The sequence below is a fragment of the Thiolinea disciformis DSM 14473 genome (assembly GCF_000371925.1).
In the GTDB taxonomy this organism is placed as follows: domain Bacteria; phylum Pseudomonadota; class Gammaproteobacteria; order Thiotrichales; family Thiotrichaceae; genus Thiolinea; species Thiolinea disciformis.
Genome location: NZ_AQVE01000013.1, coordinates 57,672 through 99,130 on the forward strand (window position 1 = coordinate 57,672; position 41,459 = coordinate 99,130).

Annotated in this window: 45 protein-coding genes and 2 tRNA genes (1 of these 47 only partly in view); 31 read left to right on the forward strand and 16 right to left on the reverse strand. The window is 45.2% G+C overall.

Annotation, left to right across the window (positions count from 1 at the left end):
* The 9 genes from dalD to A3IE_RS0111270 all read right to left on the reverse strand — a co-directional run.
* Window positions 1-1,299, reverse strand: the 5' portion of a protein-coding gene (gene dalD, locus A3IE_RS0111230; protein WP_020395722.1) for a D-arabinitol 4-dehydrogenase. Its footprint begins 93 nt before the window's first position; the window shows 1,299 of its 1,392 coding nt (coding positions 1-1,299); the start codon lies at window positions 1,297-1,299; the stop codon falls past the left edge of the window.
* Complete coding sequence (locus A3IE_RS0111235; protein ID WP_020395723.1) at window positions 1,296-2,336, reverse strand: ABC transporter ATP-binding protein; 1,041 nt, start codon at window positions 2,334-2,336, stop codon at window positions 1,296-1,298. Before A3IE_RS0111235 ends, dalD begins: the two co-directional genes overlap by 4 nt.
* A 15-nt stretch (window positions 2,337-2,351) precedes the next feature.
* On the reverse strand, window positions 2,352-3,185 hold the full coding sequence (locus tag A3IE_RS0111240) for a carbohydrate ABC transporter permease (protein WP_020395724.1): 834 nt from the start codon (window positions 3,183-3,185) through the stop codon (window positions 2,352-2,354).
* A 4-nt stretch (window positions 3,186-3,189) separates the two neighbouring features.
* Window positions 3,190-4,068 carry a carbohydrate ABC transporter permease gene (locus A3IE_RS0111245; protein ID WP_020395725.1) on the reverse strand — a complete coding sequence of 293 codons (879 nt, stop codon included), beginning with the start codon at window positions 4,066-4,068 and terminating at the stop codon, window positions 3,190-3,192.
* 126 nt (window positions 4,069-4,194) lie between these two features.
* On the reverse strand, window positions 4,195-5,511 hold the full coding sequence (locus A3IE_RS0111250) for an ABC transporter substrate-binding protein (protein ID WP_020395726.1): 1,317 nt from the start codon (window positions 5,509-5,511) through the stop codon (window positions 4,195-4,197).
* A 237-nt stretch (window positions 5,512-5,748) separates the two neighbouring features.
* Complete coding sequence (locus tag A3IE_RS0111255; RefSeq protein ID WP_020395727.1) at window positions 5,749-7,125, reverse strand: L-serine ammonia-lyase; 1,377 nt, start codon at window positions 7,123-7,125, stop codon at window positions 5,749-5,751.
* 135 nt (window positions 7,126-7,260) lie between these two features.
* Window positions 7,261-7,896 carry a high frequency lysogenization protein HflD gene (gene hflD / locus A3IE_RS0111260; protein WP_020395728.1) on the reverse strand — a complete coding sequence of 212 codons (636 nt, stop codon included), beginning with the start codon at window positions 7,894-7,896 and terminating at the stop codon, window positions 7,261-7,263.
* 31 nt (window positions 7,897-7,927) lie between these two features.
* A complete protein-coding gene (mnmA, locus tag A3IE_RS0111265; RefSeq protein ID WP_020395729.1) occupies window positions 7,928-9,028 on the reverse strand; it encodes a tRNA 2-thiouridine(34) synthase MnmA in 1,101 nt (366 codons plus the stop codon).
* A complete protein-coding gene (locus A3IE_RS0111270; RefSeq protein WP_020395730.1) occupies window positions 9,025-9,474 on the reverse strand; it encodes an NUDIX hydrolase in 450 nt (149 codons plus the stop codon). The genes mnmA and A3IE_RS0111270 overlap by 4 nt, the downstream gene beginning before the upstream one ends.
* 148 nt (window positions 9,475-9,622) lie before the next feature.
* On the opposite strand from A3IE_RS0111270, the gene icd reads away from it, so the two are divergent.
* From icd to clpA, 3 genes are all read left to right on the forward strand, one after another.
* Window positions 9,623-10,879 (forward strand): NADP-dependent isocitrate dehydrogenase, encoded by a 1,257-nt coding sequence (gene icd, locus A3IE_RS0111275; RefSeq protein WP_020395731.1) that lies wholly within the window; start codon window positions 9,623-9,625, stop codon window positions 10,877-10,879.
* 169 nt (window positions 10,880-11,048) lie between these two features.
* Window positions 11,049-11,402 (forward strand): ATP-dependent Clp protease adapter ClpS, encoded by a 354-nt coding sequence (gene clpS, locus A3IE_RS0111280; RefSeq protein WP_020395732.1) that lies wholly within the window; start codon window positions 11,049-11,051, stop codon window positions 11,400-11,402.
* Between the two features lie 12 nt (window positions 11,403-11,414).
* Entirely contained in the window at window positions 11,415-13,694 is a 2,280-nt protein-coding gene (gene clpA, locus A3IE_RS0111285) for an ATP-dependent Clp protease ATP-binding subunit ClpA (protein WP_020395733.1), read from the forward strand.
* Window positions 13,695-13,731: 37 nt separating this feature from the next.
* On the opposite strand, the gene infA is transcribed toward clpA, so the two are convergent.
* Entirely contained in the window at window positions 13,732-13,950 is a 219-nt protein-coding gene (gene infA / locus A3IE_RS0111290) for a translation initiation factor IF-1 (RefSeq protein ID WP_020395734.1), read from the reverse strand.
* A gap of 195 nt (window positions 13,951-14,145) precedes the next feature.
* Here infA and fabD point away from each other — a divergent pair, with 195 nt between their 5' ends.
* The 8 genes from fabD to A3IE_RS0111330 all read left to right on the forward strand — a co-directional run bounded on the left by fabD (window position 14,146) and on the right by A3IE_RS0111330 (window position 20,757).
* Entirely contained in the window at window positions 14,146-15,084 is a 939-nt protein-coding gene (gene fabD, locus A3IE_RS0111295; protein WP_020395735.1) for an ACP S-malonyltransferase, read from the forward strand.
* Between the two features lie 3 nt (window positions 15,085-15,087).
* Window positions 15,088-15,840, forward strand: coding sequence for a 3-oxoacyl-ACP reductase FabG (gene fabG, locus A3IE_RS0111300; RefSeq protein WP_020395736.1), 753 nt, complete (start codon window positions 15,088-15,090; stop codon window positions 15,838-15,840).
* Window positions 15,841-15,931: 91 nt separating this feature from the next.
* Window positions 15,932-16,174 (forward strand): acyl carrier protein, encoded by a 243-nt coding sequence (gene acpP / locus A3IE_RS0111305; RefSeq protein ID WP_020395737.1) that lies wholly within the window; start codon window positions 15,932-15,934, stop codon window positions 16,172-16,174.
* Between the two features lie 105 nt (window positions 16,175-16,279).
* Window positions 16,280-17,524, forward strand: coding sequence for a beta-ketoacyl-ACP synthase II (gene fabF / locus A3IE_RS0111310; RefSeq protein ID WP_020395738.1), 1,245 nt, complete (start codon window positions 16,280-16,282; stop codon window positions 17,522-17,524).
* Window positions 17,525-17,708: 184 nt separating this feature from the next.
* Window positions 17,709-18,788, forward strand: coding sequence for an endolytic transglycosylase MltG (gene mltG, locus A3IE_RS20485; protein ID WP_020395739.1), 1,080 nt, complete (start codon window positions 17,709-17,711; stop codon window positions 18,786-18,788).
* Window positions 18,788-19,444, forward strand: a complete 657-nt coding sequence (tmk, locus tag A3IE_RS0111320) for a dTMP kinase (protein WP_020395740.1) — start codon at window positions 18,788-18,790, stop codon at window positions 19,442-19,444. The genes mltG and tmk overlap by 1 nt, the downstream gene beginning before the upstream one ends.
* Window positions 19,437-20,360 (forward strand): DNA polymerase III subunit delta', encoded by a 924-nt coding sequence (gene holB, locus A3IE_RS20490; RefSeq protein WP_020395741.1) that lies wholly within the window; start codon window positions 19,437-19,439, stop codon window positions 20,358-20,360. The genes tmk and holB overlap by 8 nt, the downstream gene beginning before the upstream one ends.
* A gap of 61 nt (window positions 20,361-20,421) precedes the next feature.
* Entirely contained in the window at window positions 20,422-20,757 is a 336-nt protein-coding gene (locus A3IE_RS0111330; protein ID WP_020395742.1) for a PilZ domain-containing protein, read from the forward strand.
* A 65-nt stretch (window positions 20,758-20,822) separates the two neighbouring features.
* Here the strand turns inward: A3IE_RS0111330 and A3IE_RS0111335 are convergent, their stop codons facing one another.
* A complete protein-coding gene (locus A3IE_RS0111335) occupies window positions 20,823-21,353 on the reverse strand; it encodes an FKBP-type peptidyl-prolyl cis-trans isomerase (protein WP_051062522.1) in 531 nt (176 codons plus the stop codon).
* 202 nt (window positions 21,354-21,555) lie between these two features.
* On the opposite strand from A3IE_RS0111335, the gene A3IE_RS0111340 reads away from it, so the two are divergent.
* Window positions 21,556-21,954: a hypothetical protein gene (locus A3IE_RS0111340; RefSeq protein ID WP_020395744.1), complete on the forward strand. Its 399-nt coding sequence runs from the start codon at window positions 21,556-21,558 to the stop codon at window positions 21,952-21,954.
* A gap of 22 nt (window positions 21,955-21,976) precedes the next feature.
* On the opposite strand, the gene A3IE_RS0111345 is transcribed toward A3IE_RS0111340, so the two are convergent.
* Together A3IE_RS0111345 and A3IE_RS0111350 are read right to left on the reverse strand one after the other, a co-directional pair.
* Window positions 21,977-22,663 (reverse strand): HAD family hydrolase, encoded by a 687-nt coding sequence (locus tag A3IE_RS0111345; protein WP_020395745.1) that lies wholly within the window; start codon window positions 22,661-22,663, stop codon window positions 21,977-21,979.
* 135 nt (window positions 22,664-22,798) lie between these two features.
* Entirely contained in the window at window positions 22,799-23,386 is a 588-nt protein-coding gene (locus A3IE_RS0111350; protein ID WP_020395746.1) for a TetR/AcrR family transcriptional regulator, read from the reverse strand.
* Between the two features lie 74 nt (window positions 23,387-23,460).
* Between A3IE_RS0111350 and A3IE_RS0111355 the strand changes: the two genes are divergently transcribed.
* The 6 genes from A3IE_RS0111355 to A3IE_RS0111380 all read left to right on the forward strand — a co-directional run bounded on the left by A3IE_RS0111355 (window position 23,461) and on the right by A3IE_RS0111380 (window position 28,474).
* Window positions 23,461-23,877: an MAPEG family protein gene (locus tag A3IE_RS0111355; protein WP_020395747.1), complete on the forward strand. Its 417-nt coding sequence runs from the start codon at window positions 23,461-23,463 to the stop codon at window positions 23,875-23,877.
* A gap of 134 nt (window positions 23,878-24,011) precedes the next feature.
* On the forward strand, window positions 24,012-26,471 hold the full coding sequence (locus tag A3IE_RS0111360; RefSeq protein WP_020395748.1) for a sugar-binding protein: 2,460 nt from the start codon (window positions 24,012-24,014) through the stop codon (window positions 26,469-26,471).
* Window positions 26,472-26,513: 42 nt separating this feature from the next.
* Window positions 26,514-26,750, forward strand: a complete 237-nt coding sequence (locus tag A3IE_RS0111365; RefSeq protein WP_020395749.1) for an Lrp/AsnC ligand binding domain-containing protein — start codon at window positions 26,514-26,516, stop codon at window positions 26,748-26,750.
* A gap of 98 nt (window positions 26,751-26,848) precedes the next feature.
* Window positions 26,849-27,301, forward strand: coding sequence for a DUF3429 domain-containing protein (locus A3IE_RS0111370; protein ID WP_033406974.1), 453 nt, complete (start codon window positions 26,849-26,851; stop codon window positions 27,299-27,301).
* A 101-nt stretch (window positions 27,302-27,402) separates the two neighbouring features.
* Window positions 27,403-27,951 carry a lipocalin family protein gene (locus tag A3IE_RS0111375; protein WP_020395751.1) on the forward strand — a complete coding sequence of 183 codons (549 nt, stop codon included), beginning with the start codon at window positions 27,403-27,405 and terminating at the stop codon, window positions 27,949-27,951.
* 34 nt (window positions 27,952-27,985) lie between these two features.
* A complete protein-coding gene (locus A3IE_RS0111380; RefSeq protein ID WP_020395752.1) occupies window positions 27,986-28,474 on the forward strand; it encodes a heme-degrading domain-containing protein in 489 nt (162 codons plus the stop codon).
* 84 nt (window positions 28,475-28,558) lie between these two features.
* On the opposite strand, the gene A3IE_RS0111385 is transcribed toward A3IE_RS0111380, so the two are convergent.
* Window positions 28,559-29,275 (reverse strand): pirin family protein, encoded by a 717-nt coding sequence (locus tag A3IE_RS0111385; protein ID WP_020395753.1) that lies wholly within the window; start codon window positions 29,273-29,275, stop codon window positions 28,559-28,561.
* A 112-nt stretch (window positions 29,276-29,387) separates the two neighbouring features.
* On the opposite strand from A3IE_RS0111385, the gene A3IE_RS0111390 reads away from it, so the two are divergent.
* Together A3IE_RS0111390 and aroC are read left to right on the forward strand one after the other, a co-directional pair.
* Window positions 29,388-30,284: a LysR family transcriptional regulator gene (locus A3IE_RS0111390; protein WP_020395754.1), complete on the forward strand. Its 897-nt coding sequence runs from the start codon at window positions 29,388-29,390 to the stop codon at window positions 30,282-30,284.
* Between the two features lie 43 nt (window positions 30,285-30,327).
* Window positions 30,328-31,428 (forward strand): chorismate synthase, encoded by a 1,101-nt coding sequence (gene aroC, locus A3IE_RS0111395; protein WP_020395755.1) that lies wholly within the window; start codon window positions 30,328-30,330, stop codon window positions 31,426-31,428.
* Window positions 31,429-31,473: 45 nt separating this feature from the next.
* Here aroC and A3IE_RS0111400 read toward each other — a convergent pair whose 3' ends face one another.
* On the reverse strand, window positions 31,474-32,652 hold the full coding sequence (locus tag A3IE_RS0111400) for a glutathionylspermidine synthase family protein (RefSeq protein ID WP_020395756.1): 1,179 nt from the start codon (window positions 32,650-32,652) through the stop codon (window positions 31,474-31,476).
* A gap of 3 nt (window positions 32,653-32,655) precedes the next feature.
* A complete protein-coding gene (locus A3IE_RS0111405) occupies window positions 32,656-33,306 on the reverse strand; it encodes a Cj0371 family chemotaxis-regulating polar lipoprotein (RefSeq protein WP_020395757.1) in 651 nt (216 codons plus the stop codon).
* 237 nt (window positions 33,307-33,543) lie between these two features.
* On the opposite strand from A3IE_RS0111405, the gene A3IE_RS22085 reads away from it, so the two are divergent.
* From A3IE_RS22085 to A3IE_RS0111465, 11 genes are all read left to right on the forward strand, one after another.
* Window positions 33,544-34,005, forward strand: coding sequence for a ComEA family DNA-binding protein (locus A3IE_RS22085; protein WP_083900629.1), 462 nt, complete (start codon window positions 33,544-33,546; stop codon window positions 34,003-34,005).
* Window positions 34,006-34,254: 249 nt separating this feature from the next.
* Window positions 34,255-35,703, forward strand: a complete 1,449-nt coding sequence (sufB, locus tag A3IE_RS0111415; RefSeq protein ID WP_020395759.1) for a Fe-S cluster assembly protein SufB — start codon at window positions 34,255-34,257, stop codon at window positions 35,701-35,703.
* A gap of 9 nt (window positions 35,704-35,712) precedes the next feature.
* Window positions 35,713-36,468: a Fe-S cluster assembly ATPase SufC gene (sufC, locus tag A3IE_RS0111420; protein ID WP_020395760.1), complete on the forward strand. Its 756-nt coding sequence runs from the start codon at window positions 35,713-35,715 to the stop codon at window positions 36,466-36,468.
* A complete protein-coding gene (gene sufD / locus A3IE_RS0111425; RefSeq protein ID WP_020395761.1) occupies window positions 36,465-37,742 on the forward strand; it encodes a Fe-S cluster assembly protein SufD in 1,278 nt (425 codons plus the stop codon). Before sufC ends, sufD begins: the two co-directional genes overlap by 4 nt.
* 12 nt (window positions 37,743-37,754) lie before the next feature.
* On the forward strand, window positions 37,755-38,129 hold the full coding sequence (locus A3IE_RS0111430) for a DUF59 domain-containing protein (protein ID WP_020395762.1): 375 nt from the start codon (window positions 37,755-37,757) through the stop codon (window positions 38,127-38,129).
* 8 nt (window positions 38,130-38,137) lie between these two features.
* The gene (locus tag A3IE_RS0111435; protein WP_020395763.1) at window positions 38,138-38,461 is read left to right on the forward strand and encodes a HesB/IscA family protein; all 324 of its coding nucleotides are present in this window, start codon (window positions 38,138-38,140) and stop codon (window positions 38,459-38,461) included.
* A complete protein-coding gene (locus tag A3IE_RS0111440; RefSeq protein WP_083900630.1) occupies window positions 38,418-38,888 on the forward strand; it encodes a SufE family protein in 471 nt (156 codons plus the stop codon). The genes A3IE_RS0111435 and A3IE_RS0111440 overlap by 44 nt, the downstream gene beginning before the upstream one ends.
* A gap of 137 nt (window positions 38,889-39,025) precedes the next feature.
* Entirely contained in the window at window positions 39,026-39,523 is a 498-nt protein-coding gene (locus A3IE_RS0111445) for a phosphatidylglycerophosphatase A family protein (protein ID WP_020395765.1), read from the forward strand.
* A gap of 60 nt (window positions 39,524-39,583) precedes the next feature.
* Window positions 39,584-40,990, forward strand: a complete 1,407-nt coding sequence (gltX, locus tag A3IE_RS0111450) for a glutamate--tRNA ligase (protein WP_020395766.1) — start codon at window positions 39,584-39,586, stop codon at window positions 40,988-40,990.
* 51 nt (window positions 40,991-41,041) lie between these two features.
* Window positions 41,042-41,117: transfer RNA gene (locus tag A3IE_RS0111455), tRNA-Ala, on the forward strand.
* A gap of 249 nt (window positions 41,118-41,366) precedes the next feature.
* A tRNA-Glu gene (locus tag A3IE_RS0111465) sits at window positions 41,367-41,442 on the forward strand.
* Window positions 41,443-41,459: the final 17 nt, after the last annotated feature.

The following is a 41,459-nucleotide window of genomic DNA, read 5'->3' on the forward strand; positions in this document are numbered from 1 at the left end:
CAAGCGCTCATTGGCAAAGGTGGCGATGGGATCAGCAGCGCTACAAATAGCTTGTGCTACGGCAGTTGGCATGGCCTGATCTTCGTACTGAAATGAAATTTCACCGCGTTGTTGGCGTTTTAAAAATGCTAGGAATAGGGCAGGTAGCATAGCGACCGAATCAATACTGCGATTCGCAGCCAAGGATTCACGGATGGTGGGTTGAATAAAGCCGGGGATTTTAGAGAAACCATCCATGGCAACGCGCTGATTCGTATCTTTGACGTTTGGATTGCCGAAGCGATCCAAGACCACATCACGGTATCTCGGTAAATCAACAGGACTAGGCTGATCAGGCTTATTTAGGCAAGGAATCGTATCATTGGTGACATAGTCATAGGCCATCTGACGAATGTCTGGATCGTGCGTACCTTCGTGAATATACGTATAGCCGCGCAAGGTGCCAGCCCATGCAATACAACTGTGGGTCGCATTGAGGAGCCGAATCTTGGCTTCTTCATAAGGCATGACATCCGGCACCATTTCCACGCCGACCTTTTCCCATGCAGGGCGACCCGCAATGAAATGATCTTCCACCACCCATTGAATAAATGATTCACCCATCAGGGCAGCAGGATCGTCTCGGCCAGTGGCTTCCAATACCCGCGCGCGTACATCCGGCGTAGGGCGCGGGGTAATACGATCCACCATAGAATTGGGGGCGTTGGTGTTTTGGTTTACCCAAGCCAATAAATCAGTGGCGCCACGTTTTTCTAAAAATTGCTGAAAGCCGTGATAAAAGCGCTCACCATTACTGCGTAGGTTATCGCAGTTCATTAAGCTTACCGCACCTGCATTATTCGCTTTACGCGCTGTCAAAAGCTTCGCTAAAGCGCCATAAATCGTGCTATGTGCTCCGGCGATGTCATGACGCAAATCGGCAAAGCTTTCATCCAACTGATGATGCGCATCAAGATAATAACCCGCCTCAGTCACCGTGAAAGAAATAATGCGTGTATGGGGATCAGCCGCTACCTTGCTCAAACCGTGCAACTGATCATCCCAAGTAATGACTTGCTTAATCGCAGTGATCCACTGGTAGTTGCGCTCACCTTCAGGCGAGACAGTTTCCAAGGTATAAGCACCGTTTTGCTCTTGTAAAGCGCTGATAGTGTCGAGCATATCAGGACGAATATTGCCACCGATAATTTGCCACGATTTATCACCTTGGTCATGCAAAGCTTGCATATACACGGCTTGATGGGCGCGATGGAAAGAGCCTAAACCAAGGTGTAATTGGGTGTAAACAGGGGTGATCATGCTGCCGCTCCCGCTACTTTAGTAATGGAGATAATCGATTTGCCATTCGCATCAAAGTAATGCAGATGCTGAGGATCAAACTGTATGCCCACTGCATCGCCTACTTGGTGGGTAGTACGCTCATATTGGCGCACAATCAACAGGGTATTATTACCGAGATTGACGTGAACGAGGGTTTCGTTACCTAAGGCTTCAATGAGTTCGATAGTGCCGCGCAGTTTGCCCAGCTGAGGATCATGGGTAAGAACTAAATGCTCGGGACGTATACCCACTTCATCGGCATTACCGGTTTGTGAAAATTGGTTGGCAGGTAGCACATTCATCTGTGGCATACCGATAAATTGGGCAACAAAGCGATTGGCCGGACTATCGTATAGCTCTAAGGGTGTCCCCACTTGCTCAATCATACCGTCACGTAACACCACTACGCGATCTGCCAAGGTCATGGCTTCCACTTGATCGTGGGTGACATAAATCGTGGTTGCACCCAATTCGCGATGCAATTTAGCGATTTCTACCCGAGTTTGTCCGCGCAACGCCGCATCTAGGTTGGATAAAGGTTCATCGAATAAGAATACCTTGGGTTGACGTACAATCGCGCGTCCAATAGCCACCCGTTGCCGTTGACCACCGGATAAGGCTTTGGGAGTGCGTTGTAAATAAGCCGTTAAATTGAGCTTTTCCGCCGCTTTGCTGACCTTCTCTTTAATCACCTCAGGTGCGACTTTCGCCAAGCGCAAAGCAAAGGACATATTTTCTTCCACGGTCATATGCGGATAGAGTGCATAGGACTGGAACACCATGGCGAGATCACGCTGTGATGAAGGTGCGTCGGTGATGTCTTTGCCATCTAACATTAGTTTGCCACCATTAATGGTTTCCAAGCCCGCAATCATGCGTAGTAGGGTCGATTTACCACAGCCAGAAGGGCCGACGAAAACAATGAACTCACCTTTCTCAATCGCCAAGTCGACACCTTTGATGGCACGGAGTTTGCCGTAAAATTTCTCGACGCCTTTTAATGCTAAAAATGCCATAACGTATTCCTTCCTTTATTTCACTGCGCCAAAGGTCAAGCCTTGTACTAACTGCTTTTGGCTGAACCAACCGAACACAATAATCGGGGCAATGGCCATTAATGAAGCAGCGGATAATTTTGCCCAGAACAAGCCTTCGGGGCTGGAGTAAGAAGCGACTAAGGTGGCTAAAGTACCTGCATTGGCAGAGCCTAAATTGAGTGCCCAGAAGGCCTCATTCCACGCTAATACCAAGCACAATAAGCCGGTGGACGCTAATCCGCCCATACCCAGTGGCAATAAGACATAACGGAATTCATCCCATAACCCCGCACCATCCATGCGTGAGGCTTCCAGAATCTCGTGCGGAATATCTTTGAAGTGGGAGTAGAGCATCCAGACCATGATGGGTAAATTGCTCATGGTGAACACCACAATGAGGGAAAATTTAGTGTCTAATAAGCCAGCGGTTTTTGCCATGACATAGATTGGCGCTAAGGCACCAACAGCAGGCATCATTTTGGTGGAGAGCATCCACATTAAGATGTCTTTAGTACGCTTGGTGGGGCTAAATGCCATGCTATAAGCGGCTGGTGCAGCGATCAGTAGACCTAGGATGGTGGAGACCACACTGGTCACTACCGAGTTCCAAACATAATGCAGATAGTTGCTGCGTGCTTGTACTTCCACGAAGTTTTCTAAGGTTGGGGTAAACACCCATAGGGAGGGCACTGCGATGGCTTGACCTTCCGTTTTGAAAGCGGTGACGGCTAAAAATAATAAGGGAAAGAATAAGAGTAAGGCGACTGACCATGCGGCAATAGTACGAATGATCAGGGTAGTAGGTTTTGAATTGGGGGAGGATTGCATAGTCTTAGTCCAAGTTTTTACCGATCATACGAATCAAAAATACCGCAACGATATTGGCGAGAACGACCGCTAGTAATGCGCCCGCAGAGGCAACACCAAAGTCAAAATTGAGTAGGGCTTGCTTGTAGATTAAGAACGCTAAGTTAGTGCTAGCATTACCCGGTCCGCCATTAGTGGTCGTGACAATTTCCGCAAACACACTTAATAAGAAGATCACTTCGATCATGATCACCACAGAAATCGAGCGTGCCATATGAGGCATATAGAGATACCAAAGCTTTTGGAAATAGGTCGCCCCATCCATACCCGCAGCCTCAAGTTGTTCGCGATCCATGGATTGCAAAGCGGTCATGAAAATCAAACAAGCAAAGGGTAACCATTGCCAACTCACCATAATAATGATGGAGAGCAGTGGATAGTCGGTGAGCCAATCAATCGGTTGTAAGCCAAAGAAAGTCCAGACTTGTGCCAGCCAGCCGTAAACTGGATTCATCATCATGTGTTTCCACATCAATGCATTCACCGTTGGCATCACGAAGAAGGGAGAAATCAACAGAATGCGCACCAATCCTTGTCCGGGAAAAGGATCATTGATGAGAAGCGCAATGGCTAAGCCAAACACCACGGTAATCACTACTACACTGCCAAGTAATAGGAGGGTATTCCAAATGGATGGCCAGAAGTCGGGGTCAGTTAAAAAATAGCTGTAATTCTCTAATCCTACAAAGCCTGCTTGGTCAGGCTGCATGAGGTTGTAGCGCATTACAGAAAAATAAATGGTCATCACCAGCGGAACAATCATCCACAGAAACAAGCTCAGCACTGCGGGCGACATTAATAAGCGGGGTAACGACCGAGAACCTGCACGTGTATGTTCAGCCATAACGATACCTGTCTGTGGTGTTAGCGATATAAGAAAGACCGCCACTGGGGAATAACCAGCAGACAGTGGCGGTACAGATTGGGGTAAACCTAGTGTGTGTTTACCCCACTTGGAGGAACTGACCTGTTACTTGTAGTAACCCGCTTTACGCATTTCACGATCCGCTGCTTCTTGGCTCTTTTTCAAAGCCTCTTCAACACTTTCTTTGCCCGCTAATGCAGAACTCATTTGTTGGCCGACCGTAACACCAATCGCTTGGAACTCCGGAATAGCAGCAAATTGCACACCCGTATAAGGCGATTTTTCCAAGGTAGAATCGGTTGGATTGGCACTCTTAATGGCCGCTAACTCAGCATCCGCAAATTTCGCCGCCGCTTTAAAATCAGGATTTTCATAGGTTGACTGGCGTGTACCAGTAGGCACATTACCCCAGCCCACTTCTTTACCGACCAAATTCACATAGTCTGTTGAGGTTGCCCATTGAATAAACTTTTGGGCTTCGGCTGCTTTTTTGGAGGACTCCGGAATGGCTAATGACCATGCCCATAACCAGTTCGCACCCTTAGGTGTTTTGGCGGTCGGTGCTTGGGCAAAAGCCACTTTGTCGGCCACTTTACTTTGCTTAGGATCCGAGATGAAAGAGGCTGCAATGGTGGCATCTACCCACATGCCGCATTTGCCTTCATTGTAGAGTGCTAGAATTTCATTGAAACTATTGTTAGCAGAGCCGGGTGGGCCATATTTGGTCAGCAAATCAACATAGAAAGTAATGGCATCTTTCCACGCTTGGCTTTCTAATTGGGGTTTCCACTCCATATTAAACCACTGACCACCATAGGTATTCACCAAGGTGCTCAAAAAAGCCATATTATCGCCCCAGCCCGGTTTACCACGTAAGCAAATACCGTATACACCTTTGTCTGGGTTATGAATTTTGGCAGCCACTTGCGCGACATGATCCCACGTTGGATTATTGGGCATTTCCATACCCGCTTCTTTGACTAAATCAGCGCGATACATCAGCATCGAACTCTCGCCATAGAAAGGTGCTGCATATAACTTGCCATCCGCAGACAGGCCATCGCGAATCGCCGGTAATAAATCGTCTACCTTATAGCTGTCGTCAAATTTTAATTCTTTCAGCCAGCCCTTTTTGCCCCAAATCGGCGTTTCATACATCCCAATAGTCATAATGTCGAATTGGCCGCCTTTCGTGGCAACATCTGTTGTCACGCGTTGGCGTAATACACCTTCTTCAAGGGTAACCCATTTGAGTTTAATGTCTGGATTGGCTTCTTCGAAATGCTTGCTGAGTTTTTGCATTTCGATCATGTGGCCGTTGTTGACGGTAGCGATGACTAATTCGGTAGCGGCTTGAACAGAAACAGCACTGGCTAATAATAAACTTGCAGATAAAGCTAGAAAAATACGATTAGGTTTCATTGAGTTCTCCTCCAAAATTGAACGAATGCCTGCGGTCAATCAATAAGACAAGGAGAGGCCTAATACTTTGTTGTTGTAGTTGTCTCTACATCTCCTCATCTCTAACAATAGAGTAGCACTATATTTTTGTAAGGAGTGGTACGGATTCATTTAGATACGATACTTATTTGCGTGAATGTCTTAAAAAGTGTGTATTGCGTGCATAAAAAGATTAGGAGTGCCCTATTTCATTCAGCTTCAGCACTCAATAACATTCACCGCCAAGCCACCACGCGCTGTTTCTTTGTATTTACTTTTCATATCCAATCCGGTTTCACGCATGGTTTTAATCACTTTATCCAAGGAAACATAGTGCGAGCCATCCCCTCGTAGCGCCATGCGTGCAGCATTGATGGCTTTTACCGCACCCATGGCATTGCGTTCAATGCAGGGTACTTGCACTAAACCACCAATAGGATCACAGGTGAGTCCTAAATTATGCTCCATGCCAATTTCGGCAGCATTTTCTACCTGTGCCGGTGTACCGCCTAATACTTCGGTTAAAGCACCTGCCGCCATGGAGCAAGCAGCACCCACTTCGCCTTGACAACCCACTTCAGCGCCTGAAATGGAAGCATTTTCTTTATAAAGCATGGCAATAGCGCCTGCAGTAAGCAAGAAACGCACGATGCCATCGTCATTGGAACCTTTAACAAAATTTTTGTAGTAATGTAAAACTGCTGGAATAACACCGGCAGCGCCATTGGTTGGGGCGGTGACTACACGTCCCCCTGCAGCGTTTTCTTCATTGACGGCTAATGCAAACAGATTTACCCAATCCATCGTGCCCAAAGGCGCATCATGCAAATTGTTATCATGTTGGAGTTGACGATAGAGTAGGGCAGCGCGACGTTTAACCTTTAAACCACCGGGTAAAATGCCTTCGGTACGACAGCCACGCGCCACACAATCCTGCATGACCTGCCAAATCCATAATAAGCCATTACGCGTTTCTGCCTCAGTGCGCCATACTAGCTCGTTTTGTAACATGAGATGGCTAATAGAAAAGCCAGTCTGGGCACAGAGACTTAATAATTGATTGCCTGTTTTAAAAGAATAAGGCAGGGGTGTTGTATCCGCGCCAATGGGTTGTGCGGCATCTTGATCGGGATTTACCACAAAACCACCGCCCACGGAATAATAAGTACTTTGCTTTAACAGCACTTGATGGGTGGAAGTAGCGCTCAGCATTAAAGCATTAGCATGATAAGGGAGGGTTTTGCGGCGGTTAAAGATGAGTTGTTGTTCGGGGTTGAAATGGATCAGGTATTTGCCATTCAAGCGTAATTGTTGATGTTGGCGAATGGCCTGTACGCGTTCGGCTATGGTATCGACGGGAATAGTTTCAGGATCAGAACCTTCCAAACCCAGTAATACTGCTTTATCTGTGCCATGCCCTTTTCCGGTAGCGCCCAGCGAGCCATACAATTCCACTCGAACTTGATCAACTTGATTGATTAAACCTTCTTTTTGTAGTGCTTCAACAAAATAACATGCTGCACGCATGGGGCCGACGGTATGCGAGCTGGATGGGCCTATACCGATTTTAAAAACATCGAAAACGCTTAATGCCATCTGTGGTACTCCTCCCGCTTGTTTTAAGCAAGCGTAGCAGATTGTGTAACCGCATAATGAGTAAAATTAAGCTTTTTTCAGTATGAGCACTATTTTTAAGCAACCTTTAGCAGGAGCAGTAAGGCGGTTGGCTGTTTAGGCTTTTAAGAGTTGGCGTGCTTCATTTTGCATGGTGCCGCGCGAAAATAATAAGCGCCAACGATTGCCACCGGCTTGGCGCCACAATAAAGCAGCCCGAATTCCACCTAATAAAAACACACGAATTTTGGCGGCATTATCGGTATTAGCGAGATGCTGCTGATCGCCTTTTATAATAATACGCGGGCCAAGTTTGCTAATGGTTTGGGTATAAAGCTCAGCCAAGCGTGCAATCATATTGGGATGATCAAGACTAAAAAATTCCAACTGCTGTTGCGCCATTTCAATACCTTGCAATAAGGCACGAAACATAGCAGGGTCTTGTTGTAGTTTTTTCTCTAAGTATAAAATATTGACAGCATAGCGAGTGGTATCCATATTTTTCGGTTTGCCATCCGGCATCAAAGTACCTGTACCAAGTTGATGCAATAAAATACCTAAGCCGGTTTTTAGGTCGGTCACACTGCCATATAAATCTTCAATAGTATCAGCATGTTCAGTGAGCAAACTATGCATACAGCTTTTCATTAATGCCGCATCAGATTGCCCACGGCTAGCGATTTGATTGACACCTTCAATGCATTGAAATAACGCGGCTAAAGCAAGGGTTCGGTTTCGCGTATTCGCTTCCATAATCCATCCAAATAAAAAAACTGACTTCTAATCAGTAACACTCAGTCTTCATGCTATCGATAATAGCGCCACCTAAGCAAATTTCCCCTTGATAAAACACAATCGACTGACCTGGGGTAATGGCACGCTGTGGCTCAGTAAAGCAAACTTGTGCCGTATTATTAGCGTGAACCACTACTTGGCAGCGTTGCTCTTGTTGGCGATAGCGAATTTTAGCGCTACAGCTAAAGTTTTTGTCAGGTGGGCGCCCAGCAACCCAATGTAATTGTGAAGCTTGGAGTTGGTGCTTGAGTAAATAATCATTTTCATGCCCTTGAGCCACCACTAATTGGTTGTTTTCTAGGTCTTTATCCACCACAAACCAAGGCAACTCTTGCGCTTGTTTCAAGCCACCAATGCCTAAACCTTGGCGCTGACCCAGCGTATAATACATTAAACCATGATGCTGCCCGATAATTTTGCCTTCTACCGTTACTATATCCCCCAATTGGGCAGGTAAATAACGTTGTAAGAAATCTTTAAAGCGACGCTCACCAATAAAACAAATACCCGTACTATCTTTTTTGCGCGCGGTAGTAAAGCCTGCCTTTTCCGCAATCGCACGAACTTCGGTTTTAGGTAAATGGCCTATTGGAAATAAGCTGGAGCGCAGTTGATTTTGTTGTAGTGTATATAAAAAATAGGTTTGATCTTTATTGTCGTCCACACCCTTGAGCATCAGGACTGTGCCGTCGTCTTGGGTCTGTACCCGCGCATAATGACCTGTGGCAATATAATCAGCACCCCATTCCAACGCTAAATCCAAAAAGGCTTTAAACTTTATTTCTTTATTGCACAAAATGTCAGGATTAGGCGTGCGTCCCGCGCGGTATTCTTCTAAAAAATAAGTGAAAACGCGATCCCAATATTCGCTTGCGAAATTCATGGTGTGCAAACGGATACCTAATTGATCGGCTACTGCTTGCGCATCAGCTAAATCTACACTGGCGGAACAATATTCTGGAGTATCGTCCTCCTCCCAATTTTTCATGAACAAGCCTTCGACCTGATAGCCTTGCTCTAAGAGCAATAAGGCTGCCACGGACGAGTCCACACCACCCGAAAGCCCTACCATAACGCGCTGAGGACTCATCGCATAAATACCAAGCAATCTAGCGGGTAATGTTTACCGCTATAATACAAATCCAGCGCTTGGAACACTAAATCACTGCGTGGACTCAAACGTGGATGGTTACGTAATTCTTCCGGTGTTAACCAATGCGTAGCAATAATATCGGGGTCGATGGTGTAATTGGGTTCTTTGCCGAGCAACTTACCGGTGAACGTGAAGCGTAAATACACCCGCTGCGGGTCAGGGTGATCCAGCAAGAGTGCCCCCAAAAAGGCAGTGGGCTCGAAATGGTAGCCGGTTTCTTCCAAGGTTTCGCGAATCACTGCATCCACTAAACTTTCACCATGTTCGACATGCCCAGCCGGTTGATTAATGACTTGCTGACCACGGATAAATTCTTCTACAAATAAAAAGCGTCCATCTTGCTCAATGACGCTAGCCACCACGACATGAGGTTTCCAAACCATAGTAATGCGCCTTGCAGTAATAAAATGAATATTTTAGCGCTTCATCGCAGTTCATCACAGTGAAATGCTGCACCTTTATCTTGAGAGTGTTTATAATCGCCAACTTACGCGCTCGGGAGAAGCGAATTTCTAATACGGAGTTATAACAATGTATCAACACATCAAAGTGCCTAGCAAGGGCGAAAAAATTACCACCAAGGCCGATTTTTCACTAAACGTTCCGGATCAACCTATTATTCCTTTCATCGAAGGCGATGGCATCGGCGCGGATATTACGCCGGTTATGATCAAGGTTATTGATACGGCCGTGGCTAAAGCGTATGGCGGCAAGCGTCAAATCCAGTGGATGGAAATCTATGCGGGCGAAAAAGCCAATACCGTGTATGGTGAAGACGTCTGGTTGCCCGACGAAACCGTAAAAGCAGTGAAAGAATTTGTGGTATCGATCAAAGGCCCATTAACCACACCCGTTGGTGGTGGTATTCGTTCTCTGAATGTGAAATTACGCCAAGATTTAGACTTATACGTCTGTTTGCGTCCCGTGCGTTATTACACTGGCACACCTAGCCCTGTGCGCCATCCTGAAAAAACCAATATGGTGATTTTCCGTGAAAACTCGGAAGACATTTATGCGGGGATTGAATGGGCTGCTGGCTCACCGGAAGCGAAAAAAGTCATTGATTTCTTATTGAGTGAAATGAAAGTCACCAAAATTCGTTTCCCAGAAACTTCCGGCATTGGTATTAAGCCAGTTTCCTCTGAAGGTACCAAGCGCTTAGTACGTAAAGCGATTCAGTACACGATTGATAATGATTTGCCATCGATGACGATTGTGCATAAAGGCAATATTATGAAGTTCACCGAAGGTGGCTTTAAAAACTGGGGTTATGAGGTTGCAAAAGAAGAGTTTGGCGCTAAAGAAATTAAAGGTGGCCCTTGGTGCTCTTTTAAAAACCCAAATACGGGTCGTGAAATTATTGTCAAAGACGTCATCGCAGATAATTTCTTACAGCAAATTTTATTGCGTCCTGAGGATTATTCGGTCGTTGCGACCTTAAACCTGAATGGTGATTATGTTTCTGATGCCCTAGCCGCACAAGTTGGCGGTATTGGTATTGCACCTGGTGCAAATATGTCTGACACCATTGCGATGTTTGAAGCGACTCATGGTACAGCACCTACTTTTGCCAATATGGATAAAGTGAACCCTAGCTCCATTATCTTGTCTGCTGAAATGATGTTGCGTCATATGGGTTGGGTGGAAGCGGCCGACTTAGTAGTGAAAGGTGTTGAAGGGGCGATTGCTTCAGGTCGGGTTACGTTTGATTTTGCTAATTTAATAGAGACGGCTGAGGAGATTAGTTGTTCAGCGTTCGGTGATAATATTATCGAGCATATGGCTTAACTACCCCTCTAATAAGTCCTTATTTCCCTATGGTTTTTGCTAAAATCATAGGGAAAACCAGCCTCTTTATTTTTTCGTTACTATCCCCATATACACAACATCCTCAAAATGAGCGAGAGATAGTGACAGGGCAAATTGTTTGAGTTAACTATTCGTCCTAGAGTGAACTATGATTGATTTCAAGGCAGTTTTAATGGCAGGCAAAGAGAAGCAAGGCTCCCCTGGGCAAGAATCTGGTGTAGCGGTAGAGGAAGCCCGTCCGGAGGTGAAGGAACCTGCGCGTTTTAAAGTTATACTTTTAAACGATGATTTCACCCCAATGGAGTTTGTGATTGATGTTCTGCAGGAGTTTTTCCGCATGGATCACGAAAATGCTACAAGGGTGATGTTGCATGTCCATACTAAGGGACGAGGTGTTTGTGGCGTCTTTACGCGTGATGTAGCTGAAACTAAAGTAGCTCAAGTCAATCGTTATGCTCGTGAACACCAACATCCGCTGCTTTGCACGATGGAAGAGGCATAGGTAGGTAAAATTATGTTAAGTACTGAAGTTGAATACGCTATTAATAGAATGTTCCGCGATGCACGCGAAAAGCGGCATGAGTTTGTGACCGTGGAGCATTTATTATTAGCGATGCTGGATAACCCCAGCGCTGCCGATGCTTTACGTGCCTGTAATGTGGATATTCCGGGCTTGCGCAGCGATTTGGAGACCTTTGTCGAGGAGAATACGCCTCAAGTTAAAGTGACCGATGAGGAACGTGATGTACAACCTACGCTAGGGTTTCAACGCGTGATTCATCGCGCCGTTTACAGCGCTCAGTCCTCACGTCGTGGTGAAGTGACTGGTGACGCTATTTTGGTAGCTATTTTTGGCGAGCCTGATTCGCACGCTGTGTATTTTCTTGCACAGCGTAATGTTGCACGTTTGGATATTGTAAATTATATCGCGCATGGTGTGCGTAAAGAAGATACACCGAGTGATGAGCCGCGCGCGGATAATTCGCACTCCAATAATAGCAGTGAGTCGCAGGAAAGTGAGGTCAGTGAAGCGAAAACGGCTTTAGAGCAATTTGCTTCCAACTTGAATGACATGGCGCGCCAAGGCCGGATTGATCCTTTGATTGGTCGTGATGCAGAAATTGAACGCACGGTTCAGGTGTTATGCCGTCGCCGCAAAAATAACCCCTTATTAGTGGGTGAGGCCGGTGTAGGTAAAACGGCTATTGCTGAAGGTTTAGCCAAGCGTATTGTGGATGGAGAAGTGCCAGAAATTTTGGCCGATGCGGTGATTTATTCGCTCGATATGGGTTCATTATTGGCGGGTACAAAATACCGTGGTGATTTTGAGAAGCGCTTAAAAGCGGTGATTACGCAGGTTAAGCAAGAGCCACATGCTGTGCTGTTTATCGATGAAATTCATACCATCATTGGTGCTGGAGCGACTTCTGGTGGCACGATGGATGCGTCGAATTTAATTAAGCCGGTGTTATCTTCCGGTGAGTTGAAGTGTATTGGCTCTACGACTTTCCAAGAATATCACTCAGTCTTTGAGAAAGATCGGGCTTTGGCACGGCGCTTCCAAAAAATTGATGTGCATGAGCCGAGTGTGGATGAAACCTTCGAGATTTTGAAAGGTTTGAAAAACCGTTTCGAAGAACATCATCAGGTGAAATATACCAATCCAGCCTTAAAAGCGGCGGCAGAATTGGCAGCGCGTTATATCAATGATCGTCATTTGCCAGATAAGGCGATTGATGTGATTGATGAGGCGGGTGCAAATCGTCGTATGAAGCCGTCGGCTACCCGTAAGAAAACCATTTCAGTGACGGATATTGAGGAAATTGTTGCTAAGATTGCACGTATTCCGCCCAAAACCATTTCTAGCTCGGATATGGATATTTTGCGTACCCTCGAGCGTGATCTAAAAATGGTTATTTTTGGTCAGGATAAAGCCATTGAGCAATTGACTTCTGCGATTAAAATGGCGCGTTCTGGTTTGCGTGATGATACGCGTCCGATTGGTTCATTCTTATTTACTGGCCCAACGGGTGTTGGTAAAACCGAAGTGACCAAGCAATTGGCGCAGCGTATGGGCATTGAGCTATTGCGCTTTGATATGTCGGAATACATGGAGCGTCATACGGTTTCGCGCCTGATTGGTGCGCCGCCGGGCTATGTGGGTTTTGATGAAGGCGGTTTGCTGACTGATGCGGTGAATAAGCATCCACACTCAGTTGTATTATTGGATGAAATCGAAAAAGCGCATCCGGATGTGTTCAACTTGCTATTGCAGGTTATGGATCATGGCACCTTGACCGATTCAAATGGACGCAAAATTGATTTCCGTAACGTGATTTTGATTATGACCAGTAATGCGGGCGCGGAAAATATTAGCCGTAAATCCTTAGGTTTTACCCATCAAGATCATACCAGCGATTCTATGGAAGCGGTAAAACGCACGTTTAGTCCCGAATTCCGTAATCGCTTGGATGGCGTGGTGCAGTTTGGTGCTTTAACACCTGAAGTGATTGCTTCGGTAGTAGACAAGTTCATTATCAAGTTAGAAGCACAATTAGAAGCCAAAAAGGTCACTCTACGTATTGATGAAAAAGCACGCGCATGGTTAGCTGATAAAGGTTATGACCGCTTAATGGGTGCACGCCCGATGGAGCGAGTGATTCAGGAAAAAATCAAGCGCCCATTAGCGGATGCCTTGTTATTTGGTGAATTAGCTCATGGCGGTCGTGTGGATGTAACAGCAGATGAGGGCGAGTTGGTCTTGCGCTACGAAGGTGTTGCAGTAGAAGCCTGAGATTATCATTAGGGCTAGGGAAGCTAGCTTCCCTAGTTTACTTACTACGATAACTAATCCGGCCTTTAGTAAGATCGTAAGGAGTTAACTGCACAGTGACACGGTCGCCGGTCAAAATACGAATATAGTTTTTACGCATACGGCCAGAAATATGAGCCATCACCACATGATCATTATCTAATTTCACGCGAAACGTTGTGTTGGGCAATGTATCTACCACAGTGCCTTCCATTTCAATATAATCTTCTCGAGCCATAATTTTCCTTGACTAATTTAAATTTGATAAGTTTAGCATAAACTAACCCGCGCGTATTATCCCCGCATTAAAGCAGATGACAAGCTCTTTTTTACCACTGGGCGTGATTTGCCCGTTAAATTCTATTAGCATAACGGCATTTCTTTCTTTAGCAGAATATTTGCTCAAGCCAACTTTTCAGGAGTCATGTTACTAATGTCAATCGCAGGGCTTTTCCCCGGCCAAGGGTCGCAGTCACAAGGGATGCTGACGGATTTAGCGAGTGCTTTTCCGATTGTGAACGAAACATTTGCCCAAGCTAGCCAAGTATTGGGACGTGATTTATGGCAAATCGTGCAACACGGGCCAGAAACAGCCTTGAATAGTACCGAAAATACCCAACCTTTAATGTTGACGGCTGGTGTAGCAACATGGCGCGTTTGGCAGCAGCAAGGTGGTTGTGTGCCGGTGGTAATGGCAGGGCATAGTTTGGGCGAATATTCGGCTTTGGTAGCCGCTGGTGCATTAGATTTTGCCGAGGCAGTAAGTGTAGTGGCTGAGCGTGCACGCTTGATGCAAAGTGCGGTTCCCGAAGGTCTAGGAGCCATGGCTGCCGTATTAGGCATGGATGATGCTGAAGTAATGGCAGCTTGTGCAGACGCAGCTCAGAGTGAGGTGGTTGAGGCGGTGAATTTCAATTCCCCCGGTCAGTTGGTGATTGCGGGGCATAGTACAGCGATCGACCGTGCGATTGAGGCTTTAAAAGCACGCGGTGGTAAGAAAATCGTCAAATTATCGGTGAGTGTGCCGTCGCATTGTGCCTTGATGCAACCAGCCGCCACTTTATTAGCTAAGCGTTTGGCTGAAGTGAAACTGAAACTAAGCACTTTGCCAGTATTTCATAATGTCGATGCCAAACCCCGTACAACAGCGGTTGACATAGCGCAGGCTTTAACTGAGCAATTGTATCGGCCAGTGCGCTGGACGGATACGGTAAAAGCGCTGCAACAGCAGTTTGCTATTAAAGCGGCGGTGGAATTTGGCCCTGGTAAAGTCTTAACAGGTTTGAATAAGCGTATTGATAAGCAAATTGAAGCAGTAGCGGTTTATGATCAGGCGAGTTTAGAGGCGGCATTAAAAGTGTGTGGGGCTTAATTTATGTATCAAATTGACTTAACAGGCGAAATTGCTTTAGTAACAGGCGCTAGCCGTGGTATTGGCCGTGCGATTGCGGAAACTTTAGGTAAGGCAGGTGCCACGGTTGTGGGTACGGCGACTACTGAGAAGGGGGCTACGGCGATTTCTGAGTATCTCAATGCAGCAGGGGTAACAGGTCAAGGCTTATTGCTAGATGTCGCAAGTTCGGAATCCGTCGATGGGGTCATTAAAGCCGTGAATGATCAATTTGGTGCGATTACGGTGTTGGTGAATAATGCAGGGATTACGCGTGATAATTTACTCATGCGGATGAAAGATGAGGAGTGGGATAGTATTTTAAATACCAATCTCAGTTCAATTTATCGCACCAGTAAAGCCTGTTTGCGTGGCATGATGAAAGCTAAAAAAGGCCGTATTATTTCGATTGCCTCAGTCGTGGGTGCAACCGGCAATCCGGGGCAAGCTAATTATGCTGCTGCAAAAGCGGGCATGGTTGGATTTTCTAAATCATTAGCACGCGAAATAGGTTCACGTAATATTACCGTCAATGTGGTTGCGCCTGGCTTTATTGACACCGATATGACCCGCGAATTATCGGAAGAGCAACGTCAGATTTTATCGAGCAATATTCCATTAACCCGTTTCGGGCAGGCTACTGATATTGCGAATGCTGTATTATTTTTAGCGTCATCGATGGGCGCTTATATTACTGGCGAGACTTTACACGTCAACGGCGGAATGCACATGAGCTAAACTGAACGTTGTCTAACTAGCATACGCAGCAGGTTTTACATACAATACTGCTCTAATGCTCATTATTTTTACCTAGAAGGAATGCAACACCATGAGTGATATTGAGAGTCGCGTCAAAGCTATTATCGTTGAGCAATTAGGCGTCGATGAGGCTGATGTGAAAAACGAAGCTTCTTTTATCGATGACTTGGGCGCGGATTCATTGGACACCGTTGAATTAGTCATGGCTTTGGAAGAAGAATTCGGCATTGAAATCCCTGATGAAGAAGCCGAAAAAATCACAACGGTTCAAGCAGCTATTGATTACGCTAAAGCAGCACAAGCTAAAGCTTAATGGTTTAATACCCTAGTGGTGGTCTGCTTGACTACACTGCAACTCTATTAAGCGGGTTGCAGTGATCCAAAGCGTTTCTATTTATATCTATAAAGGTGTATTGGTTTGTCTAAACGGCGCGTCGTAGTCACTGGTCTAGGCATCGTGTCCCCAGTCGGCTCAAAACTGGAAACTGCTTGGTCTAATATTAAAGCCGGTAAAAGTGGCATCGGTTTAATTAGCCCTGAGTTGTTTGATGCTTCTCAATTCAGTGTTCGCATTGCGGGCAATGTACGAGATTTTAATGTCAATGACTACATTAAACCCAAAGACCAGAAAAAGATGGATACCTTTATCCATTATGGTATTGGTGCGGGTGTTGATGCGATTAAAGATGCTGGCCTTGAAATTACCGAAGAAAATGCGGAGCGCATCGGTGTATTAATGGGGTCTGGTATCGGCGGTTTAGGTACAATTGAGGATAATTACTCGTCTTATTTACAAGGCGGAGCACGTAAAATATCACCTTTCTTTGTTCCTGCTAGCATTGTGAATATGGTCGCTGGTAATTTGTCGATCATGTATGGTTTAAAAGGTCCAAATCTATCCATTGTTTCTGCTTGTGCGACTGCGACCCATAGTATTGGCGATGCTGCTCGGATGATTTCCTACGGGGATGCCGATGTAATGATTGCGGGTGGTTCAGAAATGGGTTCTACGCCACTGGGTATTGGTGGTTTTGCCGCAGCACGCGCCTTATCAACCCGTAATGATAATCCCGAAGCGGCGAGTCGTCCTTGGGATGTGGATCGTGACGGCTTCGTATTAGGTGATGGTGCAGGCGTATTGGTATTAGAAGAATACGAATATGCTAAAGCACGTGGCGCACGGATTTATTGTGAGTTAGTCGGTTATGGTATGAGTAGCGATGCTTATCACATGACCTCGCCTTCCCTAGGTGGTGAAGGTGCAGCGCGTTGTATGAAGAATGCCATGAAAGATGCGGGTCTAAATCCTGATCAGATTGATTATATCAACGCCCATGGCACGTCCACGCCAGCGGGCGATAAAGCCGAAACCTCAGCGATTAAACTCGCCTTAGGGGATCATGCACATCAGGTAGCGATCAGTTCGACTAAATCCATGACTGGTCATTTATTGGGTGCAGCCGGTGGTATTGAAGCCGTCTTCAGCGTAATGGCGCTCTACGACAAAGTATTACCCCCTACCATCAATATCGATAATCAAGATCCAGAGTGTGATTTAGACTATGTGCCGAATACCGCACGTGATACTAAAGCTAAGGTCGCTATGAGCAATTCATTCGGCTTTGGTGGCACTAATGGCACACTGATATTTAAGGCACTTTAAGCATTAAGGTGCTGAGCAGGGCGAACTTCCATTCGCCCTGAGTCTAGTGTTATTCCAGATAATCTTTCCGTGTTAGCCAATTATTACTCAGCTATTTGTCTTTATCTGCTAGCTTAGGTTTAATGCGCGAATTTGTGCTACAAGTTTGTAACAAATTCAACAGTGAACGCTTGCGGAGCGTAGTATGAAACGTTTTTTAATGGTGCTGCTTGCTTTATTAGTCGTTGTCCTTGGTGCAGCCGCTTACGCTTATTATCAATTCGAGCAATTTGGCAAACAACCGATTCCTTTATTAATAGGGCAGACCAAAATTTTTGAGGTAAAGCCTGGTAGTAATGTGCGTCAGGTTGCACGGGACTTGCAGAGTCAAGGCTTAATGCCGGATGAAAGTTTACTCCCGTCAGATTGGCTTTTCTTGGCGCAAGCGCGTAAAACCAATCTGGCTTCCAAAATCAAAGCGGGTGCTTATGAGTTGGAAGGAGGAATGACTCCTATAGATGTCTTGAAAAAGATTGTTTCAGGCAAGACTATTCAGTACAAAGTGACCTTGATTGAAGGGCGGACTTTTAAGGAATTTAAGCAAGTGCTGCGTAATAATGAGCAGTTGGAGCAGACGCTTAGTGATGCCGATTATACCGATATTATGGCTAAACTAGGGGCAGATGCGGGGACGTTTCCTGAAGGCTGGTTTATGCCTGATACCTATAATTTCCCCAAAGGCTCTAAAGATATTGAGGTATTAAAGCGTAGTTATCAGGCTATGAAGGATTATTTAGCGGAAGAATGGCCTAAACGTACTCCACATCCTCTTATTCGTACGCCTTATGATGCTTTGATTTTGGCTTCTATTGTCGAAAAAGAAAGTGGCAAACCGGAAGAGCGTCCACTCGTCGCGCAGGTATTTTTGAATCGTCTTGAAAAGAATATGCGCCTGCAAACAGACCCTACGGTTATCTATGGTCTAGGCGATGCTTATAATGGCAATATAACCAAAGCCGATTTACAACGCGATACCCCTTATAATTCTTATACACGATCGGGTTTGCCGCCCACGCCGATTGCGATGCCCAGTAAGATTTCTTTGAATGCCGTGTTGCATCCACAAAGTACTGATGCGCTGTATTTTGTCGCTAAGGGCGATGGGAGCAATACCCATAATTTTTCTTCGACTTATGAGCAACACCGCAAGGCGGTCAGTCAGTATCTGCAAAATCTTAAGGATGCTGAAAATTCAGCAACCGAAACGACTGAAGGAACGCCTTAATGCAAGGACGCTTCATTACTTTAGAAGGCGGTGAAGGGGCTGGAAAAACCAGTAGTGTAGCATTTATTGTGGATTATTTGCGTTCACAAAGTATTGATACGCTAGCAACCCGTGAACCCGGTGGCACAGAGGTCAGTGAAGCCATTCGTGCTGTGTTATTAGATAAAAGTTTGCCCTCTATGCACGCCGATACTGAATTGCTGTTGATGTTCGCTGCACGCCAAGAGCATTTAGTAAGGAAAATCTTACCGGCTTTAGCAGCGGGTCAATGGGTGGTTTGTGATCGTTTTACCGATGCCACTTATGCTTATCAAGGCTATGGGCGTGCCCAAGCCTTAGAGCGGATTCAACAATTAGAAGCTTGGGTGCAGGGTACATTTCATCCGCATCTTACTTTATTGTTTGATATCGATGTGGAATTGGGCTTTCAGCGTGTCAGGACACGTTATGCTGCACAGCAAACGCAAGCGGATCGTTTTGAACAAGAGCATATATCATTTTTTGAGCGTGTACGGCGTGGCTATTTAGTACGGGCAGCCCACTATCCTGATCAATTCCGAGTGGTTGATGCCTCGCAAAGTTTAGAGCGGGTACAACACGACATTAAGCAGTATCTAATGGAATTTATCCAGCAGGCTAAGGCTCAGCATGTATAGTTGGCATCAAGCATTATGGCAGCAATTACAGCAAGCGCGTCAAGCCAAGCATTTGCCTCATGCCTTATTGTTTTCTGGCACAGATGGCTGTGGTCACGAGACTTTTATTGAATATTTGGCCGCTTCCTTACTGTGCTTAATGCCAACCGCTAATGGCCAAGCTTGTGGGCATTGTCGTAGTTGCCAAGTATTAGCAGCACAAGCACATCCTGATTTTATACGTATTGCAACAGCCGATGATAAACAAACCATTGGGATCGATCAGGTGCGTGGCTTAAGCCATTTCATGGAATTAAAATGCAGTTACAGTCCTTGCCGTGTTGCTTTATTGCCGGAAGCGGATGCGCTGAATCATCATGCAGCGAATAGTTTGCTCAAGGTATTGGAAGAGCCTGCTGGGCAGACACACTTGCTGCTATTTACGACACAATTAAGTCAACTATTGCCCACTATTCGTAGTCGTTGTCAGATTTTTCGTATGTCCTTGCCTGCACCTGATCAGGCTATAGCATGGTTGAAAACCCAGCAAACTATTCAAGAGCCAGCACACTTATTAACATTGGCCTCAGGCAAGCCTTTAACTGCTTTGAGCTTGGATTCGGGTGAGAAATTAGCCCAGCGCGAACTTTTCTTACAGCAACTCCAACAGCTTTGTCAGGGATCATTAACCTGTGCACAACTCTCTAGTCACTGGGAGAAGCAGGATCGCGCGGAGTTGTTAGATTGGTTATTACAGCACTTGCAGCAGCAACTACGGCAGCAGTACCGAGATGCGCAGGGGTGGGAGCTTTATGATCGTTTAGTAGAATTAAAGACATTAGCCACTCATCCATTGAATGCACGGCTTTTTATTGAAAATATGCTAGTTTTATGGGTGCAATATCAGACGCGGCGCATGCGTACGAAAGCTGCCTAATCGTTTAACCTTGTTGGCTCTATAATTATTATCATTATTAGCAAGGACTATCCGCCATCTTATGAGTGCCGTTAAATTGGTGTTACATCTGCCTGATAAAACCGCTTTGCATAATCATTATATGCCTTTAGTACGAGGGGGTGGTTTTTTCATACCTTGCCAAGAAAATCTTAGTTTCGGTGATAGTGTGTTAGTTCAAATTGAATTGCCAAGTGAAGGACAAAAAGCAGTGGTGCCGGGCAAAGTGGTTTGGATCACGCCCAGTGGGGCTGTGCGCAATTTGCCTAAGGGTGTAGGTATTCAAATTACCGGCGAACATCAATTGCGTATTCAGCAATATTTTGAGGGTTTATTGGGGGATTTATTACAACAAAGTCCGCCACGTCCAGCGTATTAATGCAATTTTCTAGCTACGTGAGCGCTAGAGCGGTAGCAGCTTTTATACTGCTACCCGCGTATCGATTATTTCACTTCTAATAATTCCACATCAAATACTAAGGTGGCATTAGGCGGAATAGCGTTACCCGCGCCCGCTGCGCCATACGCTAAATCAGGTGGAATGATCAAGGTACGTTGGCCGCCCACTTTCATACCGGCTACCCCTTGCTCCCAACCCGGAATAACACGACCACTGCCTAAAATAAAGTCAAGAGGTTGCCCACGATCGTGTGAACTATCAAATTTTTGGCCTTGCTTATTGGCCGCCGCTTCGTCATATAACCAACCGGTGTAATGCACTACTACCGTTTTACCTGCTGTGGCTTCAGCCCCTGTACCTTCTTTAACGTCGACTTTGACTAAGGTGGTGGGCTTAGCAGCAGGCTCGGTGGCTTTTGGTGGTGAGGAGGGTGGAGTGGCTGTTTTGCCAGCTTCTGCGGTTGTGGTGGCGGTTGCCGTACTAGCAGCAGGCGCTGTTGTTTTATCTGAACAAGCAGTGATAACGACGCTGGATGTTAAAGCTAAGGCCAGCGAAAGAGCGAACGTTTTATTCAAGGTGTTTCCCCAAAAAGTGTCGAATAAAAAATTTTGCGTGCACATTATTATGCCATATCTGTTAATTGTGGCGAATAATAGAGCGTAGAGCAACTATTGGTCAGTTGGAGTTGATGAGTTGGTCTAAAAATAGTCTAGTCATCTGAAATTCAGAATAGTATGATAATGGTATTAAAATGGTTTTTTTGTTGGAGACTCTATTATGACTAAGAGATTTATTAGCCTTACATTAGCTATTCTATTAGTAGGTGCTGGCAGTGTGTTAGCCGATGGCGCACGTAATCCACCTCAAAAACCTAAGAAACCTGAATTAGCCGATGCTGTAATCGGTACGTATTCTGGAGTCGTGACCTCGGACTCGCGCGGAAGTTCTAAGAATAATGTTACATTAATGGTGGTCAAAAAAGGCCCGGCTCTGGTGCTGGTCACATCAGATTATAAACGTTTAGGGGCAGTGCTGGTGCCTTTGGTGGCGATGTCGAATCGTATGATTCTTGCTGCTGGGGGAAAGTCGACTTTTTTGTATGATCCGACTAAACGTCCCATCCGTTTGGATTATTCGCCTGATGGGACAGTTGCTTATTCGGGAAACAAACACTAGCTGCTAAGCCATTCAGTTTAAGCTAGCTGAGTGCGGCGTCGCAGAAAGCCAGTAAATCTGGAAAATGATCCAAAGCTTGCTCGGATTGGGCTACGCCAACCAAAATACAGTCCATACCAACTGACTTAGCGCCTCCTAAGTCACGATGTGCGGAGTCACCAATAAATAAGCCTTCATGTGGTTGTAATTGCATGGCGTATAACACTTGTTCAAAGCCATAAGTTGATGGTTTAACGTGGCCATGATCTGAAGAAAATGAGATGGCTTCAAACAAGTGCAAAATATTCTGCTCTTCGAAATAAGTGAGCCAAGCCTGCTTGGGTGACCAAATATCAGTCACTACGCTGAGGCGGAATTCGGTTTGTAATTGACGAAGCGCACGCGCATAGTCAGCACTCAAATAACCTCGCTCATGCTGTGCAAAAGTATTCGTTAATAATTGAATCTCAGTCTCTGCTAATTCGCTAGCAAGTAGTTGTAGCGTTTCTGGTACGCTAGGAAAGCGCTGCTGATAATTTGAATAGCGCTCAGCCAAATAATCAAAACACGCCGTAATCAATTGATTAACTTTTGAGCTTGGCAGAGTGCCGCCTAATTGGTGATAGATTAATGAATAATCCTGCTCTGCACCAAAACGATCTTCGCCAAATAAAAAAGTGCTATTCATGTCAAGCAAAATCGCCTGTTTATGTTTCAGATAGTCTTGCATAGCTCCCTTTTAGGTAAGTATTAGCGAATGGTGTGAAAGATAGTTTAAAGACATTATCAACCTATCATTATTTTAGAATTATAGCGTCTCACCGAAGAATAAGGTTAACCGTTTTGTATACGAGTTCCCGTGAGCTTAGCTCTGATTAGCAATTGGATCCCTTGTGAGCAATTGCAAGCTCATGGTGCGGCAGGCACCCAATAGCTCTTCTGTGATGCTGTCATCATTCAAGGCTCGGCCTAGCGCGACACCGCCGATCATGAGCACTGAAATAGCAAGACAAGTCAAGCGCTCGCGTTTTTCTGCTGTGCCGGTATGTTGCAAGCCTTGCAATAAGTTCTTGTATACCTGTGTATACGCTTCGCGCACTTGTATATCACGTTGGTTAATATCGCTAATCAGAAATGCTAGTGCGCAGGGCGTGGTTTTTTGCTGCACATGCTCTTGATTCAAATAACCCTCAATCAGGTGATCAATAGAAGCACCATTTTTTAGCTCCTGCGCGTAATAGTTAAAACGCTCGCGCGACGTGTATTGAAGTGCCGCTGCATACAAACTGCTCTTGTCGGGAAAGTGGTGATAGAACGCACCGCGCGTTAAACCTGCATGTTCCATGATTTGATCAATTGACACCTGATCATAGCCACGACTGGTAAATAGCTGCGCGGCGCTGGCGAGAATTCTCTCTTGGGTTTTGGCTTTATGGGTGTGCGGGTAGGGCATGAAGTATCAAAATATGTTGTTGAACATATTCTGTATCTTATTAGGATGGGATTTTTAATACGAGGAAAATAACTATGCAGTCTTTTGCAAGCCTCTATCCTGTCTGTGCTATGGCCTTGCTCAGTTTTGGTGTCAGTTTATGGCTATACAAGTCGCGTGTAAAAGCTATCAAATCAGGCTCCAAGCTAAGCTATTTCAAATTCAATCAAGGTGAAATGCCAGATTTTGCCAAGCAAGCTGAACAGCATTACGCCAATTTATTTGAAATGCCAGTATTGTTTTATATGGTGTTGTTAGTGGCTTTTGTAACCCAAACTGATCACCTTGGTTTAGTTGTTTTAGCGTGGATTTATGTACTCCTACGATTGGTGCATACGTATATTCACCTTGGTTCAAATTACTTGCTCTATCGTATGCGCTCGTTTCTCGCCAGCTTTGCCGTTTTATTTGCCATGTGGATTTGGGTATTGATAGCGTTATTATTGAAATAAAGGACGCTCAAACTGGTAAGCTGTTGGATCTCGCCAACCAGATCGGCGGTAATTAAATCCAATTAGTAGGCGTAATGCTTGCAAAATAAAAGCACTTCACTATGCTTCCGGCATCGTCTGGTGACTTTAGAGTTATGAAAAAATTATTACTTTGGCTGCTAGTAGCGCTGCTGATTATTGGGTTTTGGGTAGGGCTTTATTTTTGGCTGGTTCAGCCGCCTCGTGCTATTAGCCCTCCAAAACCACCCAAGGTGTCGAATCCGATCAATTCGTTTTCTGATCAGCCTGAAACTAAGTCGCCTGTGTTTAGTGCGACCCCATGTCCTGTAACCCCTGAAGCGCCCCTTGTGCCATTGACTTATGCTTTACCCGAAAAACGCCCTGCGGTTGGCATTAATGTGAACGAATTACACCATGAAGATGCCAGCTTTCCCTTTATTGATTTATTCCGCCAAGCTGATCCTTTTGCCAATAATATTTTGGAATTACCTAACGCGGACAAAGCCCAATACGATGCTTATGGTTGGCCAACCCAGCTTAATGGCAGTGAAGTAGGTACGAAGTTTATTGGTAAGATGCCCGCTGCAGCGCTACCCGTAGGGGATTATATTGTGCTGTATGACGGGCAGGGCGCTTTGAGCTATGGTCACGGCGTGGAACGTACTAGCCAAAAAGAAGGGCGTGAAACCATTCGTTTTACTCCAGACGAAAAAGGTGAAATCAACGCCAGTTTATTAATTACTGCGACTAATCCCGCTGATCCTTTGCGTCATATTCGTATTTTGCCACCCGGTGGTATCTGTCAGGATAATCCTTATCAACGTGTTGCTAATGCAACCGCTTGTACCAGTGGTGCGGCGTATTTAGCCTTTGAAACACATTATAATAGTATTGTTTTTACGCCAGAATACTTAAAATTTCTCAGTGATTTCAGTGTGATACGTTTTATGACTATGTCTGGGATTACGCGCAATCCGATCGTACACTGGCAAGACCGACCCAAAATGCAAGAAGCAACTTGGGGGGGGAAGTATGGGCAACGTGGGGCACCGTTAGAGATTCAGGTGGATCTTGCCAATCGTATGCAGGCGGATGCTTGGTTCAATTTACCTCATGCCGCTGATGATGAGTATGTGCGTGAATTTGCCGTTTTTGTGCGTGATCATCTACGCCCAGAAGCACGGATTTATGTGGAGTACACGAATGAAGTATGGAATACCGCTTTCTCACATAGTGAATATACGCAAAAAAAGGGCATTGAAGCAGGCTATAGCATTAACTCTGTGGAAGCGGGTTATCAGTATTATGTGCAGCGTGCTAATGAAGTATTCACGATTTGGGAAAATGTATTCGGGGGGCGTGAGCGTTTAGTGCGCGTCTTGGGGAGTTGGGATTCACGCCCCGATGTCACCAAAAAACTATTGACTGATTATGGTGGAGCAAAAATTGCCGATGTCCTAGCAATCGCACCGTATTTTGGGGGCAATATTAAAGGCTATCGCGAATCCACTACCGTGGATGAAATTTTTAAACTAACCACCGACGCCGATTCATTCCGTTCTCTGCCGCAAATTCTGGATCATATACGCGAACAAGCCAAGCTGGCTAAACAAGCTGGTTTGAAATTAGTGGCTTATGAGGGCGGGCAGGGGCTAGTTGATTGGGTAACACGTGACCCTAATCAGCATCCCAATCCTTTATTTTTTGCCGCGAATCGCGACCCGCGCATGGGGGAGTTGTATACACAATTATTAGAGGGCTGGAAAGATGCAGGCGGCGAGCTATTTATGGCCTTTGCTTCACCGCGTACCTGTCAATGGTTCGGCTGTTGGGGCTTAAAAGAATATTTATTACAGCCACCGGAGCAAGCTTATAAATACGAAGCGGTGCTCAAGTTCATCAATGCCCATCGTGATTGGACAATGAATTGGGATAATAAATCATTGGCTGTGGCGCCCGCAGTGCCTGAGCCGGTAGCCGCAAGCAAGAAACCCCGTAATCCGGATGATCCGATTATTGTATTCCGTCCAGCCAATGATCCAGAGCGTTATTTCTTCCTCGAAAACCCGCAAACACTGGATAATTTATTAGTGGGTGAAAGTTGGGAGAAGAAAAATTTATTTGGTAAATGGCAAGGAAAGTGGGATGCCAAGTTTTTATATGTGACCGTGCGTGTTTATGATTCAGAACTAAAGTCTGATTCAGACAAGCCTGAGGAGGATGATTCCGTTGAGATTTTGATTGATGCCGATAATAGTCGTTTAGATCATTATGATGGGCGTAATGATTTTCGCTTAGTATTTGCGTGGGGACGCGAACAGGTATTTATTGACCCTAAATCACCCCAATCGATACATCCTGATTTGACTTATCAATTGGAAAAAACAGCGGACGGTTATGAGTTAAAAGCCAAAATTCCTTGGGTAATGTTGGGAGTAACCCCAGCAGTTGGACGGCGGGTTGGCGTCGAAATTCAAGTGAATGATGATGATGATGGCGCTGGACGTGAGCGTAAGGTTTCATGGTTGGCGCGCGAAGACAATGCTATGAATAATCCACGTTTATTTGGTGTGGTGCTTATCAGCGGGCGCTAAAGCTATGCTATGATCCCGTAAAATAGTGCAAGGAGCCGTTTTATGAATTGTGTTTTTGTGCAATTGCGTTGCCACCCCGGCAAAACTTATGAGGTTGCGGACGAAATTTTCGAGCGCGAAATTGCGTCTGAATTATATTCTACCAGCGGCGATTTTGATTTATTGCTCAAGCTTTATATTCCAAAAGAAGACGATATTGGTAAGTTTATTAATGACCATATCTTAACAATTCCAGGAATCGCGCGCTCGTTAACGACTTTAACTTTCCGTGCTTTCTAAGTTTTAGGTGATTGTGGCGCTTGGTGAGGAAGTGATCCAAGCCGATATTGTGTGGCGTGATTATATAATTCGCAATATCAATTCAGGAGTCAATCAGGATGAGAAGACTACCACCGTCAATGCGCTGGCTCGGCTATTTAGGCCTACTGCCATTTTTCATTTTAAGTTTGTCATTATTAGCTCATATCTCTTTGCCCGGTCTAGCTAATGCTCGCCTAGATTGGTGGTTAGCGGCTTATGCAGCCTTGGTATTGAGTTTTCTAGGTGCGATTTATTGGGGCATGGTCTTAGGGATGCAAGATTGGATCAGTGAAGCGGATAATCGCAAGCTCATTCAAGTCAGTGTCTTACCTAGTCTGGGCGCATGGTTCAGTCTATTGTTGCCGATTAAAGCTGCACTTTTGGCATTGGCTATTTTATTAGCACTAGCATATGCGGCAGATGTTTGGTTATTATATAAGCATATTAAGCTTTACCCCGATTACCTACGCTTGCGTCGCAATCTCACTGTAGCCTCGGTTATTTTAATGTTACTGGCGGCCATTGCTTAGGGTTTATTAAACCAGAGCAGCAAGAAGCGTCGGTTCTATTAATCGTCTCATTCATTGAATGCAATGTTAATGTGCTAACAAAGCAAATTGCTGAGAGTGTTATGTTGCGCCTGAATTTTATGCTTTATATGCTGGTATTATTGTGCAGTCTTTTATTATCAGGTTGTGGCGGCTCTGAGCCTGAATCGCATTATCCAGCTATAAAAAACTTCCAGTTAGAGCGCTATTTAGGTAAATGGTATGAAATTGCACGCCTTGAAAATGCCTTTGAGCAAGGTTTGAATAATGTTTCTGTCGATTATTCTATTGATGAAGCAGATCGGATTCGCTTTAAAGCACAAAGTTTGTTAGTAGCTGCTGATGAGTGGCAATTGAAAAGCGGCATTCTTAATGTTGTCAGCGATGAGCATATTGGGCAGTTTACATTGTCGTTAGACAAAACGACAAATACCGACTACACCATACTGTATGTGGATTCAGACTATCAGTATGCCTTAGTAACAGCGGGGCAGGGCGATTATTTATGGATCATGTCACGAGCTCCGACCTTAGGGCCAAGTATCAGTCGTATTCTGATTAATAAAGCACGTGGCTTGGGATTCCCCGTGAATAAATTAGTGTTTATTGACCAAAATCGCCCTAATCGCTAAACGTCGCGTGATTTTAAAAATTTAAGGTGTTTTTATGCCGACTCAACGTGATTCTGAGCGCATAGCGCTACAAGAACAAGTATTACGCTTTCAACAATTTGATGCAGATATCGCTTGGGACATCGGCAATCGTTTGCGCACTAAAGCGTTAGAGCGTCAACAAGCCATCGTGATTGATATTACCTTAAATCATCAGCTATTGTTTTTTTGCGCGATGCCCAAAACCGCGCCAGATAATGCTGAATGGACTCGACGTAAACGTAATGTGGTGCAGCGTTTTCATCGTAGCTCTTATGCTATTGGTTTGACTTTAGAACGCCAAGGAACGACCTTAGCCGAAAAATATGGGGTGGCGAATGTAGATTTCGCGGCACATGGTGGTTGTTTTCCTGTCTTTATTCAAGAAGCCATGGTAGGTACTATTGCGATTTCAGGTTTGCCTCAGCGCGCGGATCACGAACTCATTGTTGAGGTATTAGCCGACTCTTTAGGTGAAAATTACGCGGGATTAAAGTTGGATTGATTGAGAAAAGGCCAAGTTTTTTAGGACTTGGCCGGCCTTCGGTCTCTCTACAGACTTACTCAAAACAGTTAATAAGTATTAAGTTTAATAAACAGCAGGCAAATCGAACAGCAAAACCTCGGTTTCTTGCTCTCCGTCTAGGCCTTTAATATGAAAACTAGTGCCTGCACTAACTTGCGCAGCGTCACCGGCTTTAAATAGTTTACCATTAAACTCCATACTGCCACGGGCAACATGCATATAAGCCATGCGGCGTGTAGCTAAGCGATAATATTGCACTTTTTCGGCGGGTAATATCGTGGCATAAATCAAAGCTTCAGTGGGTGCAGTGAGCGAGCCATATTTTCCTTCTGGCGACACTAATAAACACCATTGTTCACGTTTAACGGCGTTTGAAAAATGTTGCTGTGCATAACGTGGTTTTACATTGCGTTCAGTGGGGAGTAGCCAAATTTGTAATATATGCGTTTCTTGCTGTTTAAGTGGGTTGAACTCTACATGAGTAATACCACTGCCTGCAGATAGGTGTTGCACATCGCCTGCTCGAATAATGCTACCATTACCCAGATTGTCGCGGTGAGCTAAAGCGCCTTCTAAAACATAAGTCACAATTTCTATATTTTTGTGCGAATGTGTAGGAAAACCAGCTCCTGCTGCAATATGGTCATCATTAATGACGCGTAAGGCAGAAACACCCATATGACGTGGGTCGTAATACTCACCAAAAGAGAAGCTATGATAACTATTCAACCAATGATTGCGGAAATGACCTCGTTCTTCTGCTAATCGTACGGTTAACATAATTTGTCTCCATTGGTGTTATTTTAGCGTAGTTTATTACTAACCTCGAGTGAGTTGTAGGCTTTGAGTGTTAGATCACTACTAACCTAAAGTTGATAATAGTAAATAATGTATGAGTCAGTTTGATGATCTATTTTGGCTAGTGGAAGTCGTTGAGGCGGGTACTTTGAGTGCGGCTGCAGAGAAGCATCAAGTGACTAGCGCGGCCGTTAGTAAGCGTATTCGCTTGATGGAAGAGCGTCTGGGGGTACGTTTATTAGTCAGAACCACGCGTCGTTTACGGACTACCGAGTCGGGAGAAATGTATTATCAGCGTGGTAAGCGTTTGTTAGAAGATTTCCAAGAGCTTGAGGAAAATGTCAGTTCGACGCGGGATTGTTTGTCGGGTTCGATGCGAATTAATGCACCTTTGTCGTTTGGCTTAACACAGCTTGCTGAGCCCTTGACCAAGTTTATGCAGCTTCACCCCGAGTTAGAGATTAATTTACATTTGGATGATCGCTATATTGATGTATTAAATAGCGATTATGATGTGGTGATTCGTATTGGGCGTTTGCAAGATTCTTCTTTGGTCGCCCAACGTTTGGCTCAAGTAGAGTTATATTGTTGCGCATCACCGGCTTATCTGGAACAACATGGCTACCCTGCACAACCAAGTGACTTGTCGAAGCATAATTGCATGATTTATGAGCATGGTGGTGCGATGAATCAGTGGAGTTTTTTTAAAGATCGCCAGCGTTATGATATAACGGTCGCAGGACGTTTTCATTGCAACAATGGCGATGTGATGTGTGAGATGGGTATAAGGGGCTTAGGGATTTCTTTGCAGCCTGCCTTTATTGTACAGCCCGCTTTAGCGACAGGGCAGTTGGTTTCTTTATTAAAGGATTATACGATTGAGCCAATTTGGGTGTATGCGGTTTATCCCAGTCGGCATTTTTTACCACTAAAAATTAAACGTTTAATTGATTTCTTGCGCCAACAATTAGCCAGCAAATTTGCCGTCTAAGTGATTGGGTTTCTATCGTTTTTACTGTTTTATAAGCATACCCATGTCTGGAAATACCTTTGGAACTTTATTCACAGTGACTTCATTTGGGGAAAGTCATGGCCCTGCTATCGGTTGTATAGTGGATGGTTGCCCGCCGGGCATAAGTTTATGTGAAGCGGACTTACAAATTGATTTAGATCGACGCAAACCTGGGCAAAGCCGTCACACTACGCAACGCCGCGAAGAGGATGTGGTGCAAATTTTATCGGGGGTTTTTGAAGGGAAAACCACTGGAACGCCTATCGCCTTATTGATTCATAACACCGACCAGCGCTCCAAGGATTATTCGGACATTATGGATCGTTTTCGCCCTGGACATGCGGATTATACCTATTACAAAAAATACGGTTTTCGTGATTATCGGGGTGGTGGACGTTCTTCTGCACGGGAAACCGCCATGCGAGTTGCGGCGGGTGCGATTGCTAAAAAATATTTATTCGAGCGCTTTGGGGTACAAGTGCGTGGTTATTTATCGCAATTGGGGCCGATTGAAATTGATTGGGTTGATTGGAGTGTTGTTGACCAGAATCCTTTCTTTAGTCCAGATGCTAGTAAAGTAGCGGAATTAGAGTCGTATATGGATGGCTTGCGCAAAGAAGGCAATTCGGTAGGCGCGAAAATTACCACCATTGCTACTGACGTGCCAGTCGGTTGGGGTGAGCCTATCTTTGATCGTTTGGATGCTGAAATTGCCTATGCCATGATGGGTATTAATGCTGCCAAAGGGGTAGAAATTGGCGCGGGTTTTGCCAGTGTTACGCAGAAAGGGACTGAGCATCGTGATGAAATCACCCTGCAAGGTTTTTTGAGTAATCAAGCTGGTGGCATTTTAGGTGGAATTAGCTCAGGCCAAGATATTATTGTGCACACCGCATTTAAACCAACGTCAAGTATGCGTCTGCCGGGGCGGACGGTGAATTTACAAGGTGAAGCGGTGGAGGTCATTACCAAGGGGCGTCATGACCCGTGTGTGGGGATTCGGGCAACACCCATTTGTGAGGCCATGCTGGCCTTGGTGCTCATGGATCATGCGTTACGGCATCGAGGACAAAACGCGGATGTAACGACTGATTTGCCGAACATTCCAGCAAAACTCCCATAAAAAAAGCCCGCAACTGCGGGCTTTTTTATAAGCTAGCCATAGCTTCTAGACAATGCGATGGCTAACAAATTTACTCATATTGTCCAACACATCACCACCACGGCGGAAGCCTAGGCCACAGCCTTCCCACGCAAAAAAGACACCAGCCTGATAACTACGGCCTTCCGCATCTTTGGGGTATTCGGCAAAGGCTTGATAGACCTTATTATAATTGCCATAACTACCACCTACGGTTTTTAGCGCATTGCCTGCGGCATCTAAAATCGTGGTATTGGCGCCTTCGCGTCCAAACATAGTTTTGCAGACTTGTTTTTTGCCCTGTAAAGGTTCGCGGCGTGTTTCCAATAAATAGGGTGAGTCCGGAAAAAGATCGTGGAGTACCTTCATCATGCCCTTACTTTGGAATAGCAAGGTGTAAGCTGGATTCAAGACAATCCCTAGATCTTGACGACTAATATCATCCAGAATACCGGTAATACCATCGGTTTGTAGCGCTATTTCTTCCCAAGGATAAAGCTTAAACCAATAATCAAAACGGGTATTGTCTTGATTGAAAAAACCTTCTTCCTCAGAGAAGGCGACATCTTGCATATACGCAAAATCGGTTTGGAAACCGGCATCTTGTGCCATCTGCTGCAAGAAGCGCGTGGTACGCTCATCCTCAGATGAGCCATTAATGCTAGAAAAGAGAATGTTTTGATAATTATAGAATTCAGGGAAGGTATCAGGATCTTCTTCACCCGTAATCAAGCGCCGAAAGTTTTGGCTAAGCGCTTGGTATATATGATTAAATTGACTGTCTTCGTCCATGTGATTGGCTTTCAATAATGCCCATTGTACGATGGCAGTCTCAAATAAACTGGTAGGGGTATCAGCATTAAATTCAATCAGTTTAATAGGTAAGCCATCGATACCACCGGCAAAATCAAAGCGCCCATAAAGGTGTAAGTCGCCCTTGTCCCAGCTACGCTTAATTTGATTAACCAGATTAAACGGGATGTCGAGATCAAAAAATAACTCATTATCAATGACATGCTGACCTGCTTCGACATACATATTATAAAGCTCGTTAGCTGCCTGATAATAAGCATCGACCTCAGCTTCAGTGACATTAACGATTTCATTGGTCACATACGGTGTTCCATCACTATCGGTATGCCAAGACATGCCCACTTCTTCCATAACCGCTTGGTTAATGGGGTTTACTTTGAGGGTTTCGATCATGAATTATCCGCCAAATGAGTTACTATTCGAGTTGGTGGTGCTACCTTGATTACCACCAAAAAAGCCAGATCTTGGTTGAGTGCGCGGTTGAGTTGCCGTATTGCCAGCTGCTGGATTACGTGTGCTACTCATAGTGCTGCGAGCGCGCTCCGCTTGTTGCTGTTGGTGTTGACGGTAATTGGCATTACCCATCAGTTTATTGGCGATCATACCGCCAATCAAAGCTCCCGCTGCGGAAGCTAAAATGGTCTCACCTAAGCTTAAACCTTGATTTTGTGCAGTGGCTTCTTGCGTTAATTTAGATTCTCCTGCTTCAACACGCTTGGCCTCCTCTTCAGCTAGTTTTTTCAAATCAGCTTCGGAGAGAATTTGTTCGGTACCATCCATTTTTTTTAAGATGGCGCGCGTACCTTCACTAGAGGGGTATTTTTCTAATAATTCATAGGTGTCTGGATTAGCGCCGGTCTGCTTAATCACCATAAACACGCCTTGTTCAGAGGCGGCGGCATCCGCAATCGTTTCTTTATTCTCCGCTTTAGGCGCTGGTGCAGCTTGTTGATTATTACTGTCACAACCCTGCAAACCCGCCACAATCGTAAAGCCAAGACTGCCGACCATCGAATAAGAGAGAATTTTATGGATATAGTGCTTCATATGTCGTTCCAAAATGTTCGTGTTGGTCAAGCCTAGTCAAGATGCGCTCAAAAATCCATTTAGCAGGGTAAAACACCGGAAAAATACCAGTTATCGCTAAAAATAGGGCGGGTATAAGCAGATCGATACAATGAACGATTGTGTGGGTCTGTTCTCCGCAACACACTGGCCTTTGATCCCCTCGGAAAGCGCCAGACATGAATAGTTATATTAATCATAAAAACGAGTTAAACAACTATGATACAGAAACTGTTAAGCAGTGTCGTTTTGTCGATGACTTTATTAACGCATGTCGCATGGGCTGATATGGTTAATATTAATGAAGCCGATGCAACTGCCTTACAACAGAATTTAAAAGGCATTGGCAAGGTTAAAGCTGAAGCCATTATTGCGTATCGGCAAGAACACGGTGCTTTTAAAGCACTCGATGATCTTAAGGAAGTCAAAGGGATTGGTGACAATGTATTTGAGAAGATTAAGACTGACATTTCATTAACTGAAGGTCTGGTCCAAGCTTCTGATAAGGCGTCTAAAAAAGAAATAACCGGTAAGTCAGGTAAATCGGCCAGTACGGAAGAAACCTCGGTTGCAGACAAGCCATTGGTGAAAAGCCCAAGTGATGATAGTGCTAAAGCTAAGGGGGTAAGCTCAGGGGCAAGCAACCAAGCCGTAAAGACTGAGAAAAATAACTCGAAATAGGAGAGTATTAATTTACCTTATTGCTGAGCTTTTCTACCTTTAATACAGTAACTTATATCAGCTTCTTCAGAATCTAGTTAAACTTATTTCAGCTTTGAGGAAGCTGGCAACCGAAAGGGGATACATGATAAGTGTATCCCCTTTCTCATTTCCGTGATTCAATACGCGTATGGAACACAAGCCTATTTGAAACTATCGTTTCTGTCGTTATAATTCCTACTAAAATCATCGGTTAATGAGGAAGACTGAATGGATGCAGCAGAGCAGCAACTCGCAGCGCTTAATCGTGCGGGCTATCAGGCTGGCTTTGTCACCAATATTGAATCGGAGACACTGCCGCCGGGCCTTGATGAGTCTGTGATACGCCATATTTCTGCGCGTAAAAATGAGCCAGAATTTATTTTAGCGTGGCGTTTAGAAGCTTATCGTAAATGGCTAGCTATGGAAGAACCTGAGTGGGCGCACCTGCATTATGCGAAAATTGACTACCAAGCAATTTCGTATTTTTCAGCCCCTAAGTCCTTAGCGGATATGCCGAAAAGCTTGGATGAAGTTGATCCTGAGCTATTGCGTACTTATGAAAAACTCGGGATTCCGCTTGAGGAGCAAAAAATGCTCGCTGGGGTGGCAGTGGATGCGGTGTTTGATAGTGTATCGGTCGCGACTACCTTCCGTAAGCAATTAGCGGAAGCAGGTGTGATTTTTTGCTCCATTTCTGAGGCCATGCACGAGCATCCTGAGCTGATCAAAAAGTATTTAGGCTCAGTAGTCCCTCAAGAAGACAATTTCTTCGCGGCGTTGAATGCAGCGGTATTTACCGATGGTACATTTGTTTATATTCCGCCTAATACGCGCTGCCCGATGGAATTATCCACCTATTTCCGGATTAATGAGCGTAATACCGGTCAATTTGAACGCACCCTAATTATTGCGGATAAAGGCAGTTATGTAAGTTATTTAGAGGGGTGTACCGCGCCTCAGCGCGATGAAAATCAACTCCATGCCGCCGTCGTTGAATTAATTGCCTTAGAAGATGCCATGATTAAGTACTCCACCGTGCAAAACTGGTATCCGGGCGATGCCAATGGCAAGGGTGGCATTTATAATTTCGTTACCAAGCGTGGGGTGTGCGAAGGTGCGCGCTCGCGAATTTCTTGGACGCAAGTTGAAACCGGCTCGGCGATTACGTGGAAATACCCAAGCTGTATTTTGAAAGGGGATGATTCGGTCGGTGAATTTTATTCGGTGGCCGTGACGCGTGGGGCGCAGCAGGCGGATACTGGCACAAAAATGTTCCATATTGGTAAAAATACCCGTAGTACCATTGTTTCTAAAGGGATTTCAGCAGATCGTGGCCAAAATGCGTATCGAGGTCTGGTACGTATGAATAAGGGCGCGGAGAATGGGCGCAATCATACCCAATGTGATTCTTTATTGATTGGCGACAAGTGCGGTGCCCATACCTTCCCGTATATTGAAGTCGCAAACCCGACAGCACAGGTGGAGCATGAGGCTACGACCTCCAAAATTGGTGAGGATCAATTATTTTATTGCCGCCAGCGTGGCTTAAGCCCTGAAGATGCAGTGTCAATGATCGTGAATGGTTTTTGCAAAGATGTATTTAATGAGCTGCCGATGGAATTTGCGGTGGAAGCGCGCAAATTACTAGCGATTAGTTTAGAAGGCGCAGTTGGCTAAGAGGAACTTATGTTATCTATCAAGAATCTACACGCTAGTATTAATGGCAAAGAAATCCTAAAGGGTCTGAATCTGGAGATCGAGGTTGGCAAAGTACACGCGATCATGGGACCTAATGGTTCAGGCAAAAGCACACTCTCGAAAGTATTAGCGGGTCGCGAAGAATATGAAGTAACGAGCGGATCGGTGACTTATAAAGGCCAAGATTTATTGGCCATGAGCCCTGAGGAACGCGCTCAACAAGGTATTTTCATGGCTTTCCAATATCCAGTGGAGTTGCCGGGCGTGAATAATACTTATTTTATGCAGACTTCCTTAAATGCAGTGCGCAAAGCACGGGGTGAGCCAGAGTTAAACTCGCTGAATTTTATGAAGTTAATGCGCGCTAAGCTCAAAACGCTAAATATGGACGAGAGTTTATTAAAGCGTTCTGTCAATGCCGGATTTTCCGGTGGGGAAATGAAGCGCAATGAAATTCTACAAATGAGTTTATTAGAGCCTTATTTAGCGATTTTGGATGAAACCGATTCTGGTTTGGATATTGATGCTCTGCGCATTGTTGCGGATGGTGTGAATAATTTACGTTCGCCTGAGCGCTCAATGCTCGTGATTACTCATTATCAGCGCTTGCTGGATTATATTCAGCCTGACTATGTCCATGTCTTAAGTGGTGGCAAAATTATCCGTTCTGGCGATAAATCCTTGGCGCTGGAATTAGAAAAGCACGGATATGGTTGGATTAAAGAGGGAGCGGAGGCAGCATGAGTAATGCAGTGCCCAATCACGAGTCTCTCAAAGCACATTACCTCAAAGTAGCCCAAGATGCTGCCAAAACTTTGTCCCAGCAACAGGCGATTGAGCATTTATTGCCCCTAAAGCTGCCTACGCTACGGGATGAATCTTGGCGTTATACGCCTTTAGCGCCAATTTTGGGGCAAGCCTTCCATGCAGTACAGCGCGAAGAGGATTTGCTGACTGTAGATGATGTGCAGCAAGCACGTGCCACCCCTTTAGAAAGCCCTTGTTTGGTATTTTTAAATGGCTTTTATCAAGCAGACTTATCAGTTTTGCCGGCGGATGGTTCGGTGCTTGTCGATGCTCATTCACATACAGTAATGCCAACAGCAGTGTTTCAGCAGTCATTTTTTGCTGGTCTGAATGCAGCTTCGGCTGACACTATTCTAGTGCGCCTTAAGGCTCAAACAACTTCCGCCCAGCCTCTTGAAATATTGCATTTTACCTATAGCTTTGAGAGTAATTTCATTGCGCAACCACGCTTGCACCTATTAGTAGAAGAAGGTGCCCAAGCAATGGTGATTGAGCAGCATCTATCGCTGGCTGATACGCTTTGCTTTACCAATCAAGTCTTACAGATTGAGGTGGGCAAGGGTGCACAATTGACGCATCCACGCTTACAGAATGAAAGCCTGCGTGCGCGTCATTTGAGTCATGTGAGTGTTCATTTGGCCGAGGATTCACGTTATCAAAGCACGAATATAGCCTTAGGTTCGACTTGGTCGCGCGTGGAGTGGCAGGTGGCCTTTAAGGGTGAACATGCTTACGCGGATTTAAATGGTTTTTATCTATCCGGTGCTAATCAGTCACATGATATGCAATTAAGTGTGTTGCATAGGGTGCCGAATTGCAGCAGTAGCGAGCAGTTTAAAGGTATTTTACATGCCAATGGACGCGCGATTTTCGATGGCAATATTGTTGTAGCGCAAGATGCTCAGAAAACCGATGCGCAATTGAATAATGCGAATTTGGTCTTATCGCGTGATGCTGAAGTGTATACCAAACCGCGTTTAGAAATTTATGCGGATGATGTGAAGTGTAGTCACGGTACCACCGTTGGTCAGCTTGACCCCGAGGCATTATTTTATTTGCGCGCGCGCGGTATTCCCAAGCAGGACGCCATTACCATGGTTGCAAGCGGATTTGCGGGTTCTATGCTTGAAACCTGTGGATTTGAGCCCTTGCAAGCGCGTGTAATGCAAATGCTAACCCAACAATTAACCGAAGCCGCCGCGAGTATTTAAGAGGTGAGGCGTATGTTTAAATTATCGCGTCTGGAAGAATCTCAAAAAGCAGAAGCTGTTGAACATAATTTGACTGAAAAGCGTGCCTGGCTGAAAGAGCGCATTGTGGATGCTATTAAGCAGGTTTACGATCCCGAGATTCCGGTCAATGTTTATGACTTAGGTCTGATTTATAATTTGGATTTGGACGATAATAATAATGTGTCGATTCAAATGACACTAACCAGTCCAGCTTGCCCTGTGGCGGGGAGTTTGCCCGGTTTAGTGGAGGCGGCGGCTCGTTCACAAATTGAAGTGAATGATGTCAATGTGGACTTAGTCTGGGATCCGCCTTGGGATCGTTCGCGGATGAGTGAAGATGCCTTGTTACAACTGAATATGTATTAGGAGTTGGCATGATTACCATTACTGAAAAAGCCGCGAATCATATTCGCAAACAATTAGAAAAACGTGGCAGCGGCGTAGGTATGCGTTTAGGCGTGAAAAAAAGTGGATGTACCGGTTTAATGTATGTCGTGGATTATGTCGACGCTCCGGCGAGTAATGACATGATTTATGAAAATCATGGTGTGAAAGTGGTCGTTGATAAAGACAGTTTGGATTATTTAAAGGGCACCGAAATTGATTACGTGCGCACTAATGCATTAAACCAAGGTCTAGAATTTCGTAATCCTAATGTTAAAGATTCCTGCGGCTGCGGCGAATCATTCAACGTATAAAGGACTTGTTGTGTCAGCCAATGCCGAAATAGAAGCGATTATTAGTGATTTTGAGTTTTTAGATGACTGGGAGCAGCGCTATCAGTATTTGACTGAATTAGGTGAAGCCTTACCAACAATGCCTGAGGCGGAAAAGATTGATGCTAACCGTGTTAAAGCCTGCATGAGCAAAGTGTGGGTGAAGGCGCATCCCAGTGAGGATGGCACAATCGTATTCAATGGCGATTGTGATACAGCAATTATTAAAGGGGTGGTCGCCCTTTTAGTACAGCTTTACTCGCATAAAACGGCACAGGAAATTTTGGATTTAGATGTTGATGATATGTTTGAACGTTTAGCATTAGCGGAAAATTTAAGTCCAAATCGGCATGTCGGCGTGTATGCGATTGTGGAAGTGATGAAAGATCAGGTGCGTGCATTTGCCTAACGCGAACGTTTGGTGCTGCACTCAACGTTCTCTTTTCTGAAACGAGGCGCGCTAATCCATCCTACTTCACTGTGACAAGTGCCAAGCTATAAAAACTCCACCTTCATAATTGACGTTTAACTACCCAAGAGTAGTTTATGAATCCAACTCCTTTGACTAAAACCGTTTTTTCCTCCCCCATTACTTTCCTCGCGTTTGGTTTTGGTAGCGGCCTTGCGCCGAAAGCGCCCGGAACCTTTGGGACTTTGGCAGCGATTCCTATTTATTGGCTATTATCCCATGCACCTTGGTGGCTTTATATCGATATTGTGATTGCGGCGGCGCTTATAGGCATTTGGATCTGCGGGAAAGCCTCTGAGCAATTAGGGGTGCATGATCATAGTGGGATTGTGTGGGACGAATTTGTCGGCTATTGGCTGACTATGTTTTTAGCGCCCACAGGACTCAGCTGGATTGTGATTGGCTTTTTATTATTTCGCTTATTTGATATTTGGAAGCCATGGCCGGTGAGCTGGGCGGATGAACGTCTAGCAGGCGGACTAGGCGTGATGGCGGATGATATTATTGCCGGACTTTATGCTTTTGTGGTGTTACAAGCGCTGGTAAAGGTTGCTGAGTTGATGGCTTGGCTGTGAAAAATACAGTGAAACTGTTACGCTTCGCGCTTTGTGGCTTAATGCTTTTTTGGTGGACTCATGACAAAAGTTAGAACGCGTTTTGCGCCTAGCCCTACTGGCTATTTGCACATTGGTGGCGCACGTACCGCCCTATTTTCATGGCTTTATGCGCGGAAAATGGGTGGTGATTTCATTTTGCGCATTGAGGACACCGACCTAGAACGCTCCACGCAAGCCTCAGTGGATGCCATTTTAGAGGCGATGGCTTGGCTCGACCTGCATTATGATGAAGGGCCTTTTTACCAGACCCAACGCTTTGATCGCTATAAAGAAGTTGTACAGCAGTTGCTCGAGAGCGGGCATGCTTATTACTGCTATACCTCCAAAGACGAATTGGATGCTATGCGTGAAGCACAAATGGCACGCAAAGAAAAACCGCGCTATGACGGGCGTTGGCGTGATAGCACAGAAACGCCACCAGCAGGTGTAAGTCCTGTGATACGCTTCAAAAATCCTTTGGAGGGTGTGGTCGAATTTGATGATATGGTGCGTGGCAAAATTGCCATTAGTAATACTGAATTAGATGATTTGATTATTGCGCGCTCAGATGGTATTCCAACCTACAATTTGTCCGTAGTCGTTGATGATATTGATATGGGTATCACACATGTTATTCGCGGCGATGATCATATTAATAATACCCCGCGCCAAATCAATATTATGCGCGCTTTGGGTCACGAGCCGCCAATATTTGGTCATGTGCCGATGATTTTAGGCCCAGATGGGCAGCGTTTATCTAAACGTCATGGCGCCGTCAATGTGATGCAATATCGTGACGAAGGTTATACGCCGGAAGCTTTATTAAATTATTTAGTACGTTTAGGTTGGTCGCATGGCGATCAGGAAATCTTTAGCCGCGAAGAGATGATTCAGTTGTTTGCCGCAGAAGATCTTAATCGTGCACCGTCAGCGATTAATCCAGACAAATTGGTGTGGCTGAATCAGCATTACTTAAAGACTTTGCCAGTTGAAGACATTGTTAAGCAATTGCAGTGGCAATTAGAATCTCAAAAGCTCGATATTAGCCAAGGGCCTCGCTTAGAGCATGTCGTCATGGCACAGCGTGAGCGGGTGCATAATTTGGCGGAAATGTTGAGCGCTAGCCGTTATTTTTATGAGCCCATCACTAGCTATCATCCTGATGCGATTGCCAAGCAATTTAAGCCCGAAACGGCAAATTATTTGCAAACTGTGCAGGATGAACTAGCCTCGATTGAGCATTGGCAAGATGAACCGATTCATGCGGCTATTCAAACGGCCTGTGAAAAGCTGGGTGTAAAACTGGGTAAAGTAGGGCCCGCTTTGCGTGTGGCGGTGACTGGAAATACGTCTTCGCCTTCCTTGGAAGTGACTTTACGTCTGGTTGGCAAGGAGCGTAGTCTGGAGCGAATTGCCAATGCAATAAAATTTATTAAAAACAGCTGAGGTTAAGCTTGACACCTGAGCGCGCTTGCTTCAGAATTCGCGCTTCTTCGGGGGGCTATAGCTCAGCTGGGAGAGCGCTACACTGGCAGTGTAGAGGTCAGCGGTTCGATCCCGCTTAGCTCCACCACCGCGCTTGGGTAACGGCATTTTCATCGACGAGGTGAGCATGGTTTTCCTAGGTCGGTTAGTATTTTTTGTAGGCTTGATTGTAACAGTAGTCTCGTTAGTATTAGGTTTTGGACTCCTGTTTGCAGGAATAGCGAATTGGGCTCAGTTTTTCTTGATGGCGATACCACTCGGTTTTTTACTCCTTTTTGCCGGGTTGTCCACACATGTATTAATTGAGCCGAGAGAAAGTGATAAGTAATAACTCTGCGTCCCCATCATCTAGTGGCCTAGGATATCGCCCTTTCACGGCGAGTACTGGGGTTCGAATCCCCATGGGGACGCCACTTTATTAGTTATCAGT

Coding starts and splice junctions, on each gene's coding strand:
- A3IE_RS0111235 (WP_020395723.1), bottom strand. CDS start 2,336: ATGGCATTTTTAGCATTAAAAGGCGTCGAGAAATTTTACGGCAAACTC.
- A3IE_RS0111240 (WP_020395724.1), bottom strand. CDS start 3,185: ATGCAATCCTCCCCCAATTCAAAACCTACTACCCTGATCATTCGTACT.
- A3IE_RS0111245 (WP_020395725.1), bottom strand. CDS start 4,068: ATGGCTGAACATACACGTGCAGGTTCTCGGTCGTTACCCCGCTTATTA.
- A3IE_RS0111250 (WP_020395726.1), bottom strand. CDS start 5,511: ATGAAACCTAATCGTATTTTTCTAGCTTTATCTGCAAGTTTATTATTA.
- A3IE_RS0111255 (WP_020395727.1), bottom strand. CDS start 7,125: ATGGCATTAAGCGTTTTCGATGTTTTTAAAATCGGTATAGGCCCATCC.
- hflD (WP_020395728.1), bottom strand. CDS start 7,896: ATGGAAGCGAATACGCGAAACCGAACCCTTGCTTTAGCCGCGTTATTT.
- mnmA (WP_020395729.1), bottom strand. CDS start 9,028: ATGAGTCCTCAGCGCGTTATGGTAGGGCTTTCGGGTGGTGTGGACTCG.
- A3IE_RS0111270 (WP_020395730.1), bottom strand. CDS start 9,474: ATGGTTTGGAAACCTCATGTCGTGGTGGCTAGCGTCATTGAGCAAGAT.
- icd (WP_020395731.1), top strand. CDS start 9,623: ATGTATCAACACATCAAAGTGCCTAGCAAGGGCGAAAAAATTACCACC.
- clpS (WP_020395732.1), top strand. CDS start 11,049: ATGATTGATTTCAAGGCAGTTTTAATGGCAGGCAAAGAGAAGCAAGGC.
- clpA (WP_020395733.1), top strand. CDS start 11,415: ATGTTAAGTACTGAAGTTGAATACGCTATTAATAGAATGTTCCGCGAT.
- infA (WP_020395734.1), bottom strand. CDS start 13,950: ATGGCTCGAGAAGATTATATTGAAATGGAAGGCACTGTGGTAGATACA.
- fabD (WP_020395735.1), top strand. CDS start 14,146: ATGTCAATCGCAGGGCTTTTCCCCGGCCAAGGGTCGCAGTCACAAGGG.
- fabG (WP_020395736.1), top strand. CDS start 15,088: ATGTATCAAATTGACTTAACAGGCGAAATTGCTTTAGTAACAGGCGCT.
- acpP (WP_020395737.1), top strand. CDS start 15,932: ATGAGTGATATTGAGAGTCGCGTCAAAGCTATTATCGTTGAGCAATTA.
- mltG (WP_020395739.1), top strand. CDS start 17,709: ATGAAACGTTTTTTAATGGTGCTGCTTGCTTTATTAGTCGTTGTCCTT.
- tmk (WP_020395740.1), top strand. CDS start 18,788: ATGCAAGGACGCTTCATTACTTTAGAAGGCGGTGAAGGGGCTGGAAAA.
- holB (WP_020395741.1), top strand. CDS start 19,437: ATGTATAGTTGGCATCAAGCATTATGGCAGCAATTACAGCAAGCGCGT.
- A3IE_RS0111330 (WP_020395742.1), top strand. CDS start 20,422: ATGAGTGCCGTTAAATTGGTGTTACATCTGCCTGATAAAACCGCTTTG.
- A3IE_RS0111340 (WP_020395744.1), top strand. CDS start 21,556: ATGACTAAGAGATTTATTAGCCTTACATTAGCTATTCTATTAGTAGGT.
- A3IE_RS0111345 (WP_020395745.1), bottom strand. CDS start 22,663: ATGCAAGACTATCTGAAACATAAACAGGCGATTTTGCTTGACATGAAT.
- A3IE_RS0111350 (WP_020395746.1), bottom strand. CDS start 23,386: ATGCCCTACCCGCACACCCATAAAGCCAAAACCCAAGAGAGAATTCTC.
- A3IE_RS0111355 (WP_020395747.1), top strand. CDS start 23,461: ATGCAGTCTTTTGCAAGCCTCTATCCTGTCTGTGCTATGGCCTTGCTC.
- A3IE_RS0111360 (WP_020395748.1), top strand. CDS start 24,012: ATGAAAAAATTATTACTTTGGCTGCTAGTAGCGCTGCTGATTATTGGG.
- A3IE_RS0111365 (WP_020395749.1), top strand. CDS start 26,514: ATGAATTGTGTTTTTGTGCAATTGCGTTGCCACCCCGGCAAAACTTAT.
- A3IE_RS0111370 (WP_033406974.1), top strand. CDS start 26,849: ATGAGAAGACTACCACCGTCAATGCGCTGGCTCGGCTATTTAGGCCTA.
- A3IE_RS0111375 (WP_020395751.1), top strand. CDS start 27,403: ATGTTGCGCCTGAATTTTATGCTTTATATGCTGGTATTATTGTGCAGT.
- A3IE_RS0111380 (WP_020395752.1), top strand. CDS start 27,986: ATGCCGACTCAACGTGATTCTGAGCGCATAGCGCTACAAGAACAAGTA.
- A3IE_RS0111385 (WP_020395753.1), bottom strand. CDS start 29,275: ATGTTAACCGTACGATTAGCAGAAGAACGAGGTCATTTCCGCAATCAT.
- A3IE_RS0111390 (WP_020395754.1), top strand. CDS start 29,388: ATGAGTCAGTTTGATGATCTATTTTGGCTAGTGGAAGTCGTTGAGGCG.
- aroC (WP_020395755.1), top strand. CDS start 30,328: ATGTCTGGAAATACCTTTGGAACTTTATTCACAGTGACTTCATTTGGG.
- A3IE_RS0111400 (WP_020395756.1), bottom strand. CDS start 32,652: ATGATCGAAACCCTCAAAGTAAACCCCATTAACCAAGCGGTTATGGAA.
- A3IE_RS0111405 (WP_020395757.1), bottom strand. CDS start 33,306: ATGAAGCACTATATCCATAAAATTCTCTCTTATTCGATGGTCGGCAGT.
- A3IE_RS22085 (WP_083900629.1), top strand. CDS start 33,544: ATGATACAGAAACTGTTAAGCAGTGTCGTTTTGTCGATGACTTTATTA.
- sufB (WP_020395759.1), top strand. CDS start 34,255: ATGGATGCAGCAGAGCAGCAACTCGCAGCGCTTAATCGTGCGGGCTAT.
- sufC (WP_020395760.1), top strand. CDS start 35,713: ATGTTATCTATCAAGAATCTACACGCTAGTATTAATGGCAAAGAAATC.
- sufD (WP_020395761.1), top strand. CDS start 36,465: ATGAGTAATGCAGTGCCCAATCACGAGTCTCTCAAAGCACATTACCTC.
- A3IE_RS0111430 (WP_020395762.1), top strand. CDS start 37,755: ATGTTTAAATTATCGCGTCTGGAAGAATCTCAAAAAGCAGAAGCTGTT.
- A3IE_RS0111435 (WP_020395763.1), top strand. CDS start 38,138: ATGATTACCATTACTGAAAAAGCCGCGAATCATATTCGCAAACAATTA.
- A3IE_RS0111440 (WP_083900630.1), top strand. CDS start 38,418: ATGTTAAAGATTCCTGCGGCTGCGGCGAATCATTCAACGTATAAAGGA.
- A3IE_RS0111445 (WP_020395765.1), top strand. CDS start 39,026: ATGAATCCAACTCCTTTGACTAAAACCGTTTTTTCCTCCCCCATTACT.
- gltX (WP_020395766.1), top strand. CDS start 39,584: ATGACAAAAGTTAGAACGCGTTTTGCGCCTAGCCCTACTGGCTATTTG.